The following is a 49,415-nucleotide window of genomic DNA, read 5'->3' as shown; positions in this document are numbered from 1 at the left end:
GCACGCCGCCAGCGTTCATCCTGAGCCAGGATCAAACTCTCTGATAAAATGTTTGATTCCGGTCAGACAACACTTGGCTATCTTCCCGTTTTACTGTTATAAAAAGTTCATTCTTTCGAATGTATTCATTAAGAATTTTCGAGAATCGTATGTGTTTCACTGTTTAGTTATCAAGGTTCTTTGTTTCTCACTGCCTTTCGACAGCTCGTTCACTTTATCATATTCATCAATGTATGTCAAGCACTTTTTTCAAGTTTTTTTGAGACATTTTCTTATGATCTGTCGCTCGTTCAAGCGACTTGTCTACTCTATCACATCATCAATTCCCTGTCAACAACTTTTTTCGTTTTTTCAAAACTTTTTAAATTGTGTGTTCAAAAGAATCAATTCTTTGTGACAGCTCAGTTAGAATATCACGTTCCAACCGGGCTGTCAACACTTTTTTCAAGTTTTTTCCAGAAACCTTCTCCAGTCTCGCCAAAACGTTGTCCCGGTCAGTTCTGCTCTTTCCTGTAAAGAATATAAGAATAAAGCACAGGCACTGTTATCGTCACTGTAATAATAACTCCCAGAGCTGCTGTTGATTTGAAATATCCATTGATGCACATTGCAATTCCTGCGACAATAAATACCCACGCTCCAAACCGATGTGTACGGTTCCAGTTGTCTGAATCATTCAGTGTCCACGGAAACCTCAGTCCAATACTGTGATTCTGTTTTACTTTAGGAAGATAGTTTCCAAGAACAATAAATACAATCCCAACCAGCACATTCATCTGCATTCCGATATCAAACTTTTTCCCAAAGACAGTTCCATAAATGCAGACAGCAACAACAACAGAAATCACAGGAATGATCCACAGGATAATTCGGATCATCTTGTCACTGATATTCTTTTTCTTCGGATCAATTGCCGTAACCAGCAGGCAGAACCATTCCATCCCAAGAAGAAACGCCGGAAGCCCAAATACTGCAACCGGCCTGGAACTCCATCCATCCGGAGTATTACCTGCCCCGCTGAAATGTGTTGGTATCTCCTGCGGAAGCTGATTCCAGAAAAGGACTCCAAAAAGAATCGGGCTCAGTGTCACGATTCCGGTCAGAATCAGTGTCCATTTATACTTCTTTATCATACTCATCATTGTCATTTCCCCCTTTCAGATCCTTCAGCCAGAGAAGGATCTCATCCACAACAGATGTATTAAGCTCATAGTAAACAAAGTTCTTTACTTTCGTCTCCCAGACCAGATCCGCTTTCTTCAAAATATTCAGATGATAGGAGATCGTTGCCCCGGTCATATCAAAATGACCTCCAATCTCACCGGCCGACATCCTGCCATTTTTGAGAAGCTGTAAAATTTCTCTCCTGACCGGATCAGACAGTGCCTTGAACGTATCTGCAAAAGCCATCCTCTGCCCTCTTTCGAAAACTATTTAGAAATATTTCTAAATACAATATATGTCTTCTTCGCTCTTTTGTCAACAGGTATTTAGAATTTTATCTAAATACTTATCTGACAAAAACTTTTCCAGTCCCGGTTTCTCATTTTACAATGCAAAAAGACCACCAGAGTTTCCTCCGATGGTCTTTCACATTTTCATATATCCATTTATGCATACATATATTTCTGCAGTGCATGTATGATCTTAGGTTCAACGTTTTTACGCTATTTTCTGCTCAAATATCTGTCATTTCGCGGTATTCTTTTGGCGTGACACCATATCTGCTTTTGAACTGGCGGTTAAAATTTGAAAGATTGGTAAAACCGGCCTCCTGAGAGATACTCAGAATCTTATCATTCGATTTTTTCAGCGCTTCTGCTGCCACTGCCAGTCTCCGTTCATTTACATACGAAATAAAGCTCAGACCCGTCATTTTTTTGAACCACCGCATAAAGTGGCTGTCACTCCAGCCACAGAACTCTGCGATCTCTCTGACTGTAAGGTTTTCACTGATATTTTTTTCAATTTCCTGTAGAACCACCCTCAAACGTTCTCTGTCCGGCGAAGACACCTCTTTGACACATGGATATTTTCTTATAAGAAGAAAGAGCATTTGAAGAACCGCTGCTTTTACTCCCAGTTCATAGCCTTTTTCTCTGGATTCGCACAGATCTTCCATCTGGCTTAAACATTGTTTCAGTTCTTCGTAATCTTCTTCCTCTTTGTGCACACAGACAGGAGGAAGCAGTTTTCCCGCCGCAAGAGGCACGAGAAATTCTCCTGCACACAGATCCGCTGCTCCGGCTCCCAGGAAATCCATCTCAAAAATAATATTTTCATATTCCATCGAAAATCCTTTTGCCTTGCGAAGTGCATGGAGTGTTCCCGGAGGCACCACAAAAATATCACCCGGTTTTCCCAGAAACAACGTAGTTTCTATCTGAATTTCTCCAGCTCCTTTTTTGACATAGATCAGCTCCATATCTTTGTGCCAGTGAAGAGAAACTGACGGAAAATCCAACGGGATCGTACATGGATAGATATTAAAAGGAAACAGTCTGCTCCCATGCTGTTTCTTCTCCTGGTATTTCTGCGTGTTTTCTTTTTCCATAATGTATTTTTCTCCTCTGATGATAGGATAGTATCAGTATTTGCAAGATTTTTACAAGAAACGACAAACTATATGTGATATAAATATAACCATAACATGGTACAAGATGTTTTCTGACAACCACTAAAAGCTTCTAAAGCAATGTATCTATGAAAGGAGTGGCTCACATGAGTGAAACCATGACAAACAAACTTATCGAACTTTGCGGCAAAGATATCAGAACCGCTTCCAACGCGGAACTTTATCACGCACTTCTGAAACTGGTCGATGAAAAAAGCCAGGAACAGGTTCAGAACGTAACCGGAAGAAAGCTTTATTATATTTCAGCAGAATTCCTGATTGGAAAACTGCTGTCCAATAACCTTATCAATCTCGGCCTTTATGATGATGTAAAGGAAGCTCTTAAAGAAGCCGGTAAGTCTCTGGCTGATATTGAAGAGCAGGAGCCGGAACCAAGCCTTGGAAACGGCGGTCTCGGACGACTGGCCGCATGTTTTCTCGACAGCCTTGCTACCTTGAATCTGCCAGGAGACGGTGTGGGACTCCGTTATCACTGTGGTCTTTTCCGCCAGAATTTCAAAAATAACGTCCAGAACGAGACTCCTGATTTCTGGCTGACTGACAGCTGCGCTGCCAAAGCTACAGATACGGTCTTCCCAGTGTCTCTGGCGGGAAAAGAATATTCTGCAAGACTTTATAAACTTCCGGTCACAGGATATGAAGGCCGTACCAACACCTTGAACCTCTTTGACCTTGACAGTGTTGATGAATCTGTGATCGGTGATGGAATCTCCTTTGACAAAAAGGATATCGCCAGAAACCTGACCCTTTTCCTTTATCCGGATGATTCTGATGAGGACGGTCGTCTGCTCCGTATCTATCAGCAGTATTTCATGGTTTCTGCCGGTGCACAGCTTATCCTTTCCGAATGTGCCGCAAGAGGATGCAATTACCATGATCTGGTCGACTATGCTGCGATCCAGATCAACGACACACACCCAAGTATGGTCATTCCTGAACTGATCCGTCTCCTCATGCTTCATGATATTGATTTTGAAGAGGCTGTACAGATTGTGACAGATACCTGTGCCTATACCAACCATACGATTCTTGCCGAAGCCCTTGAAAAATGGCCGAGACATTATCTGGATACGGTTGTTCCGCAGCTTATGCCGATCATCGAAAAACTGGATGCCCTGGCAAAAGAGCGCACCAAAGATGCTTCTCTTGCGATCATCGACCAGAACCAGGTTGTTCATATGGCACATATGGATATTCACTTTTCACACTCTACCAACGGTGTGGCAACCCTTCACACACAGATTCTCAAAGAGAGTGAACTGGCTGGTTTTTACCATCTGTATCCTGAGAAATTCAACAATAAAACAAATGGCATCACATTCCGCCGCTGGCTTCTCAAATGTAATCCGACACTGACTTCTGAGATTGAAAGCCTGATTGGCAGCGGATTCAAAAAAGATGCTTCCGAGCTGAAAAAACTTCTGGCGTACACCGATGATGTAGATGTCCTTAAAAAGATTTCCGAGATCAAGGAGCAGAACAAACAGGCACTTGCCACATGGCTTGAACGCAAACAGGGTGTAAAGATAAACACAGATGCCATGTTCACCATCCAGTCCAAGCGGCTTCATGAGTACAAGCGCCAGCAGTTAAATCTTCTGTTCCTGATCCATCAGTATCTGGAGATCAAAGCCGGCCATATACCAAGCGTTCCACTGGTCAGCATCTTCGGTGCCAAGGCAGCTCCTGCGTACATTATCGCCAAAGACATCATCCACGGACTGCTCACACTTTCTCAGGTGATCGAGAATGACCCGGAAGTTTCCAAATGGATGCAGCTTGTCTTTGTAGAAAACTACAATGTTTCTGCTGCTGAAATGATGATCCCGGCATGTGATCTCTCCGAGCAGATCAGTCTTGCTTCCAAAGAGGCATCCGGAACCGGAAACATGAAGTTCATGCTGAACGGTGCCCTGACTCTCGGAACTATGGACGGTGCAAATGTAGAAATCTCCGAAGCAGTTGGAAATGACAACATTTATATCTTTGGACAGAGCAGCAAACAGGTCATCCACCGCTATGCAGCAGGCGACTACTGCTCGAGAGACTGGTATGAGGCAGACCCGAATCTTCACCGTGCGATCGACTTCCTTACAGGTAAGGAAATGCTTTCCTTCGGTGATGAAGAACACCTGAAACGTCTCCAGAATGAGCTGATCGGCAAAGACTGGTTCCAGACTCTTCCGGATTTCAACGCCTATGTAGTCCGTAAACAGCAGGCAATAGCTGATTATGCTGCTGACCAGGAGAACTGGAGCCGCAGAACTCTGATCAATATTGCAGAAGCCGGATTCTTCTCTTCTGACAGAACCATCGCAGAATATGACAACGACATCTGGCATCTCGGAAAATAATTTTCGAAAAATAAGTTATTGAAAAACAGAGAGGAAATCTTTACACTTCCTCTCTGTTTTTTATTTTCCCGAGTTGGATTTTCGAATCTGCTGTGTCAATTCCTCCCCGCCTTCTTCGTACCACGTTTCTACAAACTCGTCAAAATAGCTGACTGGCTTCACACCCATAATGATCTGGATGAAGCTGTTTTTTTCAAGCTGCAGAAGAGATTTTGGAACTTCTCCGTCGCTGTCATCCAGGTATTTGCTCTTTACCGACCGGTAATTTCCATCCAGCAGTCTTCCTACTGCCACAAGCCTGGATTCATATGCTGCCCAGTCTTCTGCTATCTCCGATTCTCCATGGATATATTTTTCTGCCGCATCATAGTATGATTTTGCAATCTCGCTGAGAGTACTTTCCTGACGCTGTCCACTCATCACAGCCAGTATATCCTTTGTAATCTGGAAAGTCGCCTCATTATAATCAACGTTTATGACCAGCGGCCTGGCTGTCGGATCTACATTCAGTGCAAAATATTCATTTACCTCATCTGCATCCTCGGCGGTATATCTGCTGTAATCAAACAGAACGCTTATGATCTTCATTACGATTTCCGGATGTTCATACCCCTTACGCACAACCACATACTTGCTGTCACTAAAAGAGGCATACACATTCTTCCAGTCCACTTTCTGCAGATAATACGGCATCCATTCGGCGTCTTTATCTGTCTCATAAATATCCATCAACGGATTGTTCGGCGTCCACCAGAGTCCAAAAAACGCTCCGCATTTGCCGCTCACCACCAGATCTCTCAGATTATTCTGTGCCCTGAGTGCAAAATTCTGATCCAGCACCCCGCGTTCATACAATTCATGCAGATAACTCAAAGCATTTCTGGTCTCTTCTGTCACAGATCCATAGACGATCTCTCCATTCTGGTTGATCCATTTGTGGGGGCTTGACCCAAATTTGTCAAAAACAGGATCAACGGAATAGCTGGAACTGGTACTTCCCACCAGGTCTGTATCACAGACAAGGCCGACAGGCTCCTCTCCTTCTGCTGTTCCCATCCGGTTCTGTACAAATGCCTCCACGATATCAAAGGCATCCTCCAGGGTCTTTGGCTCTTCAAGCCCCAGCTCGTCTATCCAGTCTTTGCGAAGCCACATCAGACGCGGTCCATGATCTGTGACCGTCTCCGGGATAGCCATCAGCTTTCCATCAAATTTCACAGACTCCAGAAGACCGCTTCCATAGCTTTCGAACATTTCTTTGATCCGTTTCGAGGTACAGTTCTGATACACCTCCGTCAGATCCTCAACCAGATCATTTTCCACCAGTTCTTTGAGCATCCCCCTGTCCGAGATCACCAGGACATCCGGCAGAGTCTGATCCTTTATCAGAATATTGATAAACTCATCATAACGGTCTTCACTCTCCATATATATATTCTCATTCTGAATGTTCAGGATCTTTTTGAGATAGCGGGTATAGGCATTATCTTCATAGGTATTTCCATCCGGAAGATTGGAATTATTGGTGCCGCTCATCTGCCCCAGCGTATAAGTCACAAGTTCCGGATACGCTCCATAAGGACTCTGTGCAGCACTTTCCCAGCTGCCGGTTCTCACATTTTCTTCTGCCGTTGAACTTTTCTGTTCTGACGCCGTTTTCTGCGCCGGCTGATTACTTATGCCGCATCCGGACAGACTTATTATACATCCTAAAATCACCGGCAGCTTCCATTTACTCTTCATAGTTTCTGATCTCCTTCGGGAATCTCATGATAACGGTCGTACCCTCTCCCGGTGCACTATGGATCTGTATTCCATAGGATTCTCCGTAAAGAAGCCGGATACGGTCATTGACATTCTTAAGACCATATCCTTTCGCCTGGTAGGTGACAAGAGTTTCTGCCTTCTCTTGTTCCATCCCTGTTCCATTATCACGGACAATGATCTCCACATCATCTCCCTGCCCTTTGAACGAAAGAAAAAGCTTTTTGTCTCCTTCTTCCTTCTCGTCGATTCCATGCTCGATCGCATTTTCCACGACAGGCTGAAGGAGAAGCTTCGGCATCTTTTCGTTCTTGATATCCGGATCTGTTTCCCATTCTACTGTAAAGTTATGATCATGCATTGTCAACTGGATTTCCAGATACGCTTCCATATTTCGGATACAGGTCTCGACGGTGACCATGTCTTCCCCCTTACTCAGGGCAGTTCTGTAAAAGGTCGAGAGTGCAAGGGTCACTTTACTGATCTCCATCTGCCCGCTCCGGATCGCCATCCAGTTCATCATGGAAAGGGTGTTATAGAGAAAATGCGGGTTGATCTGCGCCTGCAGTGCTTTCAGCTCATATTCTTTCAATGCAATCTTATTGACATATACTTCATCAATCAGACGGTTAATCTCATCCATCATCCTTCGGAAGCTGTTGATCAGAATACCAACCTCGTCTTCCGAATCACTGCTGACTGTAACCTCCCTGCTTCCATGGTTCACCTTATCCATGTTTCTGGTAAGTTCTTCAATCTTTCTTGTAAAAATCCTGGAAAAAGACAGCCCCAGAACCAGCGTGATCAGACAGCAGGCCGCCATCAGCGGAATTTCTTCCAGCAGCAGTCTCCGGACAGAACCTGAAATTGCCCGCTGACTTTTGTAGAGATAAAAACCCCAGTTATTTTCTTTACTTTCTGCCATTGTGTAAGCACATTCCTGATTGATCTTTTCAAGAGCAGTGTCCCTGTCATCCGATTTTTTCAGTTCAATGTCTTCAAGCTCACTTTTGTTGTATAGAATTCTACCATCCTCATCTGTGACCATTCCTCCGTTTTCCTCTGTGAGAATATTTGTCAGCGGCTGAAAGATCTTATCGTAATCCAGCGCAATACAGATTGCCGCGTCCAGAGCCTGATCATCGTAGATCATACGGACTGCCGCCACCTCTTTGCTCTCAAGATTCACCAGCCACTGTATCCTTACATCATCCTGAAGTTCACTGCTCCACCATTCTTCTTTCATTTTGGCAAGTGGAACCAGTGTATATTCATGCTCTACCTGAATACTCCGTGCAAACAGCTGGATCCTGTTAATGGCATCATGATAAGATTTCGGTACTGACAGAAGAGGGTCTGCGATTTCATTGTATTTCTCATAGGCAGTATAATTGTCAATATTTTTTTCCTTGATGATCTCCTCAATATCCGGCGAATAAGTAAGATAATTCAAAAGACTGCTGTAAACGGCAGTCTGACTGTCAATACTCTCCTTCGTCTGGTCGATGATCGACTGCATATCCTCCAGATCACTGCTTCGGACCATCGTACTCTGTCTGCTGTGGGCATAAAGGGCAAGAACTGTCATCGGCACCAAGGCAGTCACGACCAGAAGAATCGTCAGCTTGTGCCGGTATTTCATGTTTTTGATCCATTTACGAAGTCTGTTCATCCTCTCCTGTTCCTTTCCGGTAAGATTCCGGGCTGCTTCCATAATATTCCCGGAAACTCCGGCAGAAATAGGAAACGTTGGCAAATCCTACTTTTTCACTGATCTGTGCTACCTTCATGTTGGTACTGCAGAGAAGTTCTTTGGCTTTTTTCATACGGAAGACACGGATGTAGCGATTGAGATTCATGCCGGTCTCTTTTTTGAAGATAAAGCTTAGGTAGCCGGAAGACAGATATACTTTTTCCGCCAGCATTTCCAGATTCAGGTCTTCTTCATAATGCTGATAGATATAATTCTTGACGGCAGTCACTTCATTCCTTGAACTGTTCATGGAACGCTCCAGAAAAGCCTCGTACTCTTTGATATTGTCCTCTGTCACAGAAAGGATCTCCATAATATTCCTGCAGTTATAGAGGCGTTCGATCTCGTGTTCCAGTTTGTGCTCACCGGAAAACTGGTTTTCCTGAAAAAGCTCCTGGATCACGTTAGAAAATACAAATTTGATATACATCGCAGAATACTGGGTGTTATCATGGTATTTTTCCTTAAGGCATTCAAAATGTCTCCAGAGCTGTTCTATATCCTTGCGGGTGATATCCTCGGAAATCGCCTGCATAAGCTGAGAATCCTGCACTTCTCCGACTGCCATGCCAAGCACTTCATCCTCATTGGTAAACACATGCTTGTCCGGATGATAGAATTTCTCCTCCATCTGCTGTTCCAGCTGCTCCAGAACAGATGGAAGACTTTCACATCCGTCAAACTTCCTGCTCACGGCAAGATAAAACCGCTCCATGTACTCACGTTTCAGGAAATTATAGATATGATTTGCCACAAGCTGATAATCGCAGTACACATCCTGGAACAGAATGAGTGACTGTCTTGCATTCAGGTTCATGTAGAAAAACATCCTGTGGAGTTCTTTCTGCAGTTCCTGTTCCAGATTTTCTTCTGCTGTATCAAAAAGTGCCACATCTGACTCGATCAGGATCGCGCAGTGCCAGCTGTTCCACTTGTCCAGATCAATGAGTTCGCCGGCTTTTTGCAGGATCTCTTTTTTGCCGGAGTAGAGATAGCTCTGGAGAAAATACTGCTGAAGGAAGTTTTTCTCTTTGATCTCGCGGCTTTCTTTTTTTCTTCGTTTGCTGATCTCGCTCTCTGCGCGCTCCAACACTTTGTGGAAATCATCCGGATTTACCGGTTTGAGGATGTATTCGGTCACACCGTAGCGGATCGCCTCCTGCGCAAAGGTGAAGTCGCTGAATATGATGATCTGGAGGTTGGGATTTTCTTCTTTGGCTTTCTTTGAAAGCTCCAGGCCGGTCATGTGCGGCATCTTGATATCTGTCAGAAGAAGCTGGATATCCTCGGAGCGCAGAACCTGTAGCGCCTGTTTGCCGTTGGCCGCTTCAAAGACGGTACGCTCTCCTTCCTCTCTGGAAAGCAGATATTTCAGCCCCTCTCGTTCGATTTTTTCGTCATCTACAATTAAAACGTTTGTCATGCATTCTCCTGTCTGTGTCTTATATTTATCTTTTTCATTATACCACAAAGTCCCCGGAAAGAATATTTCTTCCCGGAGACTGAATTTTCGTTATGTAATTATCAGCCTTTGACTGCGCCGGCTACAACACCTTCGATAATGTGTTTCTGGCATACCAGATAGACAACAATGATCGGAATGATATCGATCATGATACTTGCCATCATCGGTCCCATCTGCACATGTCCGAAGCTTCCGCGGAAATACTGGACTGCCATCGGAATGGTACGGTATTTCTTGATATCCAGTACCAGTGTCGGCAGAAGATAGTCATTCCATACCCACATCAGTTCCAGGATCGCGGTAGAGATAATTGTTGGTTTCAGGATCGGGATCAGAACCTTGAAGTATACCTGAAGAGGAGTACATCCATCGATCAGAGCCGCTTCCTCAATTTCAAGCGGGATACCCTTTACAAATCCTGTAAACATAAAGACCGCCAGACCTGCACCAAATCCAAGATAGATAATACAAATGTTGTATGGATTGTTCAGATGTAAGGTGTCGGCTGTTTTTGCCAGTGTGAACATAACCATCTGGAACGGTACTACCATACTGAATACACAGAGGTAATAGAAAACCTTGGATAATGTTCCGTTTACACGAACAATGTACCAGGCTGCCATAGAGCAGCACAGCATGATCAGAACAACGGACATCACTGAGATCACAAGACTGTACCAGAAGGATTTGAGGAAATCCATCTGTGTAACACTTGCCACAAAGTTTGCAACACCATTCCATGTCTCAGCTGTAGGAAGACTGAATACACCTGAAGTTGTAATCGCAACTTCTTTCTTTAAAGAGTTGACTAAGATCAGTACGATCGGATACATCCAGAGGATGCAGATCAGCGTCAAAATAATTGACGCAACCGGATTTTTTTTCTTATTTTCCATTACTGCTGCACCTCCTTAGATGATGTTGCACGAAGCTGTATCAGTGCGATCGCTACAACCAGCAGGAAGAATACAACTGCTTTTGCCTGGCCGATACCCTTCCACTGAGCGCCGCTTCTTGCATAAAATGTATCATAAATATTCAAAGCCAGTAACTGTGACTGTTTACCCGGATCTCCTCCTGTAAGAGAAAGGTTCTGGTCAAACATCTTGAATCCGTTTGTCAGAGTCAGGAAAGTACAGATTGTAACAGACGGCATGATCATCGGGATCTTGATCTTGAACAGGATCTGTCTGTTTGTCGCACCGTCGATCTGTGCTGCTTCGACCAGATCAGGAGAAACGTTGTTCAGACCTGCTATGTAGATGATCATCATATATCCGATCTGCTGCCACATCAGAAGAATCAGCATACCGATGAATCCGTTTCTTGCAGAAAGTGAAAGCAAAGGCTGTCCCCATTTGGAGAGCAGTCCGTTTAACAGTGTCTGCCAGATATATCCAAGTACGATACCACCGATCAGGTTAGGCATAAAGAATACGGTACGGAATGCATTGGTTCCTCTGTATCCCTTGGTGAGTACCAGTGCGATGGAAAATGCCAGCACATTGATCAGAATACTGGAAACAAAAGCAAACACAACAGTCAGCCAGAATGAATGACTGAAGGTGTTATCCAGTAAGATCTTGGAATAGTTCGAAAATCCGACAAAGGTTACATCATTTACGGTTGTAAATTTACAAAATGAAAGATAAATGCCCCAGATAAAAGGCCAAAGGAAACCGATAACAAATGCCGCAAAAGTCGGCAGTACAAAAATCGGCCACCATTTTTTGATCGTTCTTCCTACCATTATAATTCTCCTCTTTCCCTCTCATAGAACCCACAGGAGGAGGCAAGAACCTCGCCTCCTCTTGATGATTGATCACATATTATTTTGATTACTCGGAGAGAGCTTTCTCTGTAGCCCATCCGTCAACGAATGCACTTACAACATCATCCCATGAACCTGTGCCTGCTGCATATGCGGTAAGAGCTGTTCCAAGTCCGTTTTTCCACTCTTCAGACGGCATTGTTGTGAAGTTCCATGAAACAGGTGTTTTTCCAGCTTCTGTGTATTCAGCATCCTGTTTTACAAATACGTTTGTAGACTCCTGTGCTGTTTTGAAAGGAAGTGTGAATCCCATATCGTTTGCCATGGATTTTGTTCCTGTTTCAGATGTTACACACCAGTTCATGAAGTCCAGAGTTGCCTGAACGTCTTCATCAGATGCATTCTTGTTTACACACCAGTAGTTCTCTGTACCTGTTGCAAGTCCCTCGTTCTCATCATCTACACCAAAGTAGATCGGGATCATTGCAAGCTCGTCATCTCCGTATGTCTTGGACAGTTCTGCATATTCCCAGGTACCATTCTGATAGAATACTGCTTCGCCGTTTACAAATTCGTTTCTGGAGTCATCTGCTGTTTTTGCAGAGAGTTCAGCTCCGTCACAGGTAGAATCTGTGATGTACAGGTCAAACAGGTTCTTGTAGTTGTCAAGATATGTTCCTTTGATTGCCTCTGTATCATCGATTCCGTCTTCTTTGTACTCATAGTAGATCGGAAGGTTTGCAAGATGTGTTTTGAATCTCCAGTCAGAGGATCCGTCCATACCTGCAGATGTGAAAGCACCTTTGATTCCAAGCTCGTCCTTTCTTGCCTGAATATCATCTGCTACTTTCTTCAGATCATCGTAGCTCTTGATATCATCCAGAGAATATCCTGCTTTTTCAAGTAAGGTTTTGTTTGTGATCAGGCCATAGGATTCGATTACATATGCGATACCATCTACAGCATCTCCGTCTTTGAGCTCGTAAGTATCAGAGGTAAGTCCTTTTGTGATCTCTGCATCTGTCAGATCATAGCAGTAATCTTTCCAGTTCTTAAGTCCAACCGGTCCGTTTACCTGGAACAGTGTCGGAGCATCGCTCTTTGCCATTTCAGACTGAAGTGTTGTCTCATACTGTCCGGATGCTGCTGTTACAACTGTTACTTCTGTTCCTGTTTCTTCAGTGTAAGCTTTTGCCAGGTTCTGCCAAGCTTCATCTGCTTCTGGTTTGAAGTTCAGATAGTAAACCTTTCCACCGTCTGCTGCCATAACCGGTACGGACGGGATCATGGTTGCTGCTGTTAATGCTGCCATTGCCATTGCTGTGAGTTTTTTCATTTTCATAGTACTTGTCTCTCCTTTTTTTGTAGATTTTGTTCTCTTTCAACCTGTCTTTATTATAGATTTGTTAGTATTTTTATACTATGATAAAAAATCAAGAAATATGTTGTTTTTTCAAGATATAAAAATATAAAAAAATTGATGTACATTTTACAATTCATGCACATCAACTTCATCTTTTTGTTGAATTTCATTCAACACCCATCTTCCGTCTTCACGTATAAATGTCCAGTATTCATAATGATATGTTCCACCGGAACTTCCGCCGCCGGCCCTCGCATAACATGTAATTGAAAAGCACAGACAGCAGATACATGCGAGCAGTATACAACAGATTCGTCTATGTCTCGTCATCTTTTTATTCGCTCTTATTTTTCTTTCGTTTACGGGAGATCAGACCAAGAAGGTTCTCATCTTTGGTATCGGAAAGATCATCATCGGTTACGGTTGGCTTGGATACTACGTACGCTCCTCTGGCGGCCGGCGGATCATTCTCCTGCTCAGTCATCTCTTCTGTCGACTCGTTCAACGGAACCTCTTCTTCTCTCACCTGCACAACATCGAGGGATTCTTCCATCTCGGAAACTTCCCTATCATAAGCATTGCTGTCGAAAGGTTCTTTATCAGAAGTTTCTTCCTCACTGTCAGATAAATCGTCTGCTGGCTCTGCCTTCCTGCGTGAGTTCCACGGTGCGTATTCCGGTACGACCGGTTCTTCTGGCTGTGCAGAACTTTCTGCATCATCAGATATGATCTCGCTGTCTGCATCGACTGCTTCTGCTTCCTGTTTGAGTTCTTTCAGACCGCGACGGAGGAGGATCAGGTAGATGAGGTCTACCACTCCGTTACAGAGGAAGATCCATCCTGCAAAGATTACCGTGTATTTTACCATTGTGAACGGATTGAGTACAAGGAAAACACCGAGCCCGATGAAGATCAGGCTTCCGATCAGAAGGATCTTCCAGAATCCGCTTCCGTTTTTCTTAAGTTTCAGGCTTCCTTTGAGGCTCCAGATGCTGTCTACCAGGATAAAGGTTCCAAGCAGGATCGGCAGAAGCTTAACTACGATCTGAGGATTCATGAAGAGGAAAATTCCGATAACCATCAGAACACCGCCGGAAAAAAGATCCAGAATCGTGGAATTCAGTTTCTCCAGAATATAGATCAGGATATGATAAAATCCTACAAGAATCAGCAGAATTCCAAATATAAATTTACAGATTACATTGATCGTGTTCACAGGCATAAACGCCAGGCACGCTCCCAGGGCGATATATATGATCGAGGTTACAATCTGCCCTTTCAAAAAGTTATTGATTTTTTCCCACATGAGACTTTCCATGCTCCTTTCATCCCGATAATAAGACTTCTACAGACAGTATACCGTTTTTTGAAAGACTCGTCTATAGACATCTCTGGATGAATGTCCATTTTATAATGGCAAACCTGCAGCGGACAGTCAGACAAAAACAGACCGGAGTCTGTGGAAGGCTCCGGTCTGAATGCTGCATATATTATTTTACGGTTACTTTGATCACATAGGATTTCTTTCCTGATCTTACTGTGATCTTTGCGGTTCCTTTCTTTTTGGCTGTGATAATGCCAGTGGAAGAAACTGCTGCAATGTTTTTATTTGATGTTGCATAGGTTACTTTGTCTGTGGAGGTCAGCGGGCTGATCACTGGTTTCAGTGTTGTCTTCTGGCCTTTTTTGAGAGTCATGGAGGATTTCAGACCACTGATTTTTGTGGTTGTGACTTTATCGGACTGAACTTTGACATTCAGGGTTGCTCTCTTTCCACTCTTTAAAGTTACGATGATCTTCGCACTTCCATTACGGTTCTGTGCTCTGATCAGACCGTTTCTGTCTACAGTCACGATCTTTGTATTAGTGGAAGCCCAGGATTTGACAGAGTCTCCGTTTGCCATACTTACTCTGACCATTCTGGTTGCCTGTTTTCTCTGCAGAGTGATAGCGGTTGTATTCAGTTTAATGGTTGCCTTGAGTTTGCTTCCATGGTATCTGGTCTGTGTGTGTTTGCAGTATACGCAGTATCCGACCTGTTTCTCCGGCTGGAATACCGTTGCTTTTGAAACAGTCTTCCATACATATTTCGGTTTATGTTTCAGTTTCGGAATTGTTTCTGTCTTTGTCGCACCGCAGACTGTACAGGTATAAGTCTTCACACCTGTTGCTGTATAAGTTGCTTTCTTTGTCACTACACCTTTGTCATAGGTATGTTTATTTGTCTTTGCGATCTCTTCTGTCTTTGTTGTTCCGCAGACTGTACAGGTGTAAGTCTTTTCTCCTGCTTCTGCGCAGGTTGGCTCTTTTGTTACTTTTCCTTCATCGAAGACATGTTCTTTTGCTTCAAACTGGGCAAGTGGAGCAACAAAATATGTGTATGGTGTTTTTGTTACTGTGAGCTGGTAGTTTCCGGCTTTGTCTGCTTTGATGGAAGCTACCCCATCTGCGTCTGTTACAAATTCTGCTGTCTCATTTGTATCAAGATTTTTCAGTTCCACAGTACAGCCTGCTTCTGCAGACGCACCTGCTGACATCATATTTCTTCCATAGAGTACTGCCTGGAATTCTTTTCCGGCACAGATTTCGGTCGGAACATCCTTAAAGTACATGAACTCGTCGCTCCAGCTTGTTGTGTCTGCAAGCAGATAAATGCTGAATTCATCACCTGAATGCAGTACGGTTGTATTTGCGACAGTTCCCATACCTGTTTCATCTACCGGATATTCGTTATTTACATAATAGCCGACATTTCCTGTTGTATCTTCAAAAACGGTATTGATCCATCCGTTTGTTCCCACGTTGAGATATCTGGACGAATCTGCATCAAATGCTTCTCCATACATTGCTTTGTGCAGTGTATATAACGCATCTACTACAGTTACCTGATTCTTCATTGCTTCTGGTTTTTCGTATCCATAAGCAGCTGCGTCTTTTGCTGTGACAGTAAGATCCCGAAGGCTTGCTGGCTGGTTTGCCATATTGACTCTGATCTTAACCTCGGCAACGGCTGTATTTTGTGCATCTTTTGCTGTATCAACAGCTTTCTGAAGTGCCTGTGTAGCATCACTCAGTTCCTCTTCTGTTACATTTTCTTTGTTCAGAACTGCTGTTGCTGTGTCAATAGCTTCCTTAAGTGTGGCCTTTGTTCCTTCCGGATACTGACCTGCTTCGGTTCCCTCTGTCATTCCATCCAGAAGTGTCTGTGCCTCACTGATCAGTTTCTGAAGACCTTCTGCTGCGGATTTGGTACCTTTGATGGTAACGGTTACAGAAACCGGCTGTTTGTAAAGTTTCTGAAGGACTGCATTATCCGGATGTTTTGCAGCAGCTTCTCTGTAAAGTTCACTGCTGAGTACAGAAGAAATCGTAATCTGTGTGTCGGTTTCTCTTCTTGTTACAACAAGGTTCTCATGGCCTACTACGGCATTGTTGGAAGATTTGAATTTGTTGTATCCTGCACCTTCCATTTCCCATGGATCTGTAAACTGATCGTCCGGAATAATACCCTTGCCGGTCTTGTCATCAAAATTATAGATCCATTTCGGATTTCCGTCTTCTCCAAGAATCATTTCCTGGAATGGATGTAGATTTCCTGTGATGGAATCTTTGTCTGCATACTGTCCGTCATTGATTCCGTCAAAATAATGAGCCTTTGCCAGTTCCATCAGATTTAACTGATCCTGAACTTCTGCCTCTGTGATTGCTTTGACTGTAACCGGAATCTTCTTGATCGCAGTTACTCCATCGCGGGTAAAGGTCAAGATCAGATTTGCATTAATATCATCATTTGAAGCAAAACGATCTACAGCAGCTCTGTAACCATTGACTGTAATGGCAGCATTATCTGATGTTACTTTAATTTCATTCCTGTCGAATACATATTCGCCAGCTTCATCTTTAATCCTTGTATATATTGGAAGTTGAAGATCTGAGGTACAGTTTTTAAGATCCACTGCCCCTTTTGTGTTAAAATCAGTAATCCTGTCTTCTGTATAATATTTGTCAAGAATTGCCTGAAGTTCTTTTTCGGTAGGTTTGGATATGCCGGTTCCTTTGACGGTTACTTTGAACTCTTTTGTCAGAGTTGCAAAATCAGATACTTTTTCTACATATCCGTTCAACAGTCTGTCATTTGCATTAAAGGTAGCTGTCAGGGTCACTTCTTTATCTTCCTGCTGCGGAGTAACCACACCTTCTTTTGCATCAATCAGAGAACCCCAGCCGGTGTCTTTGAAGCTGATTACGCTTTTATCAGAGGATGTCCATGTAATCTTGGACCATGCAGTGTTTACACTGCTGCTCATGCACTGTGGAAGTGTCAGATTTGAAGTTACTTCTGCCGCATCTGTATTGGAACCTTTGATCTTGTCCCAGGTAAGATTCTCCTGATCTGCTGCCATCTGTGTATTAAAGTAGTCACGATCCCAGCCGATGGTTGCTCTGCTCTCAGCTGTTTCTGCCTTTGCACCATTCTTCTCGAATACAAAAACAAGGTTTATATTTTTGGAATTGACTGCTGTAAATGAATTCGGTGCCTGTGCATAGTAATGAATAGTTCCATCTGTTGCAACGGTGTCTGGGTCATCACTGGATTTGACAGAAACCGTCACACCTGTTGTATCCATGCCAAGTGCCTCGATTTTGGTCTTAACAAGATCACAGATATTCTTGCAGGATGCAAAATCCGGACGGAGTGTTCCCACTTCTTTGTCAAACTTCTCTTTGATGGCATTTACGGTTTCTACATCTGCCGGGTCAATGCTTGATACCATTTTGACATCAATGGATACATTCTCGTCATCACCGGATGGTATATAAGTAGCTGTTGCATCTTTGTAGTCCGAAGCTTTGACAGTATAGGTGTAGGTCACACCTTTTTTCATGGTGTAGCTTCCATCTTCGTTTGCTTTCAGCTCAATTGTTTCTGTTTCGTCCTCATCCCACGGATCTTCCTCTTCATAGGTTACCTTGATGGATGCATTCTCGATGGCTTTGCCGTCATTGTCTACCGGATTGAATTTTACATTATAATCTGTAATATTTTTTTCCAGCTGAATATCAATGGTCTGGTCCCCGGACGGTGTGAAGGAGCTGCTTGCAGTTTTGTAATTTGGTGCTTCTACGGTATAGTTGTAGGAAGTTCCATCTATGAGATTGTAGCTTCCGTCTGATTCCGGATTTACCGTACTATAGTATCCTTTTTTGACACTCACTTTGGCACCATTGACCGGATTGCCGGATTTGTCGGTCACATTAAATCTGATGTTTCTTGTAACGATTTTCTTCAGTGTAACGGTTTTTACTGTATTTACCTCTGTTGGATTGAAGGTAAAATAGCTTTCTGTGTAGTCGTTGTATCCGTCTTTCTTGACAGTCAGGCTGTATCCTGCACCCTTCTCCATGTCATAGGAGCCGTCAGCTTTCGGAGCAACTGCATTCCAGTTTTTCTCCAGTGTTACGATTGCATCCGGAATCAGATTACCTTCCTCATCGACTACATTTATACGCATAGTATAGTTCGGTTCTGCTGCTTCTATGATAATGGTAAATTCCTGTGTTGCAAGAGCAGCGGTAGCGGCCTGTGCTTCATCGTTGATCACATCGGTCGATGTATCAGCGGAAAACAGTCGCAGCGTTGCTTGGAAGCTCTGTGCTCCCTGCTCTGCTGTTGGCCGGTTAATACTCAGACTTCCAAGATTGGCAGGTTTTTTTGTTCCGATATTCACCCATGGACAGTCACTGTTAATATACCATCCCACTCTGTAATTTGAAGAAGAGCTCTCTGTTTTAAAACGCAGGCTACTAATTTTACTACCACTAGTCGGTATTTTAAGTCCCACTGAATAAGAAAGGCCATCCTGGCTTTTAACAACACCGGCGCCACCACTTGTGATAATCTTATTATTATCTACATAATTGTTTTTAAGATACTCATCTGCTGCAACTTTCGCATCATCAACGGCATCTCCCACTGCCTCTGCGCCATCGCTGAATAAAGCATCCTCCGCATCTGCTGAGAAGTCCGCATTCTCCTCATTAACAGTTACTGCTTCCTCAGAAGGTTCTTCTGCCTGGAAGTCCTCTGTCTGCGCTTCTGCACTGCCGGTATCCTCTTCAACAGAAATATCTGCACTGTCCTCCTGTGCTTCTGCTGTTTCTGCTTCTCCATCAGAGAATTCGATATCGGCAGCAAAGGTATTCGCCGATACCGCTGTTACTGCCATCATCGCTGCCATGGAGATGGCCGACAATCTCTTTAAAAGTTCTTTTTTCTTCACTTTGCTCCTCCTTTTGTGAATTATTTTTGGCAACAAAAAACAGAGTCTCATAATATAGATGAGTCTCTGTCCTATACAACGCGCTGGTAATGCCGACTTAAAATATCTCCGCGTCAATATCTCACACAGCAAAAACAGTTCCGGAATCGCACCGGATTTCCACAAACTGACCGTCTCCGGTCAGACCACGCCTGGTTATGTCGTTGAGCCTATTATAGCATTTCTGTCTGAAAGCGTCAATTTTTTCTATATTAATTCTTGCTTTTTTCGAAAAAAGGGGCGAGACTTTCATGCATTTTCGTTTTATTTATTACGTTTTTCTGTATCTGACCGGGGGAGTTTTGGCGAATCAGGTACAATATCGAAAGGTTCTGTCGGTCAGGATCCTTGCGAAGATGAGTCCCAGGGGGAGAGCCGCTATGATCAGAATCGCGGCGGCGAACCAGGAAGCGGCTGTGGCAAGTGACATTATCCCAAGATTATAAAAGCCTCTGTAGAGATACAGCCCCGGTACCATGATAACAATCGAGGGAACCGTCAGGGAGATTCGCGGATAACCCACTTTGTTTTTTATCATGGATGCCAGAAGGCCGGCTGTCAGCGCACCGATGAATGCGGCAGCGGCAGGCGGCATTCCTGCCAGATCTGCAAGTTCCAGACGGAGCGTATTGGCAGCCGCTCCGATCACTCCTGCTGATGCTGCCAGCCGGACCGGACTGTTGAACATGATCGAGAAACCGAACACTCCACAGAAACTGGTTACAAGCCTGCATAAGATCCACATCTCTGCCGGCAGGGAGAATTTAATAAACTCAACCGGCTTCAGATGCAGAAGCAGTGCCATGATCCATGCGGACATTGCTGCAACCAGAATAATGATCAGCGCATACATCAGTCTCTCGGTTCCGGAGCGCATATCCAGCTTGGCAAGGTCAATTCCGCTTGTGATAAACGGAAATCCCGGAATAATAAACAGCATGGCACAAATGTATCCCGCCTCATGCTGAATGGAAATACTGAACAATATCTCACCGATCTTCAGAAATCCGGCATAGACCAGACAGGCCATGGAGACAGAAGAAACGATGCAGAGAAACAGAGTAAAATGATGCTTTGTCAGTTTGCATCTCAGGAAATTCCCGATCCCGGCTCCTGCAAAAGCGCAGAACATCTCAATCGGACCGCCACCCAGCAGGAACGTAAATCCACAGCATGCAAGTGCCGCCGCAAATCCAAGTGTGACCGGTGAATACAGTCCGTGTATTCTTTCGATATCATCCAGAAGAGAATGCAGTTTCTCTCCAGACATGTCTTTTCCCTCGATTTCAAATTCCCGGATAAAATGCTCCAGCCGGTTCAGCTTGGAAGTGTTTACTCCGGTATTGGTAAGACACAGTGACTGTGTAAAGCCGTTTTCGCCGTCAAAACAGGTGTACTCGATCGACATCAGGCCGATATCTGCCGTACAGGTGATCCCCATGGTTTCTGCCAGCGTATTCATGGAGCTTCTGACTCTCCATGCGCCGGTTCCGCATGACAGAAGCATGATTCCCACACGGCCGATGATGGATGCTTTTTCTGTAAGACTCGCCTCTGTTACCGGAACATCTGCCCCGTTTTCATCTGTGTATTCATGCCAGGCGATATCCATATGATTTTTTCTGATGATCTGCTGCATCGTTTTCACTTCCCCGCCTGTCTGTTTATTTCAACCAGAATGTGTTCCCGGCATCCCAATCCGATACCGTTTGCAATCTCGATATTTTTTTCCATTTTTCTCTCAAAATGATGAAACGGGAGAAAAATTCCCAACGTGGCTGTATTTTTTTCTCTGCCTTCCTCATCTCTGACTCCATAGTACATCAGAGCACGCGGCAGTTCCTCCTGAAGACGCATCAGGAAATCCCACACAACTGCATAGATTCTGTCCTCGTTGATATCCAGCTTTACGGACTCCGGAAAACGAAACATCAGTAGAATTCCTGTGTGTTTTGAAATCTTTTCGGTTACGATTTCACCACTGTCTGTATAACTGTGATTTTCCCGGAATCCATCTGCCATATACATCTGATAATCCGGTATTTCATCCTGCTCTTCATAAAGTTTGTGGAACATTTTGTATTTTTTCTCGTAAAGATGATTTTTGAATTCATTCAGAAGATTTCCTTTATCATCTGTGAGAAGAACCGGATTCTCCACACCTTTGTCATTGAACCGTATCGGAATCAGAAAAGAATTCCTCAGAAGGTCAAAAACGCTGTTGTTACAGACTGCCATGAGAAAAGCGGAAAGATCCTTATTCTCATAGGCATTGAACAAAGCCGCCGCAAAAACCGTTCCCGGAATGTCTGTCCCGGCACCTTCGCTTTCTTCTGCGGATGGTATCGCCTCAAAGAAGGTGTTTTTTAACCGCTCGCAGGCATTTGGGTTTGTAAGAATTCTGTCAAAAATCTGCTCTGCTTTTTCTTCTCTTGGAAATATGGTACTCATAATACCGCCCCTTTCGAGCATTATTATAGAACCGCAGAAATCAAATGTAAATTTCATCTCTTCTATATTTAATATAACCTTCTGGGCAGATCAAAACACATCCTATTGCGATCGCCTTTATGATTTTGAACTGATCCATTCCTGTATTACAGCTTCGTCAGTCTGAAGTGCTTCTGCAATCTTCTCCAGTGGAAATTTCATTTTATTCAACGCCATAGCTGTTTCTTTTGCTTTTTGCAATTCCCCCTCTTTCAATCCGGCTTCGTATTCTGCCTTTCGCAGTTTTCGTTCTTCCTCTTCTTTGTCGTATTCGAATATACTCATTGCGATCACCTCCGATTTGTTTTTTCGAAGGAATTCTGCAAGGATTCCGTTCTGGATACAGTCGTTGACTGCCTGTTCTACGGCTGTGTCCAGGTCGGTGCTTCCTGCGTATTCCCGCACTTTTGCTACATATTGGGCATATTCTCTCAGGATCTGGCACTGCTCCAGTAACTGGCTGTTGTGGCCTTCGTTGATATTCAGGGTAATCACCTTTAATTCCAGGTTCGGCTCACCGGTCAGGTTTTCGTAGGATTCTGACAGGTAACTGACCCAGCTGTCTTCTTCTCTTTCGGTTCCGTTGTAGAATACAAGGAAGTTCGGTGCCGGGATCTTCTGGATGCTGGATGAATACAGGGATCTGTGGTCTACGAGCTTCTGGTATTCCCCTGCTATGTAAAAGAGATCCCTCAGCGGCATATTTGGGTTGTAGGTTGACTGGTGTTCATACAGAAACAGTCCCGTGTCCACAATAAATGCCAGATCATTCTTCATTCCCATATAGACTGCATTTTCCAGCGTCACGATCTCCAGTGCGTCCGGGTCTTCGTAGCTGCTTCCGTTTACTGCATTGTAAAGGGAAAGCAGATTTTTGCGATCAGAGAACAGCATTCGGAAAAGTTTCAGAACGTGATGTACTGTCTTTCTTTTCACTTCGAACCCCTGCTTTTTTTGTTTTGACTGGAATTTAAAAGCATGGATTTCTGAAATGATTTTAGAAAAAAATAATTAGACGGCAAAAATGCCCTGAACTTCTAAGAAATATGCTTTGTTTTATACTAGCATTCTTTCTCTTTTGGTTCAAGGCATTTTGAGGTTATTTTATAATTTTAAGTATCTGTTTATTTGCCGGTCACAATTTTATTTAACAGTTACTTTGATCACATAAGATTTCTTTCCGGATCTTACTGTGATCCTTGCGGTTCCTTTCTTTCTGGCATTGATCACACCTCTGGAAGAAACGACTGCCACGTTTTTGTTTGAAGAACTATAGGTGATCTTCTCCTGGGAAGTGAGTGGTGTCAGAACCGGTTTCAGGGTCAGCTTCGCTCCTCGTTTCATGGTCTGGGAAGAGCGAAGACCTGTGATCTTTTCGGTTCTGACTATGGACTTCTGCACTGTGACATTGATGTACGCTTTTTTGCCGCTTCTGAGTGTCACTGTGATTCTGGTCCTGCCTGCACGTTTTCCGGTGATCCTGCCTCTGGAATCTACCGTTGCAATATTCCGGTTGGAGGAAGTCCAGGAACGGATGGAATCTCCTCTCGCAAGCCCGCTGACTTTTACCAGGGCTGTCGTCTGTTTTACCCGTAATTTAATATTCGTAGTATTGAGCCGGATTGTCGGGGTCAGCTTCCTTCCGACGGTTCTGGTCTGAACAGTTCCCTTTGTTCCCTTTCGCTGCTGTTTCTCCGGTGCAAATACCGTTGCTTTTGATACGGTTTTCCATGCCCCGAATTTCTCCGGCACAGGGGTCGGCTTTGGTGTCGCCGTTGGTGTGGGAGTTACCGTCGGTGTCGGTGTGGAAATCGTCTCTTTTCTCTGAATGGTCAGAGTGTATTCTGTTTTCTTTCCTGTCTTTGCTGTGACAACGATTTTTACCTGCGCTTCTTCTATCGAAGCATCACTGTCAAAGTAAGCATCAAGCCGGACTGCAGAACCACTTCCTGTCACCTTTCCTTTGTATATCACCTTACTGATGCCTTTTCCTGCTTCTATGGTCACTTCTGCAGACGGATCTGCCGGTTCTGCATAGATGCGCAGGAAAGAACTGCCCAGATAGGTGACGCGGTAGCTGGTTTTGTCTGCGCTAAATGCCGGTGTCAGTGCCAGCCATTTCGTACTGTCGGAATAAGTGTTGCTGGTGCTGGCGGTCAGGTTCGCAAGGTTTGTATTTCCCTGGTCTTTTGTCAGATGGAGCGTATAGGTTCTGCTCTTTCCTGCCAGAGTTGCCACGACCGTAACTTCCGCGCTTCCGGAGCTTACATCTGCGGTATATGTATTTCCGGCAGCTTTTCCATTGACCGTCAGGGTGCATCCTTCCGGGGTTTTGAAATTCAGTGTTACTTTTGAAGCATTTTCTGCGGTTCTTATGGTGTACTCTGTTACAGAACGCTGGAAAGCTTTGTCCCAGGTTACTTTTCCATTGTCTGCCTGTGCAGTCACACTGTCCAGATATGCACCGTTTGTCTCGACTGCCATCAGGTAGTTGGAGTCATTTTTGTAGTACAATGTTCCGTCTCTGTCAGCGCAGATCGTGCTGATGCAGTACTGCTGCTGATCACTTCCCGGACGGAACAGTTCTTCTGCTTTTCCGGAGGTCTGTCCCGGCTCGTCTGCCAGCATATAGAGTCCGCCCGGTCTGGCATTGTAGGTAAAATACAGGTAAACACGTCCGTCTGCCTGTCCGTCCCCGTTGAAATCCTGATTCTCGTATGCAGTAGAAAGAAGCGGCGCTGCCTGCGGATATCCCGGAATCGAAACTTCATATGCCAGGGAAAGTCCTGCAGCGGATTCATTCAAAACATCGAAATGATGTCCCGCATCGGCGTCAAACCGGTGGCTTTCCTGTCCGCAGACGCCGACATAAATTCTTCCTTTGTATACTACCGGGGCTGCTGTTGCCATGCCACCGAGGTTGTAACTGTCTGCTCTGCCAAAGGTTCCGTCCGCATTCATCGCCACACGGTAAAGGCAGCCGCCTTTTGTTGTAAAATAGACGTATCCGTTGTTATAAACTACGGTGGAACGGATGTCTCCGTTAAGTCCTGTCAGTTTATCCAGAAGGAGACCTGTATGGGTGTTGACAGAATAGAGGATTGCCGTGCTGGTATAGTTTTTTTCTCCGGAACCATCATCGGAGCCGAATACGAGATAATCGCCGGACGCATAGGAGCCTGCCCAGTAAAAACCGCCTTTGTGGTTATATTTCCAGGTACAGTACTTGGTCTCATCGCCTTTTGACGGATCCTCATCGGTCACGGAAAGGCAGAAATAAGAGCCTGCCGTGGTCTCGGAATTCCAGGTTCCTGTGTAGATATATCCATCTTTGTATGTGATCGGAGAAAGGGTCTGTCCACCCAGCGATTCACTGATCCAGACGGATCTGAGAGTGGAAGCACTGACTGCCTGGATCTGGCCGCCGCCGATCTGGGCGAACAGCATTCCCTCTGCATAGGTAAGCGGATTCAGCGCATAGATCATATTTCCGTTGAGCGGTTCACTGGTTGCTACGATATCTCCTGTATTTTTGTCAAGTTTGTAGATAAACTGTCCGGATGCCACATACAGATAACCTCCCAGGATCAGCGGTGGTGTGACAGATGCCTCCTGGCCGACGCCAATGCGCATCGCCCATTTCTGCACGGTCGAAGATGCATCGGTCGGTGTGGATGTGCCTGTAATTCCGTTATTGTTCTCGCTGTTCCGGAAATTGATCCAGTCATTGTCGGTGATCTCCGGCTGGGTGGCATCCTGTTTCTTAAGTTCTACAGTGATCTCAGCCTGTTCTCCTGCCTTAAAGGTATTTCTCCGGGAAATATAGCCATAACAGGAAACATTCCAGGTATACTCCTGGCCTTTGATCAGGGAAGCAAATGTGCTGGCAGAATCCTGTGACGGTTCCATGCGTTCTCCGTTTTTGTCATAAACGCTGATGACTGCATTCTGCGGTGTCACCTGAAACTTCACAGAATCGCTGAGCTGTTTCTGAACGATAACTTTGTAGCTTCCTGTGGAGGTATAGGTTTTTCCCTGACAGTCCGGATCTGCATAGGTTCCATCCTCTTTCATCTCAAAGGCGATCTCCGTCGAATCTCCGGTCAGAGGGATCTCAATCGGATCTCCGGATGAAATGCTCTTTCCGTTTATGGTGAGACCATACCAGTTTTCCCCGAAAGGTACTGCCTTGATCTTCACCTTGTCCGTTCCGGTCACAGACACTTCGTAATCTCTTGTCACTCCGGAGGTGTCAAAATCTGTGATCAGGTTTTTTGCCATGTCGGTATCGGTCGGCAGGTAGCATCTGATCGAAGAAAGATCCAGTCTTCGAAGCACTACGAGTTTATAAGTTACGCTGTCGCTTTCGGTTCCTGCCTTGATGGTGTAGATGGCTCTTTTTCCATTGCCGGAAGCAAAAATATCCGAAAATGAATATCTCTGTCCGTCTGTGTATGCAGTGGCGGACATCTCTTTTGTTTCCTGTGTTCCTGACAGATTCCATGCGGAGAGTGTCACAGTGGAGCCTTCCGGTGCGTCTTTCGCAAGATCGGCACTGATCCAGAGCGCGGAAGAATTATAGTTGGAACCATATTCTACGGTGTAGACTCTGCCGCCGAATTCTTCGTCCATGTCTTCTCTTCTGTCGAGTTTCAGAGCGTCTTTTACCCCGTTTCCGGTATGGACGTTTAAATCTGTCAGATATTCTTTCTGGTCTTCGGTCTCATCTGTGATCTGTACTTCCGGCACTTCGCTGTCATCGGAAATCAGATCATCGGAGCTGAAGTCATCGGAAGGTACATCCGGATCCGGGGTTTCCGCAGGATCCTGACCGTCCTGTGAACTGAAATCATCCGGCTGTTCCAGATCGACCTCTGCCGGAGCTTCCGGTTCAGACGGTGTTTCCGGCTCTGTCTGGTCTTCTTCCTGTGTTTCTTCTACGGAGATTTCCGAAGAAAAGTCAGCTTCTGCACTGAAATCTGCTCCATAGACCGGCGCGCTTCCTGCCAGAAGTGATGCACACAGAAGACCTGTCAGCCATTTTTTCATGATCGGCTTCATAAAATAAAATCCCTCCTTATCTTTGTTTCTGTCATATCATCGGATCACTCAGTTTCTGTTTTTTGTAATGTCGTCTGGCTCCGGCAAAGAATCCGAGATACAGAATTCCTGCCAGTGCAAATACCAGAAGTGTTCTGGTCAGAAGACGCATGTGCTTCCAGGTGTGGGAGATTTTTCCTGCGGTGCTGGTGGCGCTTCCTGCCTGTTTCCCGCCGGCCGATGAACTGTTTCCCGTGCCGCCTTTCCCTCCGCCCTTTGGCGCAGAAGCTGTGGCTGCGGCTGCTTTTTTTGCTGTTTTGTCTGTTTTTGCGGTTTTGCTCTGTTTGTCTGAACTTCCGGTGTTTTTTGTGCTGTTGTTTTTGGAAGCTGGTTTCTCATGGACAGTCAGTTTCTTTTTGCCGCTCTGCTCTGTGTCCTCTCCGTCCTTCTGCGTTTTGGATCCGGAAGATTTTTCTTTTGCCTGAACCGTTTTGAGCTTGTCCAGCGAGCCCTCTCCATTGTTCTGGCCTCCCGGAAGAACCGCTTCGGATTTGTTGCCGCCGTATCCCGGTCTCTGTGCGACATTTGTACCGTTACCGTTATTCTGTTGGGTCTGCCCCTTTTTCTTAATATCCGGGATCCGGATCACCAGACGGTCACTGACGTTTCCTGCTGTGTCTTTGACTACGATCACCAGGTCTTTCTGACCCTGGGTAAGTCCGGTCAGTGTGATGGTGTTGGTTCCGGCGGAAACTTCCTCGCCTGCCTCTTTGGTATCGGGTGTGGGGATTTTTGCTCCGGCTTCTCCTGCCTGGTAGTAACACATTCCTCTTTCGCTGGTCTTGTATACCACAGAGGCCTTATCTTCGGAAATCCTGCTGGCGCTGACTTTTTTGAGCACCGGAGCTGTTTTGTCCGTCAGGCTCAGGGTAAGATAATAATCTCTGGATGTCCCGTTCTGTGCGGTCACATGAACGCGGAGCTTTGCTTCTTTTTCCTGGGAAGCAAAATAAATCTTCCAGTATGGATCTTTTTCTTTGTCCTGTGTACCTTTGATGGTCTCATCTTTCTGCACGGTCGAGGCTTTGATCCCGCTGAGCGCATAGACCTTTACTGTGGCACCGGAGGCAGATTCCAGCCAGAGGTTCAGGCTCTGCCGTTCTCCGTCGTAGGTGGCGCTGTATCGGTCATGGTCTTTTTTTAATGCCGGATCCAGCTTCAGGATTCCTTTGCCATAGGTGTCTGAGCTGGAAACATACAGATGCTTAAGCTCTGCATCATTACCGGTCAGGGAGATTCTGTACTGTGTTGTCTTTGTATCTGCTGTTATGGTTTCTGTTTTTGTCTCATAGCCGTCTTTTGAAACGGTGATCGTGTACTTCTCTCCTTTGTAAAGCGCATAGATTCCACGGGAGCCTTTGATCTCCTGTCCCAGTTCATTGTGGACGGCAACGGTGGCATCTGCCGGTTCTGTATGAACTGCCGCATGTACCTTTCTGGCTGCTGCCAAAGAAAATTTCACCGCTTCTGTCATTCTGTTGCCGTTCTGATCCTGTACAAGCAGGTAAATTTCGCAGGCGGCATCTGCCGGAACGTTTACAGACTGCTGATTGTCTCCGGTCTCAACCGGACGGGCAGTGCTTTCAAAATCAAATACCGGCTGCTGGCCTTCACGGACTGCCGAAATACAGACCTTGCCTTCCCCGTCTGCCTGATACAGAAGAACCACCTGATTGTCCGCTGTCCGGATGGCTCTGACTCCGGTAAGATGCAGCGCACATTCTTCCTGCGGCGGTGTCTCTGTCGGAGCCGGAGCCTCGGTCGGGGACGGAGCCTCAGTCGGATCCGGACTTTCGGTCGGCTGTGGTGCTTCGGTCGGATCCAGGCTTTCGGTTGGCTGCGGAGCTTCCGTTGGCTGTGGTTCTTCCGTTGGCTGCGGCTCTTCTGTCGGTTCGGGTTCCGGTGTTTCCAGAGGTTCCTGAGTCGGCACCACTTCTTCTGTATTTCCCTGATTTATATCATCGGAAAGTTCAGAAAATTCCGCGACCTGGCTTCCGGAAGGTTCCTCCGCCGCACCTGCCTCACAAACCGGCACAGTTCCTGCCAGAAGCACTGCCGAAAGTGTTCCCATTACAAATCTTTTGTTCATTTACCAGTCCCCCCATGTCTCGCCATTTGTTCCGGCTCCTACATCTGCACCTGAGTACAGAGAGAAACGGATCCGGATCTCATCTCCGTCTGCCGGAAAATATGCCGACATTCCGACGTTCATATATTCTCCGTTGACAAAATACAGCCATCCGGAATCCATTGTAAAGTCAAACTCACCGAGCCAGTTGGCATCGTGTCCTGACAGCTGACAGTTGACCGCTTCAAGATGTGCCATCAGATCATCCGGGATCGCCGCGCCTGCTGTGATCCCGCCACGTCCGATCGCCTTGAGGTAAAAGCCTCCTGTCGCATCTCCGTCATTTCTCCAGTCCAGTCCACTGTTCTGTAACAGTCTCAGTACCACGGAAGAAAGCTGTTCTCCCTGATAAAAGTCAACAGAAGTCGAGGGAAGGATTGTTCCAAGTCCTACGCTTCCGGCCTCAATGCTAATGCTGACGGAGCCTGCCGGTTCCGCACCGCCTTCCTCGCCTTTGTAGATGGTAAACGTCGGCAGTGTGGTACTCCAGCCTTCTGTATCGGTTGCCTTGATATCTATGGTATTCGCATCTTCTTCCAGATCCAGACGGTACGCGAGCACTCCCTGAGAAGGCTCGCCGCTGACCGAAAGTCTCTGTCCGTTGCCATAAACTTCAAGAGAAGCAGAACCAAGGCTGTTTCCATACCAGTCTTTCGCCTGTACATAAAAGGTACGGTAAGCGGCATTGACGGTCTCTCCGTCTGTCAGATCTGTCGCGATCGTCGGATAACGGTCTTCGTCCTCGTCCTCTGACGGCGGCTGCGGAGTCGGGGTGACCGGTACTTCCGCACCTTCCTGGTTCCGGTTGTCATCTCTCTCCGGTTCGCCCTCGTCGGATTCATCGGAATCCTCCTGGTCACCGTCATACTGAATCGTATTTTCCTCTACATCGCTCTGTATGCCGTCATCTCCCGAAGAGGTTTCCGGTGTCTCCGTTACATCTGGTTCCTGCTGGCTCTGTTCATTCTGGTTCTGTTCACTCTCTCCGTCTGTCAGGTCTGCTTCCTCAGTCTCCCCGGCTTCTTCCGTCTCGGAATCTTCCTGCTGTTCTTCTTCATCGAGAAGCTGTGCCTGTTCTCCCTGGGCTTCGTCCCCGTTCTGTGAATTTTCCTGCTGCCCGGCATAAGCATAACCGGTTCCCAGATAGCCTTTGAAGGAGCTTCCGGCACTGATCCCCTGTATCGGATTTTCCTGTATTTCTCTGTGATAGTTTCCAAGTCCGGCAAAAAGAACTCCTGCGAAGATCAAAAGGCAGGCAAGTCCCCAGAGTGCCGGGATGATCCTGGAAAATCTTTTTTTATTTTTTTTACTGTTTCTTTTCATGCTTACCCTTTTAATACAGCCTTTCGATATACTTCATGATCCATTTCTCATACCAGCCTGTCGCTGCCTTAAGTTCTTTCTGCATGGTTCTGATGCAGGCTGCGGTTTCCCGGCGTTCTTCTCCTGATACCGGATGCGGACTGAATGCCGCCCGCTGTCCGATCACGGATATCTTTTGATACGTCTCTCTTGTCTTCTGTGAATAAAGTTTCGGTCCATGGCGGTAGAGAAGTTCTGCATATCCTGCCATGGCACGGACTGCACTTCGGTCGTCTCCGCTCTGGAATCTGCGCTTTCGGATCTGTCCTGCCCGGAATCTTAAGATCCAGACTGTCAGAATAAAGATCAGGCAGAATATGTCAAATACTGACAAAAGCAGGATCAGAAATTTCTCGATCCCGAACAGTGCCAGTCTGAGACTCCAGTGCGTCTGGATATTTTCTTCCATCGGCGGTTCTTCCTCTGTTTCAGGGATTGCTGCCGCCTTTGCGCCCTGAGCTTCCAGACCTGTCTTTAAGTCTGCTTCTTTCATGACGTTGTAATATTCCGGTGTCATTTCGACCGGAACCCAGCCAAGTCCGTCAATGTAGATCTCTGTCCATGCGTGGCCGTTTTTGCCCGGAATCTCTATGGTATCCCCGGATTTTTTGTCTCTGACATCTTCCGGTGTGACAAGATATCCTTCTACATAGCGGGACGGGATTCCATAGTAGCGGAACATCAGTGCCGCCGCAGATGCATAATGAACACTGTGTCCGATCTTTGTGTCTGTCAGAAAATGTTCCACAAAGTCTCCATCCTTCGTATCCGGATCTGAAGCCGTACTGTAGGTCATGTTTTTTTCGAGGTATGCGCGGATCCTTGTAATCGCGGTATAATAATCGGTATGTCCCTGCTCACGGTTTCCTCCGTCTCCCAGTTCTGCCCGGAAAAGAGTTTCCAGAGAAGCCGGGAGGTCTGTGTCCTGACCATATACAAAGGTATTATAGTAGCTTTCCGCATCCCGGTAATCGGTTCCCTCGCCTGATGCAAGGGTCTGGTAAACTCTCGCGCCCAGCGCCGTGAAATTTCCGACCAGGTTTCTGTCGGTCCGGAGTGTATAGGCTCTCTGTCCAAACAGTCCTTTTGCTCCCAGAGTGCTGTCGGTAAGCGGGGTTTCCCCGTCATATCCCTCCGGGATCTCTGCCAGTTCATAAGGTGTATAGAGGTATCTGCTGTCTGCCTTCTGATTCTCAACCGTCAGTGCAGATATCTTCCCTGAAAGCGTATCATCTCCGACCAGATTTCCGCCCTGCGCCAGCTGTGTTTCTGCATAAAATCCACCCTGATGCAGCCAGTAAAAAAGATTTTTCTGTTTATAGGCATCCCCGGTGGAAATACTTTTCCATTCGGAGCCGTTATAGGTGCTTCCCACAAATCCGCGCAGATACAGAGAATCCGGATTTTCCATCGTCACGCGCAGTGCGGTATCGTCCGAAGCCGTCCAGGCTGCACATTCTTTGAGCCTGCCGTTCGGGAGTGAATTAATCTCACCTTTCTTATAGCGCAGATTCTCTATGCCGGTGTGAACTTCTTCTTTTGCCTTTGCCACGATCTCCATGGAAGAATAGTCTGCTTCCGGAAGGATCTGTGCAGCCAGAAGTCCTGCAACCAGCATCACGCCCAGTGCCAGAATGCCGCCCTCCCAGAAAGCCCGGGAGCTTTGCGCCCTCCCATCTGACTTCGTGGAATGTGTCAGCATAAAGTTCAGTTTCAGAAGAAGTCCCAGATAAAAAAGGAAACAGACCTTATGATCCGGTACGCCCTCTGTAAGAAGAAGGAGCGCCGGGTACAGAGCCGCACAGAGCAGGGTAAGTATACACCATCTGTACTTCAGAATGATGAGTCCCAGAACCGCCGCTATTATTCCGGGGACGATCAGAAACATTATCCGGGAGCTGTTTCCCGAGGTAATTGCTGTCGTGTCATACCGGTTCAGGTAGATTCCCGCTCTGCTGCCAAGGATATCTGCCGCGTCATTCCAGTAGAGTGCCGCTCCGTCCAGGATATTTCTGCGGAACAGCAGGAGCAGGAGCACAGCGGCCAGTGCGCTTCCGCACCGGACTGCCAGTCCCGTTTTGGGAATTCTGGCTGTGACAAGTGCCAGCAGAGTGACCACAAAAACACTTAAAAGAACCGGCACTCTGTACACCTGCTCCGAAAAAAGCTCCAGAAACAGGATCAGCCCAAAGCCTGCCACAAGCCAGATCAGCGCAGTCTGCAGAAGGATACCTGACAGTTGTTTTCTGTATTCTCTTTTTGGGTGCTGTCCGGATTCTGTGATCCATATCTCCATGTTATGTGTTCTCCTCCGTTGTCCGGGCTGCCGGTTCCGCAGCCTATGACTGTTACCTGTCCTTTTTGTCTCAGGGTCTCCGCTTCTCTGTCATCCGGATCCCCGGTTATGTAAATATAGTTTGCAAAGCTCTGTGTGCCGGAGTTCTCAAGATAGCCCTGTACAGCCATTCGTTTTTGTCCGCTGCTGCGAAGAAAAAGATACAGGACGTTTTCGTAATCCTCCCGTGTCCGGACTTTCTGTATCCGGAACCTGCCTGTCTGATGGTCGTAGATTCCTGCCTGGCAGGGAATCTTCTTATCTATAAAGTCCAGAAGAACTGAGGCAAAAACTTCTGCCACAGTCTCTGCCCTTCCCGGGTCTTTGTGTTCCTGCCAGCTTTCGGCCAGGATCAGAACGGTATCATCGACCGGGTAGCTTTTTTCCCGGATCATAATGTCATCCAGCTTGCCTGTAAGTTTCCAGTGGATCTGACGGATGGAATCTCCCGGCTGATATTCGCGGATATCGTAGGTCTCGCCCGGATCATCTCCCGGACGGCTGCCGGAATAGCGAAAACTTTCCATATCAAAGCCCTCTCTGGCAAGGAAAGAAAAATCCTGCCTGTGTTCCCCCGGCATCACTACGGTACAGCCGCTCACTTCTGCCACACGTTTCACAGCCGCCACACCAAAGAAATCTCTGCATTTCCACTGTGAAAATCCAAACTCAATACAGCCGCACCAGTTACTCTTCGCCTGAAATCCCACAGTTCCGGTTTCTCTGGTCCCGAGGGAAAACGGAAGCGGGATCTCTCCCTTCTCTCCGGTAAACTGATTCTGCCAGTGCAGTGTACAGCTTCCGGATACCGGCCATATGGAATTGTTCTGCATCTTAAGGTTTCCATTAAAACATTGTGTCCTCTGGGCCGCTCTTGGAAGTTTCAGTTTCCATTCCATCTTTTTTCCGCAGAACAGAGCTGTGACTGCTGAAAAGACAAGAAGAATGCCCGAGATCATAAGAAGTACGGCAAAGATCCAGGAACCGGTATATACGGTAGCTCCTGCCATCAGAACGATCCACAGAAACCACATGATCCTGCTTTTCATCATCCTTCTACCTTCGGCTGCGGTACTTCTGCAAGAATCTCATCAAGGATCTCACGGGCGGATTTTTCCTGATATCTTGCCCTTGAATCCAGGACCATACGGTGAGCTGCCACGTCTTTGAATACCGTCTGTACGTCCTTCGGTATTACATAGTCTCTTGCGCTCATGTAGGCTGCTGCTTTTGCCATGCGGCACAGTGCCAGTGTTCCACGAGGGCTTAAGCCGAGGACGATCATTTCATGTTCTCGGGTCGCTTCCGCGAGTTTTGCTATATAATCCAGGACTTCGTCTGCCACATACACATCCTGCACTTCGCTCTGAAGTTTCAGGACTTCCTCTCTGGTGATGACAGTCCGCGCAAGTTCCAGCGGATTGACTTTCTGACGGTCGCGGAGAAGCTCTACCAGGCTCTGGTGATCCGGGTATCCCATGCTGAGACTGACCATAAAACGGTCAAGCTGGGATTCCGGTAACATCTGAGTACCGGAAGAACCAACCGGGTTCTCTGTCGCAAGAACCACAAACGGCTGCGGCACTTCATGGGTCTCTCCGTCCACGGTCACTCTTCCCTCTTCCATTACTTCCAGAAGTGCAGCCTGCGTCTTGCTGGAAGTACGGTTGATCTCATCTGCAAGAAGGAGGTTGCACATTACCGCACCCGGACGGTACATGAACTGGCCGGTCTGTTTCTCATACATGGTAAATCCGGTGACATCAGACGGAACAACATCCGGTGTAAACTGGATACGGTTAAATTCCATTCCCATCAGGCGGCTCAGGGCAAGCGCTGTCGTTGTCTTTCCGACACCCGGCACGTCTTCCAGAAGAATGTGGCCTCTGGCCAGCACTGCCATGATGATCTTGTCTGTAACTGCTTTTTTTCCTTTGATGATCGTCTCGAGTTCCTTCTGGAGCTGTGTTATTTTTTCCGGCAATGTCTTTTCCTCCGTTTATCTGTGATCTGTCATGTTGTAGAAACTGTTTTCTTTGTTCTGGCAGCGCTCATATGCCACCATCGCACAGAATGCCTGGTCCGTCGCCATCGGATCGCTGTCTCCGTCCTCTGTGTGGGAGAAGCTTCCGTCTTTCTGGTAATAGGTCATAAGAGTATCGTAGAGTCCCTTTCCGTCTTTCTGGAAACGCTCATCTTCATTGCAGTCAATGCCATAGGTACTCAGGGCAATGATCGTCTGGGAAACGGACTCGGAGCTCTTGTCTCCATAGGCGGTATAACCTCCGTCTGCATCCTGTGCATCTGCCAGGAACTCTACGCCCCTGTCTATGGTGTCTTTTACGTTTTCTTCTTCCTGATACGGTTCCAGACACTGCAGCGTCATGGCCGTCAGATCCACATCTCCCTCTGTGGCATTGTCATCCAGAGAAAAACCGCCATCGGATTTTTCCTGTTCCAGAATATAATCGAGATATTTCTTCTGAATCTCACCGTCTTTATTCGCCTGCGGATCCTGTGCATTCAGGGCAAGGAGGGCAAAAACAGCTCCGTTCAGTCCCTGAGAGACAACGGTCTCATAATCTTCCAGCGGCTTCTGGATATCATAGCCGCCGATCTCTGACGGATCTTCCCCGATCGCACAAAGTGCCAGTACTGCACGGGAATATTCTGTATATTTGTTTTCGCTTAAGATACCATCCTGCTCTTTCAGTTTCTTTTCCAGATTTGCACGGTATTTCTCGAAGTAATTGTCCTCTGCCTTTTCACCGGAACGCGCCAGTGCGATCACTGTCCACTCACCGCCCAGGGAATCTGATGCGGGAGACGTCACTGTCTTCTGTTCATATTCTGCGGTTTTTGCAAGTGCCTTCTCCAGATCCGGTGTACTGCTGCCGCCGCATCCTGTCATCATTCCTGCTGTTGTCAGCAGTACCAGAAATGTAAGTCCTCTTTGTTTTAATCTGTTCATACTCTGCCCTCTCGTATTCTGTGCCAGCAGAGAAGAACATCCTCTCTGCGTGAACATTCGATCGTCCAGCTTCTCTCTTTGGTAAGTGGAAGCAGGTTCTGTAGTTTCTGCCAGGGAATGGTACCTTTTCCAAGCCCCAGATGTGCATCCCGGTCACCGCAGTTATCATGGACATGAACATGCGTGACGTAAGGTGCAAGTTCTTCTGCCCAGGTGAGAACCGGAATTTCTGAATAACAGTGCGCATGCCCGATATCCAGACACAGATGGAAGTCCGGATGATCTACTTTCCTGTATACATCCAGAAGAAGTTCCCAGTCCTCGTCCAGAACGTTCTCCATCACGATTTCCAGTCCTTCTCTGTGTTCCAGAAACTCGCAGAAAAACCGGCTTACCTGATCTGCCCATCCTTCCCTGAAATAAACGCAGGGGATCATTCCGGAATGGTAAATGATCTTTCTGGCTCCAAGTTCCTTCCCCGCCTGATAGCACTGTGCAAACCGAGTCATCGTTACTTCACGGATCAGGCTGTCAAACGCAGCCGGGTTCAGATCCAGGAAAGGCCCGTGAAGTGTCAGCGGCGGATTCCCAAATGTATTTAATTTTTTCCTGTATATCTGTATCGTCTCTTCCAGATGATCCAGATTGTCGGAGATGGAAAAATCAATGCTCTCCACTCCCATTCCTGTTTCCCGGATCAGTTCTTTCATTTCCTCATCCGAAAGCAGATGACTGATATTGATCACTTTCTGCCTCTTTTCAGGGCTCCACCAGCCCGTATTTTTTCTTGATGCGTTCCAGTTTCTCAAGCATCGGACGGCTTAAGAACCACAGAAAAATCACTGTTGAGATGGCATGTACCAGATCGACCGGTGCTCCTGAAATATAAAAAGCCAGAAGACTTGCCCAGGTAACCTGTCCATATGACATCAACGCACTTGCCGGATTCATGATTCCACCATAAATCAGAAACACGCTCAAAAATCCATAAATACAGAGATCCCGCTTCCGTGCTTTGAGAATTCCTTTCTGAAAAAGGATTCCCGCAAGAAAACCGATCATGCCAAATGCAAACATCTGCCACGGAGTCCACGGTCCCTGTCCCATGAACATGTTGGAAAGCATCATGATCAGACACCCGACCAGAAAACCTGCTTCCCCTCCAAAGGAAATACCGCTCAAGATCACGATCGCCGCAACCGGTTTGAAACTCGGCACCATAAAAAATGCCGCTCTTCCTGCCACTCCGATCGCCGCCAGGACTGCGATCACCATGATCTCACGCGCCTTCGGCTTTCTTCCCTCAAACATCATAAAAAAGGGAAGCATCGCCGCAACGATCACGATCAGACTGCAGACCAGATATTTTCGTCCGTGGAAAACCCTGACTGACAGATACAGAAGTAACGGTACGACCAGGAGCATCACACCCAGCGCAAACCATGTCCGCCTGCTGACTCTGCCTTCCTTCGTCATCTGCCGGATGATCAGTCCGTCTGTGGGAAGTCTGTATTCTTCTGGTTCCTCTGGCTGCTCTTCCTTCGTATCTGCTGCATGCTCCGGATGCCGGTCCTCCCAGAATTCTTCCATAAATGTATCTAATTGCTGTTCCGTAAGCATGTGATCACATCCTTTCCGGTGACAGCATCCGGAAAGAGCTGCCTTGCCATACGGTTTGCCGCCGTTGTGTAGAAGTTATTTCCTGCAAAAAATTCCCTTGTATTCTGGCTTGTCACAACATTTCCCTCAAAGAACAGACCCACGCGGTCTGCATACTCTGCGACAAATTCCACATCATGGGAAATCATAAAGATCGTCAGTCCATGCTGTTTCAGTTTATTCAGAATTCTGCCGATTTCTTCCTTGTATTCTGCGTCCATGCCCTTGGTGGGTTCATCCATCAGGAGGATCCTCGGACGCAGGAGAAGTACTTTGGCAAGAGCAAGTCTCTGCTGTTCTCCGCCGCTTAAGTCATAGGGATGTCGGTCCAGAAGCCCTTCAAGCCGTGTCAGGCTTACTATTCCCTCGATGGCTTTTTCCTTCTTCATGTGAACCTGATATTCCGGAGAAAGCTTCTCTTTCTTTCCACCAATGACGGAATAAAGATCTTCCAGTACTGTTTTTTTGAGAAAAATACTCTGTGGATTCTGTGGCATCACACCAAGACAGCCACAGTATAATTCTCTGTCCTTATAGGTACGGATATCACGGCCCTCCAGACGGATCCTGCCACGGTAAGGCTGGCGCACCCGGCTTAAGAGTGACAATGTCGTACTCTTGCCGGTTCCGTTGCCGCCCACCAGTGCATAAAATTCGCCTTTTCCTACCTGAAGTGACAGATCCCGCACAACGTCCGGGCTGTCCTTCTCATACCGGAACCAGACATCCTTCATTTCTATTGCCGATTCTCTGCCGGAAGATGGCTGCTGTTCTTTCTGCTGTGCTGTCTTCTCGGCCAGGAACCGGTCGTTTGCTTTTTGCTGAAGTTCCCTTGAAATTCCTTTTGTATGAAAGTATTCCGCCAGCCACTGCCGTCCCTCGCTGACGGTCAGGGGACAGGCCGCACTGCTGTCGGTCTCTCCGTAGATCTGCATGGGAACCGGCATGGACAAAAACATCCCGTGCTTCTGCTCCCGCAGTTTCTGACCGATCTCTGACGGTCTTCCCTCCAGAAAAACGGTTCCCTTATCCAGTACAAACACTTTGTCCGCATAAGGAATGATATCCTGCAGACGGTGTTCTGTAATGATCACAGTTGTTCCGATGTCGCGGTTGATCTTTTTGACCGTTTCCAGAAAGTCTGATGCCGCGATCGGGTCAAGCTGAGAAGTCGGCTCATCCAGAATCAGAAGCGACGGATGCATTGCCATGATCGCCGCCAGGTTCAGAAGCTGCTTCTGTCCTCCGGAGAGTTCCTCCACACCCTTGTAGAACCACTGATGAATTCCAAAATAGCTCGCCATCTCCGCAACCCGGAGCCGGATTGTTTCGTTGTCATATCCAAGGCTCTCCAGCCCAAAAGCCAGTTCATGCCAGACTTTGTCTGTTACGATCTGATTATCCGGATTCTGCATGACAAAACCGATCTCCTGACTCTGCGTCCTGTGATCGACTTCTGCAAGTTTCTCTCCCTTGAACAGAACGGTTCCGCTCGAAACTCCATGAGGCATAAGTACGCTCTTGAAATGACGGAGCAGAGTGCTTTTGCCACAGCCGCTCCTTCCACAGATCACATTCAGGGTTCCCTCCTGAATCTCCATATTTACCTGATCGAGCACCTTACTGGAACAATCCGGGTATGCAAAACAAAAGTCATGTATCTCTACTATATTCATAAGATTTTTCCTTCCTGTTCCAGTTCTTCATAAATCTGACGGTAAGTCATTCCGATATCGGTTCCTGTTTTTTTCCTGCTCTGTTTCAGTTTCCGGCTCTCGTAGAGTTCCAGCATCACCGGAAGGAAACAGAAAATCCCGAAACAGAGATAAGTTGCTCCGGCAAGCCATGGCGTAACGCTTACCGGTGCTGTACTGCCCTGCACTGTAAAGCCGGCCAGTACGATCCTCGGATCATATACCGCATAGGCAGCTCCACTGGCACAGCCTGCTGTAAATACAGCAAAAAGGCCTGCCATGAGGGTTCCAAGGCAACAGTCTCTCTTTGTAAAACGATAGACGGAAAACGCCGTTCTTCCCCGCAGTCCATAGCCACGGCTTCGCATGGAATCCGAAGTCTCGATCGCATTTTCCAGCGACCAGGTCACAAGGATCGAAAGCATCTGAAGGCCATATTTTATCCTGTCCAGAAGTCTTCCCTCTGAAACATCTCGCCCCATTGCCTTCTGTCCGTTCCGGATAACTCCAAGCTGATTCAAAAAACGCGGCACAAACCGAAGTGCCATCGAAAGCACGAGTGAAAGTGCCGGTATGATCCGTCCGAAAAGGTAAACAAATTTGTCCGTTGTCATGACCTGATTGTAACAGCTGAACCACTGGATCACGACAAACATGACGGCACCAAGCACAACGCCGTATACCAGAGCCTCCAGTGTGATCCAGTTTCCGCTGCTCTCAACATAATAAAGCATTGTTACACCATAATGGTTGAACATCGGATTCAGAAGTGCCACGACCAGAAGCCCCGGCAGGGTCAGAAGCAGACTCTGCCTGAGTGTCCTGCGCCAGCCATTCAGCAGCGCGGCATAAAAGACAGCCCCGGCATAAGGTATGCCCAGGAATACCGGATGCTGATTAAACATGGTAAATAAAAGCACCACTCCGAAATAAAAAAAGTTCAGCAGGGGGTGGCACCGGGAAAAACTGTCACTTTCCATCTTCTGCATACTGATCTCCTACATCGGAGCCAAGATTGCAGGTGTATCTCCATTCAATCTTATCTCCGTCCTCAAGCCTGTAGCTGGAACAGCCATAATTCGGATACTTGCCGTTTACGCTGTACATCCAGCCGGAGTTTTTGCCACAGTCAAACTCATAAAGCTGATTGATTCCCTCAACATAATAGCTCTTGTACAGTGGTGTATAACGGGATGCCATATGGATTCCCTGCTCTCCGCAGATCTGCTTCAGAACATCAAAAACAGTTTCGCCGCCCTTAAATGATACCTGCGTTTCCTTAAGGATCCATCCGTCCTGCGGAACAAATTCCTTCTTGGTCTCCTTAAGATCCTCCATATGGTCAAGAATCGTGGAACATTCTATCGAGATCGTGCAGTTTCCGCCTTTTGATGAAGCGCCGCCTCCACAGCCCGATAACAGAAAGCTGCACAGAAACAGCACCATACAGACTGCTGCTGTAACTCTGGTTCTACTTTTTACAAAGAACATCTTATTATCCTTCCATTTCTTTCCGTTCCTATCCATCAAGTTCCTCTAAAAGTTCTGCATATTCTGTAGTAAAGCCGAATTCCTGTGCATATTCGTCTACTTTGCTGCCCTTCTGGCAGACGATCGTGCAGCTTCTGTTGATGATCCATGGTCCGATCTCATCCGGATCATGCAGGATCTCGATCCGCTCCAGTCTGCTGCAGCCGTGGAACGCCCACCGGCCGATCTCTCTGACACTCTCCGGGACATATACCGTTCTTAAATTCTTGCAACGGAAAAAGGCACTGTCTCCGATCACCCGAAGGTTCGAAGGAAGTGTCAGCTCCTCTATTCCGCAGAAATAAAATGCTTCTTCTCCGATCTCCCGGACAGAATCCGGCAGTGCAATGCTGTGAAGTTCCTTGCAGCGGTAAAAAGCTCTCTTCTCAATCTGCTGTGTATGTGGCGGAAGACAGACTTCCTCCAGATTCAGGCAGGAATCAAAAATCCCCTCCGGGATCACCCTGCATCTGCTCCCGGAAGAAAATTCCACTCTTTTCAGTTTGCTGCACTCCCGGTAACACTGTGCACCGATCTTCTCAAGACTGTCCGGCAGTACTGCTGCCCTCAGACGCCGGTTCCCTGCGAATGCTCTTTTTTTGATCTCTATCAGTGTATCCGGAAATCTGACCTGTTTCTGAAACTGGCATCCCTCAAATGCCTGCTTGCCGATCACGCGACAGGCAGCGGGAAGCGATACACTGTGTACCTTGCCATTATTAAGGAAGCATTTGTCCCCTATGTATCTGTACTGATCCGGAATCTCCCCCGGTGCGCCTACTCTCCTGTTTCGCTCATTCTGTATCGTGTATACCCGTGCATCATACCTCAGCTGATTCCAGCCTTTTTCCGCATTTTGTCTTTCCATGGTTTCTCCGCTCTTTCCTTTTCTCTTTAAGACAACAAAAACAGAGCCCCATAATTGCCATGATGGGTCTCTGTCCTCTGCACAACGCGTTCTATATGCTGACTCTGTATGCGGATGCACACTTACAGCAGTTTCTTATAAACTGTTCCGGATTCCCGCCGGATTACATTAAATTGACTTTTCTGGTCAAACCACGCCTGGTTATTCTTTTTCAGAAAAGTATAACAGTTTTACACATTTCTGTCAATGTTCATATCTTTTTCGACAATTTTCTTGTATTTTTTTCTACCATTTTGCGCGGCACCATGATCTGGTGTCCGCAGCCCATGCATTTCAGCCGGAAATCTGCTCCTACACGAAGGATCTCCCACTCCTTGCTTCCACATGGATGACCTTTCTTGAGGGTTACAACATCCCCCACTTCATAAACAAGTTCCATGCCCTGTCTGCTCCCTTATCTTACTTTAATCTGAGAAAATACCTGACCGATCGGCTCCTTGATCAGAAGATCTGCATTGCGGTCACGCGGAGTCGATGATTTGTTGATGACCACCAGTGCATCTCCCCGGAAATAATCAATCAGACCTGCCGCAGGATAGACGGCAAGAGAGGTTCCTCCTATGATCAGAACCTGCGCCTCGGAGATCGCACGGACAGAATCCTGTATCGTCTGATTATCCAGTCCTTCTTCATAAAGAACCACATCCGGCTTAATCATTCCGCCGCATTCGCATCTCGGAACTCCCTCACTGTGCTTCACATAATCAAAATCATAAAATTTCCCGCATCTCATGCAGTGATTGCGGTATACGCTTCCGTGAAGCTCCAGTACACGGCGGCTGCCCGCCATCTGATGAAGATTGTCGATGTTCTGGGTTATCACTGCTTTGAGCTTCCCTGCCTCTTCGAGCTCTGCGAGTTTCAGATGGGCGGCGTTCGGTCTGGCAGTATCACAGAGCATCTTGTCACGGTAGAATTTATAAAATTCATCCGGATGACTCAGGAAAAAGGTATGGCTTAAGATAGTCTCCGGAGGATAATCATATTTCTGATGATATAATCCGTCCTGGGAACGGAAATCAGGAATTCCACTCTCCGTGGACACTCCCGCCCCGCCAAAAAACACAATGTTATCGTGCTGATCGATCAGCTCCTGTAATTTCATGATCTTTTCATCCATGTAAAATCCCCCTTTGCTCTTTTGATTTCTGTCTGCCGCAGGCTGCTCCCTAATGGGCATCCTCAGAAATGTCCCTCTTTCCCTGTACTACGAACCTTGTGGATTCGTTTCCTGTGCAGGTAGACAATGTTACGATCTTGTCTTTGATCGTCAGCTCGCCCGGATCTGTCTGGATTTCTGAATAACCCTTGATCGTTTCCAGATAGCTCTGGAATTCATCGCCCGGTCCCTTGAATAAAGTGTAGGTATCACTGTTGACCCCTGTCGTGTAGGCAGAAATAATCTCATAACGATAATTCTTATCCGGTGTCAGGATCCAGAAATATTTACTCTTATTATAAGTCTCCTGATCCTCTGCAAATTTCTTGAGGTGGCCGAACATGGAACCATTCTTCATATTGTGTCCGTAAACCAGAGTATTGCAGTCGCTGAAATCAGGACTGTTTTCATAATCCACAAAAATAGTTCCTGCAAAATTATAGTTCTTCTCGTATGTCTGGTGCAGGTATGTTTCATTATCCTTGCCCTGCACGATCGGATAGCTGATGCCATCCAGTGCTTCTACATAAATCCAGCCTACTACATCTGAGTTCACGCTCTTAAGTGCTGCAAAATCCACGTCGATCGGGGCCTTTGGCTGTGCATTCGGTCCTGCCACTTCCTGCGAATCCGGTGCACGGTCTGTCACTGCCATCTGTTCAATGTGGTTATATTCATCTGTTCCTTTCTTGTATTCTGTGTAAATATGAAAAAGATTCACGGCTGCATAACAGAAAACTGCTATCGCCACAATAAGAACCAGGGTCAGAAGGATATCTCCTTTTTTCTTCTGCTTGGACTGATTCTCTGTGTTTTTCCCACTCATAATACACTCCTTTCGTCCAGACTTATTTCCTGCATTTTATCAGATTTAACTGTCTGTTCTGTAAAATCTTAGCACAGGACACATTTTACGTCAATGGAACCGGATGTGAATTTATAGTTATTTCATACTTATAAGAATGAGTATCTTGTAGAGAAGAAGTCAGGATGCTATAATTCATTGTATAATTTTTTACAAAGGAGACATCAAAAATGCAGATTACATTTCCTGCTTTTTATAAAGAATTTTCCTGTATCGCAGGAGCCTGTCCGGACACCTGCTGTGCGGGATGGCAGATCATGATCGATGACAGGAGTCTTAAGAAATACCGCCACTTTAAGGGTGCTTTCCGCAACCGGCTCTATAATGATATTGACTGGAAGGAACAGGCTTTTCGCCAGTATGACCATCGATGTGCTTTCTTAAATGAAGAAAATCTCTGCGATATCTACAGCGAAGCTGGCCCTGACATGCTCTGCGATACCTGCTGGAAATATCCCCGCCACATCGAAGAATTCGAGGGACTGCGCGAATATTCCCTCTCTTTATCCTGCCCGGAGGCCGCAAGGATCTTTCTCTCCCGGAAGGAAAAAACTACTTTTGTTACAATAGAAAAAGAAACTCCTGAAGAGATGTATGATGATTTTGACTATCTGCTTTTTACTGCGTTGATGGATACCAGGGACTACCTCATTTCCATCGTTCAGGACAGAAACCTCCCCATGGAACTGCGCCGCCGCAAACTGCTTGCCTGTACACATGATTTCCAGCTGGCTCTTGACAAAAATGAGCTGTACCAGTGGGAAGATATCCGCGCACGCCACCAGAGCTCCGGCGTTGGAGATACTTTTCTTGCAAAGATCCAGAAGTGGACAACTTCCAGGACAGATCCTGTCACTTACCGTAAACAGGTCTGGAAAGCTGTCATTCCCGAGATGGAAGTCCTGCGCAAAAGATGGCGGAAATATCTCCACGAAACCTTACTCCCGCTCTACACGGCATGTGACTCCGAAGAAAAATTTACCAGCTGCTGTCAGGAATTCCTCGCAGCCTGCCCGGACTGGACGATCCAGGAAGAACAGCTTCTCGTTTATTGGATCTACACTTACTTCTGCGGAGCCGTCTACGATGACCAGATCTTCGCCAAAATAAAAATGGCAGTCGTCTGCACAGCCATGATCCACGACCTCGCCGTGGGTACTTACCTCGCAAATGACCACCATTTCACCTTTGATGACCTCGTATCCATCTGCTACCGCTTTTCACGAGAGCTCGAACACTCTGATCTCAATCTGAATGAAATGGAACGGCTGATGGATGAGAATGAGATTTTTGCGTTCAGGAACCTTTTGCTGATCTGAAACGCCATGCCCCTGAATCTTCATTTGTCAATTTCTCCCCCGTATGCTACAATGAATTCATTATTAACCTAATCGGAGGTATACAAATGTCAAAGAAAAATCTTATCGTCGGACAGTCCGGCGGACCTACTGCCGTGATCAACAGCAGCCTTTATGGAGTTGTTTCTGAGGGACTTGCCCATTCTGATGAAATCGGACATGTTTACGGCATGGTCAATGGGATCGAAGGATTCCTGGCTGGTCGTGTGCTTGATTTTGAGGAAGCTCTTCCGGGCGAGAAGCTTACGTATCTTACTCACACGCCTGGCGCATATCTTGGTTCCTGCCGTTACAAACTGCCGGAATCTCTCGAAGATCCGGTCTATCCGGAGCTTTTCCGCAAGTTTGAAGAGATGAACATCGGCTGGTTTTTCTATATCGGTGGAAATGATTCCATGGATACTGTCAGCAAGCTTTCCCGCTATGCAGCCAAAATTGGAAGCTCCATCCGTGTGATCGGCGAGCCAAAGACGATCGATAATGACCTGATCCATACCGATCATACACCGGGATTCGGAAGTGCTGCCAAATACGTTGCATCTACTGTCCGTGAGATCACTCTTGATGCCAATGTCTATGAGAAAAAATCCGTGACGATCATCGAGATCATGGGACGTCATGCGGGATGGCTGACTGCTACCAGTGCCCTTGCACGTAAATATGATGGCGACAACCCGTTATTTATCTATCTTCCGGAGACAGATTTTGACCAGGAAGCTTTTCTGAAAGATCTGGAAAAAGCATTCGAGACAAACTGCAACCTTATCGTCTGTGTTTCTGAGGGAATCCACGACGCTGAGGGAACTTTTATCTGCGAATACGACAGCTCTGTAGGAATCGACACTTTCGGTCACAAGATGCTTGCAGGATGCGGCAAATATCTTGAAAATCTTGTCCGTAGCCGTCTCGGTGTCAAAGCCCGTTCTGTAGAACTGAACGTCAGCCAGCGATGCAGTGCAGCCATGATCTCTGCCACCGACCAGCAGGAAGCTGTTGCTGCAGGTAAGTTTGGCGTGCAGGCTGCCCTTAACGGTGAGACTGGAAAGATGGTTTCCTTCATCCGCGAGGCCGATACTGATGGTAATTACCAGATGGTCTGTGGACTTGAGGATGTCAATGAGATCTGTAACCAGGAAAAGGTCGTTCCGGCAGAGTGGATCACACCTGACGGTCACGATGTCACCGAAGATTTTGTCCGCTATGCCCGACCGCTGATCCAGGGAAATGTAAATGTTCCTCTTGGTGAGGACGGACTTCCGGCATTTGTATACCGTAAATAATTTTTTCCATAAATAAAAAAGATCCCTTTCCCATCACTGCGGCCGCCAGAAGCGGTTCCAGATAAGAAAGGGATCTTTTTATGTATTCAGGTTTTACTGCTGATCAAACTCTTCGTGATCCTGTTTGATCTTTTCTTTTACTTCTTTTTTGAGTTTTTCTTCTTCCTTGCGCTCTACGCGGCTCTTTGGAAGAATGACGTTCAGCACTACTGCGATCAGTGTTGCCAGAACTACAGGGGATTTACCAAAAATCGTAGTTACCCAGTCCGGGAAGCTTGCAAGTGCTGCGGATGCCTGAGAAACGCCGACACCGATTGCTGCTGCAAGGCCTACGATGGAAGAGTTTCTGTAATCCATCTCTGCGGAAGCTACAAGTTTCATACCTGTCATTGCGATGGAAGCAAATACGGATACGGTCGCACCACCGAGAACACACTGTGGGATCGTTGTCAGAAGTGCGGAGAATTTCGGCACGATACCTGCAACGCCGAGGATGACTGCTGCAAGACCAAGGACGCAGCGGTTGATAACCTTGGTGGTTGTAACGATACCTACGTTCTGGCTGTAGGTTGCTGTCGGAAGTCCGCCGAACAGTGCGCCGATCACGTTGCTGATACCATATGCCATGATACCGTTCTGGAGTTCACGATCCTCCGGCACACGGTCCATTGCTCCGATGGTCGTTGCGGAATAGTCTCCGATTGCCTGTACGGAGTTGATCGCGAACAGAAGTCCGATGGCAACGCAGGCTGAGATCTCAAAGTGGATGCCAAAATGCATGAACTGCGGGAGCTGGAACATCTTCGCCTGACCTACACTTGAGAGATTCACCATGCCAAACGGAATGGATACGATATAACCAACGATGATACCAATCAGAATGGAAGCCAGTTTCAGGATTCCTTTGCCGAAATGGTTCAGTGCAGTTACAACTGCCAGTGTGATGAATGCTACCAGCCAGTTCTGCCCGGAACCGTAATCCGGATTGCTTGTGCCGCCCGCCATGTAGTTGATCGCTGTCGGGTACAGGGACAGACCAATGGTAAATACAACGGTACCTGTGATCAGCGGCGGGAAGAAAACTCTGATCTTCTTGACCAGAATACCCATGATAAATGCTACCACACCACCGACGATCTGCGCGCCCAGGATCGTCGAGATCCCATAGCCTTCTGCGATCGCCTGCATACTTGGAACGTAGGCAAAGCTGACACCCATGATCATCGGGAGTCCGGATCCCAGGGTAAAGCCGCCTTTCTTGCCAAGCGGGAATAACTGGATCAGGGTCGACAGTGCTGAGATGACCAGTGATGCCTGGATCAGAATAACTCGATCCTTGGCGCTTAAGCCGCCTCCTCCTACTGCTCCGGCTACGATGATTGCCGGGGTAACACATCCCACGATCATGGCAACTACATGCTGCAGGGCCAGCGGAATGGCTTCCTGGAATTTTGGAACGCCATTCAGTTCAAAAATACTTCCTCGTTTCATTGTTTCCTCCTGTTTCCGTTCCGCCGCCTCTCCCCTGTTTGTAATTGTCTGCCCTCTTGTGCGCCGGAATCATTTGTTTTTGAGATCATTCGTCCTAACCGCTCCGAATAATCGTCATTGTGCATATATTATAGCAAATTATTATCAAAAAAACAATTAGATTCACTAAATTTTTTTGTATATTCAACAAGATTTTACGTCAAAAGTTCAAACGTATGATACAGATCCACACGTCCATACCCCCAGTTCGGATTTGGGTACTGTATTATATCGTCACGGACTGCGCCGCGGCTTAAGTAGTTTTTGACGCTGTTGCCGGTGAAGTAGGGTTCGTTGCCGCGGATCAGGGCCCATTCGAACAGTAGGGCGGCGATCCCGGCGGTCTGGGCAGCTGCAAGGCTGGTTCCTGTTGCCTGTTCGAAGATCCGGCCGGCTCCGATCGAGGCAGTCAGGATTCCGACACCCGGGGCTGCGAAGTCTGGTTTTACGACATTTTCAGTGTTGTAGCCGCGGCTTGCCTGGACATAAAGACTGTTGTCGCGGTACTGGTATGCGGTTACTGTCATTCCGTCACGGGCATCTCCGGGGGAAGTGATCGTGAATTCCGGAGAGGATTTCAGGAAATAGGTCTCATCGGAGATCAGTCCCCTCGTCGGAAGCCAGATATGAAATCCTCCATTGGCCGGCATCCGTTCCTCCACCAGAAGTTTCCAGATCCCCGGTGCCGGATGCAGAAAACGGAAAAAAACCAGTGTTTTTCCCGTCCTTCGCTCGATCGGTATGTAGTTGACCAGGATCCTCGTTTCCACAAATACAAACGAAAGTTCCTGGGTTCCATATTTGAGGGCGGTGCTCACCGGAAGTCTCTCACCTGTCGGTGACTGGATCACGATATTATAAAAATTAGGAGAGTCACCCCAGAATTCCATCGAAAATCCTCTGGTACTCTCCTGCTCTCCTACTTTGAGTTCTACCGTATCTGTTTTTTCCTGCCGATCCGCCCCACTTAAATAATGATGTCTGGCTGTTCCTTCATTTCCCGCCGCGATCGAAATGGAGTTCTGGCTGAAACTTGCCGTGCTGTTGATAAACTCACTCAAAGGTCCGTCTCCGCGGTGCGCCCCCATATTCGTCCCAAGCCCTATGCAGATAGAAAGCGGCATCTGATTTTCTACCGCGCACTGTAACACATAAGCAATCGCCAGCATGATATCATCTTCCTGAAAAACCTCCGCTTCCCGTGGAAAAAGGTAAAAATCCCGCAGATATTTTTTGGCAGGCTTAAGCTTGACGATCACCAGCTCTGCTTCCGGTGCCGCCCCGGAAAAATTTTCTTCCGGGATCCGATTTCCTGCTGCTGTCGCAGCGAGCCTGGTTCCGTGTCCGTTTCTGTCGATTAAGGGCACAATCTCCAGCGGATTTTCGGCAGCAAGTGCCTCGTTGATCTGCACTCTGGTAAATTCTCTTCCATATGGGATCCGGCCGGAACGCCCTCCCGGAAGGGACTGGTCCCAGATACTCAGAATCTTGCTCTGGTCACCATTACGAAAAGCCGGATGCTGATAGTCGATCCCTGAATCAATGACCGCCACCAATGTTCCGGCTCCTTTTAATCTGAGATATGGATGGTCGTGAAGCCT

Annotated in this window: 35 protein-coding genes (1 of these 35 running past the window's edge); 3 read left to right on the top strand and 32 right to left on the bottom strand. The window is 46.8% G+C overall.

Features of this window, described 5'->3' with window-relative positions; genetic code table 11:
- Positions 1-494: 494 nt before the first annotated feature.
- The 3 genes from DXC01_RS02650 to DXC01_RS02640 form a co-directional block, all read right to left on the bottom strand.
- Positions 495-1,142 carry an SdpI family protein gene (locus DXC01_RS02650; protein WP_022214132.1) on the bottom strand — a complete coding sequence of 216 codons (648 nt, stop codon included), beginning with the start codon at positions 1,140-1,142 and terminating at the stop codon, positions 495-497.
- Positions 1,117-1,410 (bottom strand): autorepressor SdpR family transcription factor, encoded by a 294-nt coding sequence (locus DXC01_RS02645; protein ID WP_022214133.1) that lies wholly within the window; start codon positions 1,408-1,410, stop codon positions 1,117-1,119. Before DXC01_RS02645 ends, DXC01_RS02650 begins: the two co-directional genes overlap by 26 nt.
- Positions 1,411-1,678: 268 nt before the next feature.
- Positions 1,679-2,554: an AraC family transcriptional regulator gene (locus DXC01_RS02640; RefSeq protein ID WP_118698156.1), complete on the bottom strand. Its 876-nt coding sequence runs from the start codon at positions 2,552-2,554 to the stop codon at positions 1,679-1,681.
- Between the two features lie 167 nt (positions 2,555-2,721).
- Between DXC01_RS02640 and glgP the strand changes: the two genes are divergently transcribed.
- Positions 2,722-4,989, top strand: a complete 2,268-nt coding sequence (glgP, locus tag DXC01_RS02635) for a glycogen/starch/alpha-glucan family phosphorylase (protein WP_199704954.1) — start codon at positions 2,722-2,724, stop codon at positions 4,987-4,989.
- A 60-nt stretch (positions 4,990-5,049) separates the two neighbouring features.
- Here the strand turns inward: glgP and DXC01_RS02630 are convergent, their stop codons facing one another.
- The 27 genes from DXC01_RS02630 to srtB form a co-directional block, all read right to left on the bottom strand.
- Positions 5,050-6,732 (bottom strand): extracellular solute-binding protein, encoded by a 1,683-nt coding sequence (locus DXC01_RS02630; protein ID WP_118698155.1) that lies wholly within the window; start codon positions 6,730-6,732, stop codon positions 5,050-5,052.
- Positions 6,722-8,467, bottom strand: a complete 1,746-nt coding sequence (locus DXC01_RS02625) for a cache domain-containing sensor histidine kinase (RefSeq protein ID WP_243111533.1) — start codon at positions 8,465-8,467, stop codon at positions 6,722-6,724. Before DXC01_RS02625 ends, DXC01_RS02630 begins: the two co-directional genes overlap by 11 nt.
- On the bottom strand, positions 8,409-9,929 hold the full coding sequence (locus tag DXC01_RS02620; protein WP_118698154.1) for a response regulator transcription factor: 1,521 nt from the start codon (positions 9,927-9,929) through the stop codon (positions 8,409-8,411). Before DXC01_RS02620 ends, DXC01_RS02625 begins: the two co-directional genes overlap by 59 nt.
- A gap of 101 nt (positions 9,930-10,030) precedes the next feature.
- Positions 10,031-10,867 carry a carbohydrate ABC transporter permease gene (locus tag DXC01_RS02615; protein WP_118251503.1) on the bottom strand — a complete coding sequence of 279 codons (837 nt, stop codon included), beginning with the start codon at positions 10,865-10,867 and terminating at the stop codon, positions 10,031-10,033.
- Positions 10,867-11,721: a carbohydrate ABC transporter permease gene (locus tag DXC01_RS02610; protein ID WP_022214140.1), complete on the bottom strand. Its 855-nt coding sequence runs from the start codon at positions 11,719-11,721 to the stop codon at positions 10,867-10,869. The genes DXC01_RS02615 and DXC01_RS02610 overlap by 1 nt, the downstream gene beginning before the upstream one ends.
- An 88-nt stretch (positions 11,722-11,809) precedes the next feature.
- Positions 11,810-13,084: an ABC transporter substrate-binding protein gene (locus DXC01_RS02605; RefSeq protein WP_118251504.1), complete on the bottom strand. Its 1,275-nt coding sequence runs from the start codon at positions 13,082-13,084 to the stop codon at positions 11,810-11,812.
- Positions 13,085-13,439: 355 nt separating this feature from the next.
- Positions 13,440-14,423 (bottom strand): HdeD family acid-resistance protein, encoded by a 984-nt coding sequence (locus DXC01_RS02600; RefSeq protein WP_243111532.1) that lies wholly within the window; start codon positions 14,421-14,423, stop codon positions 13,440-13,442.
- 172 nt (positions 14,424-14,595) lie between these two features.
- Positions 14,596-19,386, bottom strand: coding sequence for a carboxypeptidase regulatory-like domain-containing protein (locus tag DXC01_RS02595; RefSeq protein WP_158583611.1), 4,791 nt, complete (start codon positions 19,384-19,386; stop codon positions 14,596-14,598).
- A 349-nt stretch (positions 19,387-19,735) separates the two neighbouring features.
- Positions 19,736-21,064, bottom strand: coding sequence for a threonine/serine ThrE exporter family protein (locus tag DXC01_RS02590; protein ID WP_118698151.1), 1,329 nt, complete (start codon positions 21,062-21,064; stop codon positions 19,736-19,738).
- Positions 21,065-21,069: 5 nt separating this feature from the next.
- A complete protein-coding gene (locus DXC01_RS02585) occupies positions 21,070-21,876 on the bottom strand; it encodes a DUF4866 domain-containing protein (protein WP_118251509.1) in 807 nt (268 codons plus the stop codon).
- Between the two features lie 117 nt (positions 21,877-21,993).
- A complete protein-coding gene (locus tag DXC01_RS02580) occupies positions 21,994-22,851 on the bottom strand; it encodes a hypothetical protein (protein WP_118251510.1) in 858 nt (285 codons plus the stop codon).
- Positions 22,852-23,058: 207 nt separating this feature from the next.
- The gene (locus DXC01_RS02575) at positions 23,059-26,976 is read right to left on the bottom strand and encodes an Ig-like domain-containing protein (protein ID WP_118698150.1); all 3,918 of its coding nucleotides are present in this window, start codon (positions 26,974-26,976) and stop codon (positions 23,059-23,061) included.
- Between the two features lie 31 nt (positions 26,977-27,007).
- The gene (locus tag DXC01_RS02570) at positions 27,008-29,104 is read right to left on the bottom strand and encodes a hypothetical protein (protein ID WP_118698149.1); all 2,097 of its coding nucleotides are present in this window, start codon (positions 29,102-29,104) and stop codon (positions 27,008-27,010) included.
- Positions 29,105-30,466 (bottom strand): DUF4430 domain-containing protein, encoded by a 1,362-nt coding sequence (locus tag DXC01_RS02565; protein WP_118698148.1) that lies wholly within the window; start codon positions 30,464-30,466, stop codon positions 29,105-29,107. It lies immediately after the preceding gene.
- Between the two features lie 10 nt (positions 30,467-30,476).
- Entirely contained in the window at positions 30,477-32,801 is a 2,325-nt protein-coding gene (locus DXC01_RS02560) for a DUF3488 and transglutaminase-like domain-containing protein (RefSeq protein ID WP_118698147.1), read from the bottom strand.
- Complete coding sequence (locus DXC01_RS02555) at positions 32,714-33,892, bottom strand: DUF58 domain-containing protein (RefSeq protein ID WP_118698146.1); 1,179 nt, start codon at positions 33,890-33,892, stop codon at positions 32,714-32,716. Before DXC01_RS02555 ends, DXC01_RS02560 begins: the two co-directional genes overlap by 88 nt.
- Complete coding sequence (locus DXC01_RS02550; RefSeq protein WP_022214657.1) at positions 33,889-34,824, bottom strand: AAA family ATPase; 936 nt, start codon at positions 34,822-34,824, stop codon at positions 33,889-33,891. The genes DXC01_RS02555 and DXC01_RS02550 overlap by 4 nt, the downstream gene beginning before the upstream one ends.
- A gap of 15 nt (positions 34,825-34,839) precedes the next feature.
- Complete coding sequence (locus tag DXC01_RS02545) at positions 34,840-35,811, bottom strand: prenyltransferase/squalene oxidase repeat-containing protein (RefSeq protein ID WP_118698145.1); 972 nt, start codon at positions 35,809-35,811, stop codon at positions 34,840-34,842.
- Entirely contained in the window at positions 35,808-36,557 is a 750-nt protein-coding gene (locus DXC01_RS02540; RefSeq protein WP_118698144.1) for a sugar phosphate isomerase/epimerase family protein, read from the bottom strand. The genes DXC01_RS02545 and DXC01_RS02540 overlap by 4 nt, the downstream gene beginning before the upstream one ends.
- A gap of 13 nt (positions 36,558-36,570) precedes the next feature.
- Positions 36,571-37,431, bottom strand: a complete 861-nt coding sequence (locus DXC01_RS02535) for an ECF transporter S component (protein WP_022214654.1) — start codon at positions 37,429-37,431, stop codon at positions 36,571-36,573.
- A complete protein-coding gene (locus DXC01_RS02530; RefSeq protein WP_118698143.1) occupies positions 37,410-39,146 on the bottom strand; it encodes an ABC transporter ATP-binding protein in 1,737 nt (578 codons plus the stop codon). The genes DXC01_RS02535 and DXC01_RS02530 overlap by 22 nt, the downstream gene beginning before the upstream one ends.
- Positions 39,143-40,153 carry an energy-coupling factor transporter transmembrane component T gene (locus DXC01_RS02525; protein ID WP_118698142.1) on the bottom strand — a complete coding sequence of 337 codons (1,011 nt, stop codon included), beginning with the start codon at positions 40,151-40,153 and terminating at the stop codon, positions 39,143-39,145. Before DXC01_RS02525 ends, DXC01_RS02530 begins: the two co-directional genes overlap by 4 nt.
- Positions 40,134-40,691 carry a DUF4430 domain-containing protein gene (locus DXC01_RS02520; protein WP_118698141.1) on the bottom strand — a complete coding sequence of 186 codons (558 nt, stop codon included), beginning with the start codon at positions 40,689-40,691 and terminating at the stop codon, positions 40,134-40,136. Before DXC01_RS02520 ends, DXC01_RS02525 begins: the two co-directional genes overlap by 20 nt.
- Entirely contained in the window at positions 40,684-41,562 is an 879-nt protein-coding gene (locus DXC01_RS02515; protein ID WP_118698140.1) for a leucine-rich repeat domain-containing protein, read from the bottom strand. Before DXC01_RS02515 ends, DXC01_RS02520 begins: the two co-directional genes overlap by 8 nt.
- Before the next feature lie 250 nt (positions 41,563-41,812).
- Positions 41,813-42,001 carry a DUF951 domain-containing protein gene (locus tag DXC01_RS02510; protein ID WP_022214649.1) on the bottom strand — a complete coding sequence of 63 codons (189 nt, stop codon included), beginning with the start codon at positions 41,999-42,001 and terminating at the stop codon, positions 41,813-41,815.
- 15 nt (positions 42,002-42,016) lie between these two features.
- Positions 42,017-42,742, bottom strand: a complete 726-nt coding sequence (locus tag DXC01_RS02505) for an NAD-dependent protein deacylase (RefSeq protein ID WP_118698139.1) — start codon at positions 42,740-42,742, stop codon at positions 42,017-42,019.
- Positions 42,743-42,791: 49 nt separating this feature from the next.
- Positions 42,792-43,607 (bottom strand): class B sortase, encoded by an 816-nt coding sequence (srtB, locus tag DXC01_RS02500; protein WP_118698138.1) that lies wholly within the window; start codon positions 43,605-43,607, stop codon positions 42,792-42,794.
- Between the two features lie 209 nt (positions 43,608-43,816).
- Here srtB and fliB point away from each other — a divergent pair, with 209 nt between their 5' ends.
- Together fliB and DXC01_RS02490 are read left to right on the top strand one after the other, a co-directional pair.
- Positions 43,817-44,965: a flagellin lysine-N-methylase gene (gene fliB, locus DXC01_RS02495; RefSeq protein WP_118698137.1), complete on the top strand. Its 1,149-nt coding sequence runs from the start codon at positions 43,817-43,819 to the stop codon at positions 44,963-44,965.
- 86 nt (positions 44,966-45,051) lie between these two features.
- A complete protein-coding gene (locus DXC01_RS02490) occupies positions 45,052-46,284 on the top strand; it encodes a 6-phosphofructokinase (protein WP_118698136.1) in 1,233 nt (410 codons plus the stop codon).
- Between the two features lie 93 nt (positions 46,285-46,377).
- Here DXC01_RS02490 and DXC01_RS02485 read toward each other — a convergent pair whose 3' ends face one another.
- Together DXC01_RS02485 and DXC01_RS02480 are read right to left on the bottom strand one after the other, a co-directional pair.
- The gene (locus tag DXC01_RS02485; RefSeq protein WP_118698135.1) at positions 46,378-47,775 is read right to left on the bottom strand and encodes a uracil-xanthine permease family protein; all 1,398 of its coding nucleotides are present in this window, start codon (positions 47,773-47,775) and stop codon (positions 46,378-46,380) included.
- Between the two features lie 194 nt (positions 47,776-47,969).
- Positions 47,970-49,415: the 3' portion of a S8 family peptidase gene (locus DXC01_RS02480; RefSeq protein WP_243111531.1), read on the bottom strand. It continues 261 nt past the right edge of the window; only the last 1,446 of its 1,707 coding nucleotides appear in the window; its start codon lies beyond the right edge, outside the window; the stop codon is at positions 47,970-47,972.

This window comes from Blautia sp. OM07-19 (genome assembly GCF_003481595.1).
Taxonomy (GTDB): Bacteria; Bacillota; Clostridia; order Lachnospirales; family Lachnospiraceae; genus Blautia_A; species Blautia_A intestinihominis.
Note: the sequence above shows the minus strand (reverse complement) of the source record. Positions and strands in the feature narration are given on the sequence as shown.

Excerpts from the sequence above, each read along its gene's own strand:
- DXC01_RS02535 (WP_022214654.1), bottom strand. The coding sequence starts at position 37,431 with ATGCTTACGGAACAGCAATTAGATACATTTATGGAAGAATTCTGGGAG.
- DXC01_RS02485 (WP_118698135.1), bottom strand. The coding sequence starts at position 47,775 with ATGAAACGAGGAAGTATTTTTGAACTGAATGGCGTTCCAAAATTCCAG.
- DXC01_RS02575 (WP_118698150.1), bottom strand. The coding sequence starts at position 26,976 with ATGAAGCCGATCATGAAAAAATGGCTGACAGGTCTTCTGTGTGCATCA.
- DXC01_RS02515 (WP_118698140.1), bottom strand. The coding sequence starts at position 41,562 with ATGGAAAGACAAAATGCGGAAAAAGGCTGGAATCAGCTGAGGTATGAT.
- DXC01_RS02560 (WP_118698147.1), bottom strand. The coding sequence starts at position 32,801 with ATGGAGATATGGATCACAGAATCCGGACAGCACCCAAAAAGAGAATAC.
- DXC01_RS02610 (WP_022214140.1), bottom strand. The coding sequence starts at position 11,721 with ATGGTAGGAAGAACGATCAAAAAATGGTGGCCGATTTTTGTACTGCCG.
- glgP (WP_199704954.1), top strand. The coding sequence starts at position 2,722 with ATGAGTGAAACCATGACAAACAAACTTATCGAACTTTGCGGCAAAGAT.
- DXC01_RS02555 (WP_118698146.1), bottom strand. The coding sequence starts at position 33,892 with ATGATGAAAAGCAGGATCATGTGGTTTCTGTGGATCGTTCTGATGGCA.
- DXC01_RS02615 (WP_118251503.1), bottom strand. The coding sequence starts at position 10,867 with ATGGAAAATAAGAAAAAAAATCCGGTTGCGTCAATTATTTTGACGCTG.
- srtB (WP_118698138.1), bottom strand. The coding sequence starts at position 43,607 with ATGAGTGGGAAAAACACAGAGAATCAGTCCAAGCAGAAGAAAAAAGGA.
- DXC01_RS02650 (WP_022214132.1), bottom strand. The coding sequence starts at position 1,142 with ATGATGAGTATGATAAAGAAGTATAAATGGACACTGATTCTGACCGGA.
- DXC01_RS02565 (WP_118698148.1), bottom strand. The coding sequence starts at position 30,466 with ATGAAAAGAAACAGTAAAAAAAATAAAAAAAGATTTTCCAGGATCATC.
- DXC01_RS02590 (WP_118698151.1), bottom strand. The coding sequence starts at position 21,064 with ATGCAGCAGATCATCAGAAAAAATCATATGGATATCGCCTGGCATGAA.
- DXC01_RS02525 (WP_118698142.1), bottom strand. The coding sequence starts at position 40,153 with ATGCAGAAGATGGAAAGTGACAGTTTTTCCCGGTGCCACCCCCTGCTG.
- DXC01_RS02530 (WP_118698143.1), bottom strand. The coding sequence starts at position 39,146 with ATGAATATAGTAGAGATACATGACTTTTGTTTTGCATACCCGGATTGT.
- DXC01_RS02630 (WP_118698155.1), bottom strand. The coding sequence starts at position 6,732 with ATGAAGAGTAAATGGAAGCTGCCGGTGATTTTAGGATGTATAATAAGT.
- DXC01_RS02570 (WP_118698149.1), bottom strand. The coding sequence starts at position 29,104 with ATGAACAAAAGATTTGTAATGGGAACACTTTCGGCAGTGCTTCTGGCA.
- DXC01_RS02505 (WP_118698139.1), bottom strand. The coding sequence starts at position 42,742 with ATGGATGAAAAGATCATGAAATTACAGGAGCTGATCGATCAGCACGAT.
- DXC01_RS02605 (WP_118251504.1), bottom strand. The coding sequence starts at position 13,084 with ATGAAAATGAAAAAACTCACAGCAATGGCAATGGCAGCATTAACAGCA.
- DXC01_RS02520 (WP_118698141.1), bottom strand. The coding sequence starts at position 40,691 with ATGGATAGGAACGGAAAGAAATGGAAGGATAATAAGATGTTCTTTGTA.
- DXC01_RS02490 (WP_118698136.1), top strand. The coding sequence starts at position 45,052 with ATGTCAAAGAAAAATCTTATCGTCGGACAGTCCGGCGGACCTACTGCC.
- DXC01_RS02585 (WP_118251509.1), bottom strand. The coding sequence starts at position 21,876 with ATGAGTACCATATTTCCAAGAGAAGAAAAAGCAGAGCAGATTTTTGAC.
- DXC01_RS02600 (WP_243111532.1), bottom strand. The coding sequence starts at position 14,423 with ATGGAAAGTCTCATGTGGGAAAAAATCAATAACTTTTTGAAAGGGCAG.
- fliB (WP_118698137.1), top strand. The coding sequence starts at position 43,817 with ATGCAGATTACATTTCCTGCTTTTTATAAAGAATTTTCCTGTATCGCA.
- DXC01_RS02620 (WP_118698154.1), bottom strand. The coding sequence starts at position 9,929 with ATGACAAACGTTTTAATTGTAGATGACGAAAAAATCGAACGAGAGGGG.
- DXC01_RS02510 (WP_022214649.1), bottom strand. The coding sequence starts at position 42,001 with ATGGAACTTGTTTATGAAGTGGGGGATGTTGTAACCCTCAAGAAAGGT.
- DXC01_RS02645 (WP_022214133.1), bottom strand. The coding sequence starts at position 1,410 with ATGGCTTTTGCAGATACGTTCAAGGCACTGTCTGATCCGGTCAGGAGA.
- DXC01_RS02640 (WP_118698156.1), bottom strand. The coding sequence starts at position 2,554 with ATGGAAAAAGAAAACACGCAGAAATACCAGGAGAAGAAACAGCATGGG.
- DXC01_RS02545 (WP_118698145.1), bottom strand. The coding sequence starts at position 35,811 with ATGAACAGATTAAAACAAAGAGGACTTACATTTCTGGTACTGCTGACA.
- DXC01_RS02625 (WP_243111533.1), bottom strand. The coding sequence starts at position 8,467 with ATGGAAGCAGCCCGGAATCTTACCGGAAAGGAACAGGAGAGGATGAAC.